The organism is Micromonospora sp. NPDC047730, assembly GCF_043204765.1.
Classification (GTDB): Bacteria; Actinomycetota; Actinomycetes; order Mycobacteriales; family Micromonosporaceae; genus Micromonospora.
In genome coordinates, this window is record NZ_JBIDCU010000010.1 from 1 (window position 1) to 55,283 (window position 55,283).

Genomic DNA, 55,283 nt, shown 5'->3' on the forward strand with positions numbered 1-55,283 from the left:
GGAACGCCGCGACGACATCCACGAAGCCTTCCTCGGCCTCGCCACCTGCATCATCACGTACCGACACGTCGCACGACTTTGTTAGGACCTCTTAGGAGGGGGCTGGCGAAGTCTCCCTGAGCGACATGCCCAGACCATGGCGGGGCTGCCGAGTTCCTCGATCCAGTCCGGCGGTTCGGTTGCGGTGAATGCCTGGGTCATTGCGGTCAGCCATGCTGCGAACGAGGGGAATTCCGGCACTGCGTCGTCGGGATCCTCCCAGGCGTAACCGTCGAGGTAACGGACGCGGGGCTCGTCTTCATGGTGGTAGTAGACCGGGTACTCGCCGTTGGCGTCCGGCCGGGTCACGTCGAAGCACCACACTGCCTCGTCGTAGACGGTGTAGGCGAACCCGACGAGATGGTTGGTCGACAGGTAGCGGCCGGGTTCGCGGCTGACGTGTTCCGGAAGGTGTACCCATGTCTGGTTGAGCGGGACCATCTCCTCCTCGTTGACGATCACGAATTCTGGATCGTTGTCGCCGACGGTCCGGCGGCACGACAACCGGTTGTGCTCGGCGAGGAACGCGCGATAGCTCGGCGGCGCCGACCACCTCACCGACCCGAAATGCGGTTCGAGACCGTTCTCACGGGTGCGGATCGCCTGCTCGCTGGCCGGCGGGGAGGCGGAGAGCTGGAGCATGCCGGCAGCAGCGGCTTGCCGTAGAGCCTCAAGGTTGGCGTGCGGTTCGGTGATCACCCGTACGAAATTAGGGGTCGGGCACAAGCGCTGTGCTGTCCTGTCCGTCGCGGCCGAGCAGGTCAGCTACGGCTTGTAGCCCGCTACCGCCCCAGTCATGCTCTGTAGCGCACGGAATGCGACATGGTGTGAGTATGTCTGCTGTGTCGGCATTTGCTGGAGGCCGCCCGGGGTGGTGGGGGTGTGTCAGGCCGCAACGGTGATCGACGCGGTTCGGTTCGGCGAAGTCAGGTCGTACACGCCATCGGCGTCGATCAGCAGCGTGTCGGTCAGCCTCGCCAACTCCATCAGCCGGGTCAGGTCGGCGTTCGAGCGCCCGAATCGTGACACCTCCAGGCCGAACACCGCCCCGACCTCGCCCCTGCACAACTTCGCGACGATCCCCGACCAGGGGCCGGCCCTCGACGGTGCAGGGTTCCTCAGCTGGTGCCGCAACGTGGGGGACGTGCCCAGCCGCCTGATCGTGCAGTCCAACCCGGCGCAGCGGATCGACGTGCGGCCCAGCACCGCCGACCGCTCGCCGTCGCCGCAGTGGTCGATGGCCAGCTCGGCCGGCATCCACCTCACCATCTCCGTGGACCGAACCTGCCCGGGGCGGGTTCCCAGACGTGGTCGGGAGCCATCCGGTCATGCCGCCGATCGTGCGCGGTGGTGGTGCCTCCGTCACCCTCGGTAGCCTTGACCTCGGCCTGCCCGGCTGCGAGGACGTCCGGACGTGCCGATGAGCGGTTGCGTCGGGAGCGGTCGACGAGCGTGCGGCCGGCATGCCGACGGATAGACGAAGGCGGGTAGTTCTCGGGGCGTTCCCCGGGCTGAGGTTCGCTGTCGCCACCGTCGTCCCGACGCGGCGGTTGGCGTCTCCGCACACTGCGACTTGACGCAACCCGAGTTCGTGATGGGCGACCTCATCCGGCCGAATCAGTCGTCAGCGCTCCGCCTGTCATGCAAGCGCCGCCGGCGATCGGACAGGGCTGTCGTTCACTGCCCGAGAGGGCGGTAGCGGAGGTGCACGACGCCGTTTCGGAATCGGCGCTCATCGAGGAGCTCAAGGTCGGCGCGCATGCTGGTCGGCAGTCCTGGCTTGCCCCCGCCGACGACGATGGGCAGGATGAACAGCTGGCACTCGTCGACCAGCCCGGCCTTGAAAGCCTGCGTCGCGAGGTCGGCGCCTCCGACGGTGAGATCGCTGCTGGCCGTGGCCTTCAGTTCGTGTACCGCGGCGGGGTCGAAACGGCGTTCGAGTCGAGTGTCGGCAGTTGACACCGCGGCGAGGGTCGTGGAGTAGACGACTTTGCTCGCCGCCTGCCAGGCGTTCGCGAAGTCGGCCATGAGGTCGGACCGCGCGGCCAGAGTGGCGTCGGTCTCCCAGACGGCCATCGACTCGTACAGGCGCCGCCCGTAGAGAAACGTGCCCACAGACCGCAGGAGGTCGGTGGTGAACGCGAATACCTCGTCGTCGACTGGGAGCCAGGCGAACGCGCCGCGTTCGTCCTCGATGTAGCCGTCAAGCGACACGTTCGTCACGTAAATCAGCTTTCCCATGCCTCTACCTCTCGATGATCAGCTGCAACAGCCTGGACATTCGTCAGCGTGGCGTCCAGCTTGGTGAACGCTTGGCGCCAACCCTCCTCGCTGGGGTGCGCCAGATGTTCGGGGAGCCACTGGCGGATCTCCAGTCGTGTCCGTCCGTCAGCCTCGTCGTAGAACTCGACCCGCAGTCTCGTCTCGAACGGCTCGATGTCCTCCTGTAGCCGGCCACTGACGTGCATGACGCCTTCGAGTAGTTTGCCGTCGGCGACGTCGGTGAGGTCGACGTGGATGTGCACGCGAAGCTCGGGTTCGGCTGCATTGACCTCCGTCCACCGTTGAAAGCCGCCGGGGCGCACGTCGAACTCAATCTCATCGCGCGGCAGTGAGTTGCCGATCGGGCCCCACCACGCCGCCATGTGGTCGGGATCGGTGAAGGCTCGGTAGACGAGCTCCCGCGGCGCGTCGAACACACGCGAGATGACGAGCTGCGGAGTTTCCGTTTTCATTCGAGCTCCCTGGGGTCGTCGACCATCCGGTCCGTTGCCCGTCCGGCGGCCTGCACCGCGGCGAGGTGGGCATCGAGGCGGGTGAGGGACGAGTCCCAGAGCCGCCGGTAGCGCTCGATCCAGTCGGCCGCCTCGCGCAGCGGGGCAGCCTCGAGGCGGCTGGCGCGCCACTTGCCCGACCGTGACCGCGAGATGAGTGCGGCGCGCTCGAGCACCTTCAGGTGCCGTGACACCGCCGGCATCGAGATGGACAGAGGAGCGGTGAGCTCTGTGACCGTGGCGTCGCGTTCGGCCAGCTCGGCGATGATCGCCCGTCGAGTCGGGTCGGCGAGCGCCGAGAACACCGCGCTGAGCTGATCGGTGCCAGCCATCGGAGGCTCCCTTCACTTAACCACCGTGTTAAACGTATTGGGACGCGAGTGATGTTGTCAACGGATGGGTCGCCGGGCCGGCTCGGTCCCGCCACCAGCGCTGACGTGTGGGCGAACAACCTGCGGCAAGACGGTGTCCGCAGCTGCCGCCGATCGTGCGCGCCGCCCGGCGGCGCAACCGCAACCGCCTGTAGCCGGTCCATTCGGGATAGGCACCCTGTCGTGCCGATGTGCGGACGTTCACGTCTCGGTCGTGCCTAGACGAGTGCGCCGAAGTCCGCTCCGCAGCCCGACCGTGGTCGTCTGCCACGCCGCCTTCTGCTCTTGAGAGAATGGTTCGATCGAGGCGCACTGAAAGCCGATCATTACGGTGTCCTTGCGCCACCCGCGCGTGAGCCACCGCCGCGTTCGACCCTGCGGGCTCGGACACCTCATCCGAGGGCGTCGTGGGGCCGAACGGCTTGGCGTCCTCGAACTGCTCCACGTTGATGTTGACCTCTTCCGGATGGGGGACCGATGCTGGCTCCGCTGCGGTATGGCGCGTTCCGATACCTCGCTGCTGGCCGGCTGGTCAACATGCTGGGCAACGGTGTCGCTCCCATCGCGCTGGCCTTCGCCGTGCTCGATCTGACCGGCTCGGTGCGCGACCTGGGCCTGGTGGTCGGCGCGAGATCGCTGATGACCGTGCTGTTCGTGCTCTTCGGTGGGGTGGCGGCCGACCGGATTCCGCGCCGGTTGGTGCTGGTCGGATCCAATGTGCTTGGTGCGCTGACCCAGGCGGCAGTGGCCGCCCTGGTGCTCACCGGCACGGCGACGATCCCGCTGTTGCTGGCGCTCGGTGCGGCCAACGGCATCGTCAGCGCGCTGTCCCAGCCAGCTTCGGCCGCCGCGACGCCGCAGACCGTGCCGCCGGAGCTGATTCAGCCGGCCAACGCGCTCATCCGGCTCGGCATCAACGCGGGCATGATCGGCGGCGCGGCGCTCGGTGGCCTCCTGGTGGCCGCCGTCGGGCCGGGGTGGGGCCTCGCCATCGACGCGCTCACCTTCGCTGTCGCGGCTCTCGCGTTTACCGGAGTCCGGGTCGCTGCGTCGCCGGCGAAGAGCACCCGCAGGAGCATCGTCGCTGACCTCCGGGAGGGCTGGACGGAATTCACCGCGCGGACCTGGGTCTGGGTGGTAGTGCTGGGCTTCATGATCCTCAACGCGGCTCTCGCTGGCGGCGTGAACGTGCTCGGCCCGGCCGTCGCGGACGAGACGATCGGCCGTAGCGCCTGGGGCGTGGTGCTGGCGGCGGAAACCGCCGGAATGGTCGTGGGCGGGTTGATCGCCCTGCGGATCCGGGTGCGTCGGCTGTTGCTGCTCGGGGTGGCCTGCATGTTCGCCGAGTCGTTTCTGCTGTTGGGGCTGGCCCTGGCGCCCACCGTCGTCGTGCTGGTGTCGGCCGGCGTGGCGGTCGGGATCGCCGTCGAACAGTTCGCGGTGGCCTGGGACACGTCGATTGCGCAGCACATCCCGGCCGACCGACTGGCCCGCGTCTACTCCTACGACATGTTGGGGTCCTGGGTCGCCGTCCCACTCGGCCAGATCGCGGTCGGACCGGTCGCAGCGGCGATCGGCACCCGCGACACGCTGCTGATCCTGGCGGCATCGGTGGTGCTCTCGGTCCTCGGCATGCTGGCCAGCCGGGACGTTCGCCGGCTGCAGGCGGTAGCCCCCGCCCGCGCTGCCGACGCAGCACAGACCGAGCCCGCCGACGGTGGGCCGAGCGACAGCCCTACCACGAAGCCCACCGAACCAGCCGCCCGCGCCTGACCCGGCGGTGGACTTCCTCGATGCCAGCCGCACCCTCAGTTCGAAGGGCAGGATTCGCCGACGCCATACACTGCGACTCACTCTCCTGCCGCCGACCGCGTGCTCCGCAGCGTCACGACAGCCGGATCAAGCCCCGCGCCCGGTCGTGCCGATGTTGGTGCGCGGTCGTGCAGCATGGCTGACGGAGTTGACGTCGCTTGCCGGATCGGAGGCTCAGTGCAGGGCGATGTGGGCTTCGGCGAGGAAGCGGTCGCGGTCGTCGCCGTGGGCGATTGCCGCGTTGTATACGGCGTTGATCGCGGCGACCAGCGGATCGTCATCCGCCAGAGCGATCAGGGCGGGGAACGCCGCGGCCTGCTGGAGCATCTCGGTGACGCCGCGTGTGCCGCACGCTCTCGGGTCTAGGCGGAGCGGGACGATGGTGTGCGGCATCTCGGGATCGGACAAGAGCCGTCTGAACGCGGCGGTGCCGCTCTGCTCTGTGAAGGTTCGGGGCAGTGGGCGGCCGGCCTCGGCGTCGGCGAGCGCGTCGGCGATCCATCCGATCTGCTCCAGCCCGGCCGCACGCATCGCGCGGCGGGCCGCCCAGCAGGCTGCCTCCCGCTGGCGGGCGGCGGGCAGCGCGTCGATGCGGTCGAGCATCGGGCGGTCGATCCGGGCCAGGGACCGCGCCTGGCTGAGGAGCCCGCGGACCCGGTCCGACGGCGGAGCACCTCCCCACTTCTCGGCGTCGCGCTCGGCCTGCAGGCGGCGGGTCTTCTCGGCCAGCGCGGTCGCCTCGGCGGCCTGCCCACGCAACGTCCCCATCCACGGATACGACCCGGCGGTGTCGAGCAGATGGTCCCAGATCAGGCCGAGGGCGCAGGCGTGCCGGCCCAGCACTCCCTCGTGCCGGAGGGTGAAGCCGTCGGGGCCGGACGTCAGCCGTACGGTACTCGGCTCGTCGTCCGGCAGCGTGGCCAGCGGACGAGGGAAGATCGGCTCGTCGGCGGTGGCCCACGACCATGTGAGAGTCTCGCCGTCGACCCGCTCCAGCCGGACCTCCAGGTCGCCGGCGGGCAGCACTCCCACCGAGACCTCGACCGGCGCGGGCCGGTAGCGGACCACCGCCACCCGGGACAGGCCGGTGTCGTCCTCGTACGGGTCAGGTGGGAGCGGCGGCAGGATGGCCGGACGGTCGGACGGGCGCGGTAGCAGTGACAGCATCGCCCGCTCGGCGGCCTTCGCCGGTTTCTGCTCCCAGTCGCGGCCTCCCGGGTCGGCCAGCACGGTGCGCCATGGCGTCTCCTCGGACACCGCCCAGATGTGCAGTTCGTGCCGCTCGGGTGGGTCGCCGTCGGTGCGTACGGTCTCGTGCAGGCGGTCGCGCGCGTGCACCCGCACCCGGATCAGCCCGCGCGGGACGGCGACGTCGGTAAGGGCCTCCGCGGTGCCGCCCATCAGGCCGACGACCGACAGCCGGCCGCTGGGACTCCAGAGGGTCGCCTCGCTGATCGCGTCCCAGCCGACGTCGGTCTCCGTGGGAGGCCCGGGCAAGACACGTACGCGTGCCTCGATCCAGCCGGTGTGTATGCCGCAGAAGCCGGTGAACCGGGTCGGCCCGCCGACGTGCAGCAGGTCGTCGCCGAGGGTGTAGATCTCCACGCCGGACGCGCCCGGCACGGCGGACACCTCGTATTGGCGGTAGCTGACGAACAGCCGCGCCCAGTCGGTCGCGAATGCCGGAGTTCGATGATCTGCGTCATGCAAATCGTCCACTCCCAGATCCTACGGCCGTCGTCATCGGACCCACGATGCACGACATCGATGGAAGTCCCTGCCGGCGCTGTCCGACAGGCCGGGCGGCCCCGCCGGTGCGCACAGCGTCCGTGACAGCATCCTGCTGGCGCAGCCGTTGATGTTGACCGAACGGGCGCGGACCGGCAAGGGCCCGAATGGAAGCGGCTACGGCTACGGCGTCTTCGTTGGTGAGCTCAACGGCCGGCGGTGGTGGCATCACAGCGGTCCGGTTGGACTCAGGCGATCGTCCGGCCGGTGGTGCTTGCCGCGTGCCGGTCTGGCTCAGGCCTGTCATAGGCCCGTGTAAAGATCGCCGCCGTGACTGGATGGGTGTACAACGATCGCCCTGAGGGCGTCAGGTTCCTGGCCGAGCGGATTGCGGAGCCGGGCCGTGGGGAGATCGAGGCCGAGATCTGGGACTGGGTCGTGCGTGGCCAGGATGACGCCGACGAGTTCGTGGATTTCTTTGACGAGGACGAGCAGCGCCACGGCGCCACCGACGAGGAACTCAGGGCGGCGTACGAAAAGGCTCTGGCCGCTCGGCGGGAGCAGCAGCGTGGGTGGGGCGAGGTGCGGAGCAACCTCACCCGCGCCTTTGCCGATCTCAACGAGCTCGGCGTGTTGGCCAGGGAGAACTTCAGCTGCTGTGGCACCTGCGCGGCCGCTGAGATCCACGACGAGCGTGATGGTTCCCGGCACTGGCACGGGTACCTCTGGTACCACCAGCAGGACACGGAGTCGCTGCTCGCGAGCGAGGACGGCGAGGTCTACCTCGGCTACGGCGCCTATCCGCCGGCGGACTTCGACGAGGTCGCCTATTCGGCCCTGTCGGAGGCCGAACAGCAGGCCCGCTACCAGGCCGACCTGGAACGGCTACTGGACGAGATCGCCTTTCCGGTGCTTCGCAAGTACGGCATGCGGGTGGAGTGGAACCGCAAGCAGTCGAGGCGGATACGGGTGACCGGCGCCCAGTGGTATGCGCCATTGATCTGAGACCCACCCGCTCGCGTTCTTGGCTGGGTGCTGGTCGAACCGGCGGTGGTGATCGCCGATGGTGGGCGCGCCGGCAGGCGCTCGCCACGGCCACGCAACGAACCTCGCGGCCGTGGCGGCGGTCATCGCCACCCTGCTGGCATACCCTGACCACCACCATCCGATCTTTACCGGTCAGGCGCGGGTCGGGCCGCCCGCACCGGGGATGGCTGACCAGGCGAGCCTGCCGCCGATGATCGTGGCGGCAACCCGAGTCGAGAGCCGATGACCGGAGAACGGTGTGTTCCGGGCCAGGCTGGCCAGCCGGGCCGCGTCGACCGTCCAGTCGGCGTCGGTGGCGACCAGGCACAGCGTGGCGGGCATGCCTACCTGGAGCGGATTCCCGCCGCCGACAGCTGTTCGGCCGATCGCCGCGGATCGGATGGCCATCGCCTCGGCCAGGCGACGCCATGACATGAGGCCCGTGCGCACCATGGCCTCCGCGACGACCGGCAGCGCGGTCTCCAGTCCCAGCATGCCGGGTGGCGCCTCGCACCAGGGGCGGTTCTTGGTGGCGGCGGGGTGTGGCGCGTGATCGGTGGCGACCACGTCGATGACTCCCTCGGCGAGCGCTTCCCGCAGGGCCGTCACGTCCTGGGCGCTCCGCAGCGGCGGGTTGACCTTGTAGCGGGTGTCACCGGTGCGTACCAGTTCGTCGGTGAGGAGGAGATGGTGCGGGGTGACCTCCGCGGTGACTGGCCAGCCCCGCGACTTGGCCCAGCGGATTATCTCCACGCTGCCTCGCGTCGAGACATGGCAGATGTGCAGCGGGGTGTCGTCCGCGCCCGCCAGCACGCAGTCCCGGGCGATAATCGACTCTTCGGCGACGGCGGGCCATCCGGGCAGGCCCAACTCGTGGGCGACCGCGCCGTCGTTGGCCTGGGCGTTCGGGCTCAGCGGCGAGGACTGGGCGTGCTGGGCGACGAACCCGCCGACGTCGGCCGCCCGGCGCAGCGCCTGCCGCATCAACGCGGGGTCCTCCACACACCGGCCGTCGTCGGAGAACATCCGGGTGCGGGCGGCCGAGGCGGCCATCGCCTCGATCGGTGTCAGCGTGGTGCCGTCGAGGCCGACGGTGACCGCGCCCACGGGCCGTACCTGGCAGTGTGCGGTGCGTTCGGCCACCTCGGCGACGTACTCCACGCGTCGCGGATCGTCCGCCACCGGCTGGGTGTTCGCCATGGCGAACACCGTCGCGTAGCCGCCCTTGGCCGCCGCGAGCGTGCCGGTGGCGATCGTCTCCGCGTCCTCCGCACCGGGTTGACGCAGGTGGGTGTGCAGGTCGGTGAACGCTGGCAGAGCGATCAGGCCGTGGCAGTCGATGCTGTGGACGGCGGGTCCCTGCCCGGCGGGATCGAGCGCGGCGATCCGGCCGTTGTCGATCAGCAGGTCCACCGGTTCCTCGCCGTAGGGTCGTACGCCTCGCAGCACGGTGGGTGGCAGCAGCGGTTGCCGGGACAGCGGCCGCGGGTTCCAGCCGGGTTCAGTCATCCGCGGATCCCCACCTGAACACCGGCCCGTCCAGGCACACCAGGGGAGCCTCGGTCCCCACGCTCCGTTGTCCCGAGGAGCAACCGTGGCAGTATCCGAGGCCGCACGCCATGTGCGCCTCGACGGACACCTGCACCTCCGCATTCCACCGTTTCCCGAGGTCGGCGGCGAGATCGGTCAGCCGTTGCGAGCCGCAGGTGAGGAGGAGCTGCGGAGGATCGGCGTCCAGCGTCGAGGTGAGCAGCGTGGACAGGAAGTCCGGCTCGCTGGTCCCGTCCGCGTCGGTGACCTGGTGCAGGTGCTCGACACCGCCCCGGCGCAGGACGTCGGCGCCGATCAGCGCACCGGGATGGCGGGCACTGATGACGGCGACGGTCGTACCGCCACGGCGGGCGTTGACCGCGGCGACCGTGGTGAGCGAACAGGTGCCGATGCCCCGGCCGAGCAGCAGTACCCGGCTGGTCGCGGGGGAGAGGTGAAACCCCTGCCCGAGCGGACCGGTCGCGAGCATGGTCTCGCCGACGGTGAAGGTGGCGAGCCGGCGCGTACCGCCGCCGACGACGCCGTACACCACGTCGAACGTGCCGTGTTCGGGTGCGGTGTCGTAGATCGCCATTGGCCGCGGCAGGACGGGGGCGGTTTCGTCGGCGCGCGCCGCCGTGAGCATCACGAACTGGCCGGGTTGGGCGCGGGTGGCGATGGTCGGGGCGTGCAGGCGGAGGAACCGGTACCGGTCGCCGACCGGTTCGTGGCGCAGGACTGGCGCGTGGTGCCAGGTGGGTGGGGGCCGGTGCGCGGGCGGCAGGTCGAGCGGGACGAGCCGTCCGCTGGTCGTGTTCAGCATGCCTCCTCCGCCGGGGATGTTCTGGTCAGTTCGTGATCGAGGGCGAGCAGGCTGCGGGCGAGCAGGTCGGTTCCGGCGGCGAGATCCGCGCTGCTTGTCCACTCCTCGGGGACGTGACTCAGCCCGGCCCGGCTCGGCACGAAGATCATTCCTGCGGGCACCACCTTGTTGATCATCTGGCTGTCGTGGCTGGCGCCGCTGGGCAGGACCCGGTACGCCGTCCCCGTGGCGGTGCAGGTCTCGGCGATCCGGCGGCGCAGCCAGATCGGCAGCACCACCGGGGAGGCGTCGCCGAGCAACTCGATGTCCAGGCTCACCCCGCGTCGCTCGCAGATGGCGCGGGCGCCGTGGATCAGCTCGGTCGCTGTCGACCGCTGCCGGTCGCTGTCCACGTCGCGGATGTCCACGTAGAGCCGAGCCTCGCCGGGGATCGTGGTGATCGAGCCCGGTTCGAGTTCCAGCCGGCCGACCGTGGCCCGGGTGCCGTGGTGCCTGGGGTCGGTTGCGATGCTCTCGGCGAGGAGGGTGATCTCCGCCGCGGCCGTCATGGCGTCGGCCCGCTGGTGCATCGGCGTCCCGCCGGTGTGCGAGGCGCGGCCGTGCAGGTCGAGGCGGAACCGGGTGCTGCCGGAGATGAGGTCGACGATGCCGATCGGCACGCCCTGGGCTTCGAGCACGCCACCCTGCTCGATGTGCAGCTCCACGAACGCTGCCCAGTCGTCCGCGCGCCAGCGCGCTTCCTCGACGCGGCTCGGGTCGAGACCGACAGCCTGCATGGCCTCGGCGAGACTCACTCCGTGGACGTCCCGCCGGTCGGCCAGATCGGGCGAGTTCAGCAGGCCCGCCGCGATCCGGCTACCGGTGCACGCCTGGCCGAACCGCGCGCCCTCCTCACCGGCGAACGCCACGAACCTGATCGGGTGGCTGTGCCGTACGTCCGCCTCGACGATAAGCCGGGCGACCTCCATGGCGGCCACCACCCCGGCGATGCCGTCGAACCGTCCGGCCCGCGGCACGCTGTCCAGGTGGGAGCCGGTGCCGACGGCGGGGGCGGGTCCGGCATCGCCGGGCCGTTCGGCGTAGCTGTTGCCCGCCGCGTCGGTCCAGGTTCGCAGGCCCAGCGCGGAGAGCTGGTCGGTGAACATCCGGTGCGCCGCGCGTTCCAACGGGGTGTACGCGAGTCGCGTCACGCCGTTGGTGCTCTCGCTGATCTCGGCGAACTTCGCCAGCAGGTCGGCCAACCGGCTGGCGTCGGCCAGGGGCAGGGCGACGTCGACGGTGTCCAGGCTCATCGGTGTGTCCGCGAGATGGCTGCGGCGGTGACGACCGGGGTGCCGTCGACCGCTGCCAGGACCGCGTCGGTGACGGGTAGCGCCGCCGCGACCGCCACCACCTCGGCGTGGGCGTGGGCGAGCAGGAGTCGGAGCGCCGGCAGCGCCGACATGTCGTGCCAGGAGGCGGCGAGAAGCGCGACGCGTGCTCCGGGGGGCGGGGGCGGGCTCAGCGAGAGCAGCCCGGAGTCTTCGTAGATGCGTACGGTGGGGAGGTCCAGCTCCCGGGAGACGACGTGGGCCAGCACGCCGTCGTCGAGGTTGTTCCGCACGACCACCACCGTCGGGGCGTACGGCCGCAGCGCGTCGGCGATCGCCGTGCTGACGAGTTCGACGGCCGCCGCGGCACCGGCACGGTCGGCGGTGACCGCCTGGTGGAGTTCGTCGACAGCGGCGGCGAGCTGGCTTGCCGGTGTTGGGTGTGTGTTCATGGCGTTCGTGGCGCGGTGACCCTCGGCGTTGGCCATGGGGAGGAGGCGCCGTCCCCCTTTCAGGAACCAGTGGACTGACAGCGGTCGGAGTTCAGGCGAAGCGGTGGAACCTGGGTCACGCTGGTTGTACGTCGACTGCGCCCTGGCGGTCCCGGACTCGTGGCTGATCGGGGATGTGCAGGTCCGCCGGGGTGAACAGGGCCCGGACGGGGCAGCGGGCCGCGGCCTCGCCCTGGCCGCCGCTGCGGTCGACGGCCGCCAGTACGGCGGGCACCACCGCGCCGTGGTCCCGAAGCGCGTGGACGGCGGTGGTGGCGCGTGAGCCGGACATGATCACGTCCTCGACGAGGACGACACGCTCGCCCGCGTGCAGTTCTCCCTCGATTTGCGTCGGGTGGTCGCCGGCAGCAGGGGTGGGGACCACCGCGAAGGGCAGACCGGTCTCCAGGGACAGGGCGGTGACGAGCGGTGCCACCTCTGCCCGGCCGGCCAGCCGGTCCGTTGTGGCGTCCAACAGGTCGGCCATCAGGGCGGCCATCCGCCGTAGGATCGTCGGGCGGGTTTCGAACAAGAAGACATCTATGTACACGTCGACCGGGCCGGCCGGTGCGAGGGTGAACTCGCCGGGCAGGCACGCCGCGGCGCGCAGATCGCGGGCAAGCTCCAGCCAACGTTGGTGACGGTTCTGGAAGGCGGTCGTGTCGCCGGTGCCGATGGTGCTGGGGGCGGCTCTGGTCATGGGGTCCCTCGAAAGGTCGCGGTTTTGTCCGTCTGGTCGGCTTCGGTGATCGGCGGTGACGGGGTGAACTCGTTGCCGTAGCCGAGTTCGGCGCTGAGCCGGGCCGCCGTGGCGAGCACCAGATGAGTCGCCCGGGCCCGGGCGACTGGATCACGCATCCGGTCGGCGGCCGCGGCGAGCGTGATGCTCGCGCAGGTCGCGCCGGTGGACGAGCGAACGGGCGCGGCCACCGCCCACACGCCTCGGTCCAGTTCGTCGTCGCAGACGTCGTAGCCTCGGGCCCGGACGACCGCGAGGTGTTCGATCACGGCGTCCGGGGTGGCCGGGGTGTCCGGGGTGAACGCGGTGAGCGGCCGTTCCGCGAGCAGCGCGCGGACGATGTCGGTGTCCATGTCGGCGAGGAGAGCGCGGGCGGACGCCGCCGCGTGCAGCGGCATCTCCTGGCCGATCCTTACGAACAGCCGCAGCGGGTGCACGCTCTCGATGAGAGCGATGCAGACCACCCGGTTGCCGACCAGTTCGGCGAGGAACACCGTCTCCCCGGACTCGGCGGCCGCGGCGAGCACCGCGGGGTGCGGGGCGACCAGTGTGGAGGTACGGCGGCTGTTCTGCTCGGCCAGTTGACGGGCGGCGGGGCCGAGGAAGTAACGGCGGTTGACCGGGGATCGGGTGACGAACTCCTGTTCGGCCAGGACCGCCAGTAGCCGGTGCGCGCTGCCGAGCGGGATGTCGAGCGTCTCGTGTAGGTCCTTCATGCTCATCCCGTCGCCGTGACGGGCGAGGGTCCGCAGTATCTCCAGCGCTCTGACGACCGGTTGCACGCTGTCTCCTTCGAATTGGCTCGGCGGGCTCAGACCCGTAGTGAGCCGACGACTTCCGAGACGGACATGGTGCCCGATGCGGCCAGCAGCGGCCCGAGCTCCCGCACGATCTCCGCCATGGCGTACGGGCGGGCGAAGTTGGCCGTCCCGACCTGGACTGCGCTCGCCCCAGCGAGGAGGAATTCCAGGACGTCCCGCGCCGAGCTGATGCCGCCGCAGCCGATGATCGGGATGTCGACCGCGCGGGCGGCCTGCCAGACCAGGCGCAGCGCGATCGGTTTCACCGCGGGCCCGGACAGTCCACCGACGCCGTTGCCGAGTACGGCCGTACGGCGGGTGGCGTCCACGCTCATTGCCGGGAAGGTGTTGGCCACCGTGATGGCCGTGGCGCCGGCGCGCTCCGCGGCGCGGGCGATGTCCACGATCGACGTCACGTTCGGGGTGAGTTTGACGAACACCGGTACGTGCGAGCGGGCCACCACACCGGACACGACCCGTTCGACCGTGGCCGCGTCGGTGCCGATGGCCAGGCCGCCGTGTTCGAGGTTGGGGCAGGAGACGTTCACCTCGAGCGCTGCGGCGCCGTGGCCGGCAAGTTGCTCCGCCGCCGTCCAGTACTCCGCCACGGTCAGCCCGCCGACGCTGATGATGGTGGGCACGTCGGTGGCGAGGTACCGGGGGAGTACGCGGGAGCGGAACTCGTCGACACCAGGGCTGGGGATGCCGACGCTGTTGAGCATTCCGTCTGGAGTCTCGGTGATGCGGTGTGCGGGATTGCCGGAGCGCACCGCGGCGAAGACGGTCTTCGTGACCAGGGCGCCCAGCTCGTCCAGCGGCACCAGGGTGCCGAGCTCCGGGCCGAAACAGCCGGACGCGGGCATGACCGGGTTGCTCAGCCTGATGTCACCGAGAGTGACGGATAAATCGATGCTGGTTCGTTGTTCCTGGGTCCAGAACCGAGCTCTCGAGTCGGTCTCGCCGCCCGGGATGGCGACTGAAATACCCGAGTTGTCGGTTGAGGCATGCAGTCTCGTTTCCACGACGCGGATGTACCTCTTCCGTCTGGGAAGAGTCGACTATGCGTCACCGGCCGTGGTTCGTCAAGGGGTGGAAACCGCTGTCCCGAGAAGCGCCAGAGCTTTCGCATCGCTCTGAGAGGCGGCGCGTTTCAGCATGTGGAAGGCGATGTGGTCAAGCGCTGTTCGCTAGCCGTGAGGCGAGCTTCCCGTCGGAGGGCTTCCGCTCTCCGGCTACTCAGCGCAGTTTCCGGGACCGCTGACCCGGTCTGGAGGGCGGGCTCCAGAGTGCCGTGAGTGCCCAGGCGGCCGGGGCGGCTTCCGACTGGCCGAAGTTACGTTTCTGTTTCGCCGGGCGACGGCCACGCGTGCCGGTGACGCCAGCGAGCGTTGGCCGGGGCCGAGGTTATCAACACGTATTGACTACCCCATGTGATGGACGTATCTTCGGCTCTCCTTCCCCCGGAGGTGTTCATGAAGGTGACTCGAGCCGATGTGGCCAGGCGGGCGCAGACCTCGCCGTCGGTGGTCAGCTATGTGCTCAACGGCGGTCCACGCCCGGTCGCACCGGCCACCCGGGCCCGGGTCGAGGCAGCCATCCGGGACCTCGGGTACCGCCCGAACCGCGTGGCCCAGGCGCTCCGCCGTACCCGCAGCGGCTTCCTCGGCCTGTTGATGCCGGACGGCGGCAACCCCTTCTTCGCCGAGCTGGCCAACGCCATCGAGACCGAGGCGGCACGCCGCGGAAAGCTGCTGTTCCTGCTGCACTCCGACGGCGGCGAGGAGGGCGAGCGACTCGCCGCCATGGGGGACGTCCGGGCCGAGGGGGTGCTGTGGGTGCCGCACCACGAGAGCCCGTCGACCGCATCCGCCCTGGCCAACTCGCCGTGCCCGGTGGTGGTCCTCGACCGGGTGCCGGCCGATGCGGCGACCGGGTACGACTCGGTCGCGGTGGATCACCATCAGGGCGCCCGGCAGGCCACCAGCCATCTGGTCGAGCACGGCTTCCGGCAGGTGTCGTGCCTGTCCGGCCCGAGCGAGACCATCGTCGGCCGCGACCGGACGTCCGGTTGGCGGCAGGCGCTGGCCGACCACGGCATCACCGAAGGTGTGTGGGAGGTACCGGCGGACTTCACGCCGGAGGGCGGACGGGCGGCCGGGAACGAACTGCTCGACCGGTTGACCTTCCCGGCCGCCGTCTTCGTCGCCTCGGACCGGCAGGCGCTCGGCCTGCTGCGCGCCGTGCGCGAACGGGGGCTCGACGTCCCGCGGGACATCGCCATCGTGTCCTTCGACGGTACGGACGTCAGCGCCTACACCACGCCACCGCTGTCCACCATGCGGCAGCCCCTGCCGGCGCTCGCGGCCGGCGCTCTGACGCTTCTCGAGGAGCGAATACGCGACCCGTACCGACCGGCGCGGCACATCGCCCTGCCCGCCGAGCCCGTCTTCCGAACAAGTTGTGGATGTGGACAGCCATGAGTGTGCCAACCGGAAACCCCACCGCCGAACGCCGTTCCCCAGAGGCCGCGCAGGGAACCCTGCTGCGGTTGTCGCAGATCACCAAGGAGTACCGGTCCGACCGGGGCAAGGTGGTGCGCGCGCTCCACGAGGTGTCGCTCGACGTGCGGCAGGGCGAGATCCTCGCCATCATCGGCGCGTCCGGCTGCGGCAAGTCCACCCTGCTGCGGATCATGGCGGGCCTCGACACCATCACCTCCGGGCAGACGGAGTGGTCACGCCGGCCGACACCCGGCCGGGACATCGGTTACGTCTTCCAGGAGCCCGTCCTGCTGCCCTGGCGCAGCGTCTTGCGTAACGCCTGCATCGCGCCGGAGACGTTGAAGGAACCGCGGCAGCGGTACGAGCCCCGGGTGCGCGAACTGCTGAGCCTGGTGGGACTGACCGAATTCGCCGACGCGCTGCCGCGCGAACTCTCCGGTGGGATGCGGCAGCGGACCTCGATCGTGCGGGCGCTGGCCCACGATCCGATGCTGTTGCTGATGGATGAGCCCTTCGGCGCACTCGACCAGATCACCCGGGAGAAGCTGCACGACGATCTGCTCAACATCTGGACCGCGACCGGCAAGACCATCGTGTTCGTGACGCACAGCGTCGACGAGGCCACCTACCTCGCCGACCGGGTGGTCGTGCTCTCACCCCGCCCCGGTCGGGTACGCGCGATCCACGACGTGCCCCTGCCCCGCCCCCGGGACGCGCGGACAAAGCTCGATCCGCGCTTCGCGGAGTTCCAGGCCATGCTGCGGGGGGAGCTGTGACGGTTCAGACCTCGACACCCGAGCCGGCGGCACCGCCCGTCGCGCCGCCGCCGGCACCGGTTGGTACGTCGCGACGGGGCCGCCTGCGGTTCGTGGTCAAGCCCTTCGCGGCGCTGCTGTACGTCCTCGTGATCGTCGGCGCCTGGGGCGCGTACCAGGCGGTGGCGGACGTCCCACGGTATCTGCTCGCCAGCCCGACCGAGGTCGGATCGCAACTGCTGGACCTCGCGCGGACCGGAACGCTGTGGACCCACCTGGTGTACACGGTCCGTAACATCGGTGTCGGCTTCGCGATCGGGGCGGTGATCGGCGCCGCGCTGGGAGTGGCCGTCTCCCGGTCCCAGGTCGTCGACGCGATGCTCTCCCCGTTCCTGATCGTGTTCCAGGCGATGCCGAAGATCGCGCTCGCGCCCATGTTCGTGCTCTGGTTCGGCCTCGGCCTGACCAGCCAGTTCGTGCTCATCGTGAGCCTGTCCTTCTTCCCGATCCTGGTCGGTACCGCCACGGGGCTGCGGCAGGTGAACCCGGGCTACCGGGACCTCGCCACCATCGTCGGGCTGAACCCGGTAGCCCGACTGTTCCGCATCGACATCCGGGCAGCGTCACCGTCGATCTTCGCCGCCGCCCGGGTGGCCGCCGTCGACGCCATGACCGGAGCGGTCCTCGCCGAGTGGATCTCTTCAAGCCAGGGACTCGGCTACCTCCTGGTCGAGGCCAACTCCTCCTACCAGGTCCCCATGCTGATGGCCTCGATCGTGGTGATCGTGGCTGTCGGACTCGCCCTCTACCAACTGGTCTCCTTCGTGGAGGCCCGCGCCCTGCGGTGGCGCGATCCCGTCACGGCCTGACCACACGACCTGTCCGTCGTAGGCCGACCCCCATCGAACTGGAATACGAGGTACACCCATGCGCTCCATGACCCGTAGATCCCTCCTTGCCGGTATCGCCGCCAGCACCGTCATCGCCCTCACCGCCGGCTGCGGCGGCGTCGATGCCTCCAGCGGCGGCAGCGACGGTGGCACGACCAAGGTCAGCATCCAGATCGACGGCGCCGCCGCCCCCTACTACGCGCCGCTGTACTGGGCCAAGGAACAGGGCTACTTCACCAAGCAGAACCTCGACGTCGAATTCCTGTACGCCGACGCCGCGACCATCACCAAGAACGTGGCCGCCAACAACGTCCAGTTCGGCTTCCCGAACGCCGACAGTGTGATCCAGGCGGTGGCCAACGGCGTGCCGGACCTCGTCGTGCACACCACGTACCAGCAGGGCATCGGCGCGCTGCTCACCCTCGCCGACTCCGGCATCACCAACCCGGCCGACCTGAAGGGCAAGACGGTCGCGGTGACCAGCCTCGGCTCCCCGAACTACGTCCAGCTGACGGCGATCGCCGCCTCGGCGGGCCTGGACGTGAAGAAGGACCTGACGGTCAAGGTCGTCGGTACCGGCGCCATCGTCTCGGCACTGCAGAACAAGCAGGTCGACGCGATCGTCTTCTCGCGGCTGCGCTACTACACCCTGCAGGCCGCCGGGGTGCAGGTCACCCAGATCCTGTCCAACCAGTACCTCCCGTCGTTCGGCAACGTCGTGATCACCGGCCAGCAGTTCGCCAAGGAGAACCCGAAGGCCGTCACCGGATTCACCACCGCGCTGAACGCCGCGCTGCAGGACCTCATCGACGGCAAGCTGCCGCAGGCCGTCGAGATGTCCGTCCAGAAGTACGCCACCAGCTTCGCCGGCCAGGAAAAGTCGGTCACCCAGGTGATGCAGGAAGTCTTCGTCAAGGACCTGTGGCAGAGCGACGCCACCAGGGCGCACGGGCTCGGCTACGGCGACCCGGTGGCCTGGCAGAACGCCGTGGACGCGCAGAAGAAGTACGGCCTGATCCAGGGCGACGTGCGGGCGTCCGACTTCGTGAAGGCCACCTCGTGACCGAGCAGCGACTCGGCAGGCTACCGCGCGCCGTGCTCGGCACGGCGTCGGTAGCGGCCTTCCTGCTGGCCTGGCAGGGCTACGTCCACCTCGCGCACGTGCCCACATACACCCTCCCCGGCCCGATCGAGATCGTGACGCACACCTGGCGGATGCTCACCGGCGAGCAGTTGCTCGTCCACCTCCGGGTGACCGGTGCCGAACTGCTGCAGGGGGTGGCGATCGGATTGACGGTCGGCGTGCTCGCCGGGGTGGCGATGTCCCGATGGCGCTGGCTGGAACGAGCGGCCATGCCGCTGCTGGTGTTCATCCAGATCACCCCGAAGATCGCGATCGCACCGCTCCTGGTGCTGTGGCTCGGGCTCGGCGTGACCAGCAAGATCACCCTGGTCGCACTGGTCACGTTCTTCCCGGTGCTGGTCAACACGCTGGCCGGGCTGCGCGGCATCGGTACGAACTACCGCCACCTGTGTCAGGTGCTCGCGCTCTCCGGCCCACGGCGGTTCTTCCGGCTCGAACTGCCGATGACCCTGCCGCACATCGTGGTCGGGCTCCGCCTCGGTGCGCTGGCCGGGGTCACCGCCGCAGTGATCGGCGAGTTGATCGGCGCCCAGGGCGGGCTCGGATACCTGGTCGCGCAGAGCCAGGAGACCGACAACATCCCGCAGGCAATGGTCGGGCTGCTGCTGCTGAGCCTGCTCGGGCTGGCCTCCTGGTCCGGTATCGGCGCCGTCGCCGGCTGGCTCCGCTCCCGGTTCGGTGTGACCGATGGCTGAGTCGCCGCGGAGCCGCCGTTGCCGGCGGAGGCCGGGACGATGACCGGGCCACCCCGGCGCATCGTGGTCGACACCGACGGAGGCGTGGACGACCTGGTGGCACTCGCCTGGTTGCTGCGCCTGCCGGATGTGGAGATACCGGCGATCATCGCCACCGGCGGGGCACGGCCCGCCGATGTCGTCGGGGCGGCGGTCACCCATGCGCTTCGCGTGCTCGCTCCGGCCCGGCGGCCGCTGCTGCTGCGGGGCGCCGAGATCGACCCCGCCGCGCGGGCCGCGGTCCCGTCGGGCGCGCGGCTGCACGGCGAGTACGGCCTCGGGCCGTTCGTCCCCACGCACGGTGCCGAGTTCGACGGCGACGTACGCGTCGACCCGTCACTGCCGGCGCACACCGACTACCTGGTGCTCGGCCCGTTGACCACCGCCGAGCGCCTCGCCGGGCAGGTGAGCCATTGGCCCGCGCACGTCCGGTTGACCGTGATGGGTGGGGCATTCTCCCTGCCCGGCGTGGTGCGGGGCGCCGAGCCGAACTTCGCCCGCGACCCCCGGGCCGCTCGGCAACTGTTCGCCGAGCCGCCCGGCCGGGGCGTGCGGGTCGTGCCGACGGACGCGACCACCCGGGCGAGCTGCCCGCCGGAGGCCGTCCGGCGGGTGCTCGCCGGCGGCAACGGCTGGCCCGGGGTGCGCGCGCAAATGCTGGCGCGGTACTGGTCCGGCACAGCCAGCCGATACTGCCACGACCTGGTGGCCGCAGCTGTCGTGGCGCGTCCGGAGGTGGTGGCGGTCGAGACGCCCGCCAGGGTGGCCGTCGACGCGTACGGCCGCTCGGACATGACCCCAGAGGAGAACGTGGCCGTGACGGTGGTGAGCCGCCTCGACGACACGGCGTGGCGCGAGATCGTCCTGGCATGGGCGACCGACAGAGAGGCGACGGTGCGTTGAACGGCCCGAAGATCGCGGTGGTGGGCAGCGCCAACCTTGACCGCATGGTGGTGACCGACCGGCTCCCCGGGCCGGGGGAGACGCTGACCGCCCGGGAGTACCGGGAGGGTGTCGGCGGTAAGGGCGCGAACCAGGCGATGACCATCGCCACCCTCGGTACGCCCGTCGGCTTCGTCGGATGCGTCGGCGCCGACGCCGCTGGTGAGCAGGTGCGGCAGCGGCTCGCCGGCCGGGGCGTGGACGTGTCGGGGCTGGCGGTCGTCCATGACGTCCCCACAGGGACAGCACTGATCACGGTGGACGGCGCCGGCGAGAACGTGATCGTGGTACACCCAGGGGCGAACGGCGCACTGGACGCGGCCCGCGTCGACCGGCACCGGGACATGATCGCGACGGCAGCGCTCACCCTGATGCAGTGCGAGGTCGCGGCGCCCGCCCTGGAGCGGGCCGCAGCGCTGGCCGGGGGCCTCCTGGTGCTGAATCCCGCGCCCGCGACTCCGCTTCCCGACGTCCTCGTACGCCGGGTGGATGTGCTGGTGCCCAACCGGGCCGAGTTGGCGGTCCTGGCCGGCACGTCCCTGCCGGAGAGCCTGGACGACGTGGCGAGCGCCGTCGGCAAGCTCGGGCTCGCGGCGACCGTCGTGGTGACCCTCGGGTCGCAGGGCGCGGCCGTGATAGAGCCGGACGGCCGAGTTGATCACGTTCCGGCGCTCCGTACCGAGGCCGTGGACACGACCGGCGCCGGCGACTGCTTCTGCGGAGCCCTCGCGACCGCCCTGGTGGCGCGGCCCGGCCGGGCCGTGGCGGAAGCCGCCCGCTGGGCGGCCGTCGCGGCGGCGCTGTCGACACGTGGCCGGGGCGCACAAGGCGCGCTGCCGACCCTGGATGAGGTGTCCAGGGCGATGAGTGCCACCGACCGTCCGTTCTCGTAGCAGGCCTCCGCAGCTCCCGCTCGCTGTGGCTGCGAACGTGAGCCGGGATCGCGCCGTTGCGGTTAGCTCAGTCGAGCAGGGCGAGGAACCGGCGGAGGGCGGGGTTCGTGCTGTCGCGCGGCCAGGCCAGGGCGACGTCCACGGTGGGTGTCGGGGCGGTGAACCGGCGCAGCCGTACCTCGCGCAGCCGCAGCGCGCGGGCGCGGCCGGCCGGAACGGCCGCGACCACGTCTCCCTGCGCCACCGCCCGCAGCAGTTGCTCGTCGTCCGGCTCCTGCCGGACGAGCCGGAACCCGCCCTGCGGCCAGACCTGGGCAATCGTACGGTCGAACATGCCGGGGCCGTTCTCGCGCGGCCACATCACGGCTGGTAGGTCGACCACCTCGGCCCGGCTGACCCGGCGACGGCTGGCGGCGAGGGGGTGACCTGCGGGCAGGGCCAGCAGCAGCTCCTCGGTGTCGACCGTCCGGCAGGCCAACGCCGGTTCGTCGACGGGCGGGCGGACGAACGCCACGTCGAGCCGGCCGGCGAGCAGGCCGGCCACGTTCGGCGCCGTCCAGGCCGTCTCCGGGACCACCTCGACGTCCGGGTGGGCGGCCCGGAACCGGGCGACCAGCGCGTCGACCCGGCCGCCCCGCGCCGACCGCGTGTACGCGAGCCGGAGTCGGCCGCCCCGCCCGCGTACCAGGTCCCGGATGCGGGTGGTCCCCGCGTCCACCTCGGCGAGCAACCGGGCGGCCTCGTCGGCGACCCGCGCCCCCACCTCCGTCAGCCTGCATCCCCGGCTGGTGCGGTGCACGAGCGGCACACCGAGCTGGCGTTCCAGGGCCCGGATCTGCTGGCTGAGCGCGGGCTGGGCGACGCGCAGCCGGGCGGCGGCCCGGGTGAAGTGCAGTTCTTCGGCGAGCACGGCGAAGTAGCGCAGCCGCCGCAGGTCCAACCAGGCGTCCAGGGTCGGCGCGTCGGACATGGATCGATCATAAGCCCCGCTTATCGCCGGCTGTCCGATCCGTCTTGGACGGCGGCCCGCCGGGACGGCGACGATCCGAGGCCAACGGCACGAGCGAGGGAGCGGACGATGACGGCAGCGACGGACGTGGTGGTGGTCGGGGGTGGGGTCGTCGGGATGACGGCGGCGGTCACCCTTCAGCAGCGGGGGGCGCGGGTGACCGTGCTGGCCGCCGACGACCCGGCGGACACGGTGTCCACGGTGGCCGCCGCCGTCTGGTACCCGAGCCACACCGACCAGGACCCGCGGGTGCTGCGCTGGGCGCGGGAGACCCACACGGAGCTGGGCCGCCAGGCCGCGGACGGTGTGCCGGGGGTGGTCGAGCGGCCGACCCGGATGCTGCTGCGCCAGCCGTACGCCGGCCCGCCGTGGTGGGCGGAGGCGTGCGGGGACCTGGTGGCGGAGCCGGCGGGGCCGCCGTACACGACGCTGCTGCGGTTCACCGCGCCGACGGTGGAGATGACGCCATACCTGGCCTGGCTACGGCAGCGGCTGGAGGCCGGCGGCGGGCGGGTGCTGCGTCGCCGGGTGCGGCGGCTCGCCGACGCGTTCGACACCGCGCCGACGGTCGTCAACGCGACGGGTCTGGCCGCCGGTCAGCTCGCCGCCGACCCGGCCGTGCACCCGGTGCGCGGGCACCTGGTGCTGGTGGCGAACCCGGGCCTGACCGTCTCGGTGCGCGACGAGGACGACCCGGCCGGGATCACGTACGTGCACCCGCGCCGGCACGACGTGGTGCTCGGCGGCACATACCAGCCGGGGGTGGGGCACACCGCGCCCGACCCGGACACGGCGGCGGCGATCCGGCGCCGCTGCGTCGCGCTGGTGCCGGAGTTGGCCGAGGCACTGGTGCTCGGCGAGCGGATCGGGCTGCGGCCGGCCCGGCACGGCGGCCCGCGGGTCGAGACGGATCCGGAGCCGGCCGGCCCGCGCGGCAGCCGGCTCGTGCACGCGTACGGCCACGGCGGGGCGGGGGTCACCCTGTCCTGGGGGTGCGCCGCCGAGGTGGCGGACCTCGCCCTGGGCGGCTGACCGGGCGCACCCGGGCGACGCTCTTGTGCCGCGTCAAGCGGCTGGGGCGGGGCCCGGGTGCGTCCCGCCAGGTGGTGTGGAAGTCGGGCTCCGTTCGGGGGAGGGGGTGGGAGCGCCCCGATCCGGCTCGCACACCAGGCCGGAGCCCACGGCCCCGTTCACCACCGGATGCCGGAATCCGGGACGAGCATGCGCGCCGGTTCATAGGCTGGCGAGCGGGAGCACGTCGGGAGGCTGTCGGAGGGGCATCGTGGACAACGTGATCAGTGACGCTCTGCAGGGCGTCCAGGAGGTCGAGATCACCGTGACCGGCCGGAAGACCGGCCGGCAGATCTCGCACCCGGTGTGGTTCGTGCAGGAGGACGACAGCGTCTTCCTGGTGCCGATCACCGGCTCGGACAGCGACTGGTACAAGAACGTCCGGCGGACCCCGTTCATCCAGCTGGCCGCGAACGGCACGGCCCTGAGCTCGAGCGCCACCCCCGTCACCGACGCCGACCGGGTCAACCACGTCGTCGAGATGTTCTGCCAGAAGTACGGCGCCGACCAGGTCGAGGCGCATTACCCCAAGCACGACGTCGCCGTCCAGGTCCCACTCGGCTGATCCGAAACCACATCGACGACCTTCCCGCAGCGCGGTCGCACCTCATGAACCGAGCGCCGTCGGCTTGAGATGCAACCGCGCTGCCGGAGGACGGCTCACTCGTTGCGGGCGGTCTCCGGGCCGGTGATCCGCCGCAGCAGCGGCAGCGTAGAGGCGACGATGCCCAGCGACACCGCCAACCCACCGACCACCATGAGGTAGAACGACGGTTTCGGTGCCAGCAGCGTGTAGCCCAGCTGCGCCCGCAGGAACAGATGCGCGGCCAGGAACCCGATTCCGATCGCCACCGCCGCGACGATCAGCAGTGGCGCGGCGGTCTCCAGCGCGACCACCCGGCGCAGGGTGCGCAGTTGCACCCCGGTGAGCCGCAGCATGCTGAACGGCCGCCGCCGGTCGCTCAGCCCGCCGGCCACGCTCACCGCCAGGCTGCATCCCGCGATCGGCAGGCTGGCCAGCATCACCACGTTGGCCAGCTGCTGGAACTGCCTCAGCAGCCGCGCGGAACTCGACTCCCATTCGGCGGTGCTGGTCGGGAAGCGATCCTTCGGGAACGCGTCGATCAGCATCGTCCGGGCCCGCTCGAACGCGGAGCGGCTGGTCGTGTCGACGACCACCGACACGATCGGCTGCCGGTCGACCTGCGCGGGATCGACGTCGACGGCCTCCCAGACGTACGTGTCGTCGGTCAGGTCGAACGCGCGCAGGCCGACGAGGTCGGGGGTCACGGTCGCGACCTTTGCGCCCGCGGGGCAGCTGCCGTACGCCGCCAGGCGGTCCAGCTCGGCACAGGTGATGATGCCGTGCCACCCGTCCGGGTCGGGGTTGCGGTGCACCACGGTCACGCTGCGCACCCCGGGGATCGCCGCGAGGCCGGCCGGGATCTGGTCCGGGGTCGGCGCGGGACCGTCCTCGGGCCAGAAGATCTTCGACAGTGACGTGGCGGCCACCGAGTCGGTGCGCGGCTCGCCGCGGTTGGCGATGTACGTGGTGATCGTGCCGGTCGCCACGCTGGTCACGAACAGCGCCACGATCAGCCCACTCACGGACCGGAACCCCGCCTGCGGGTTGTCCGACAGGCGGCGTGCGGCGATGAGCGTGGCGGGCCGGCTCGCCCGCCCGGCCAGCAGCCGCGCGGCGATCATGGTCAACCACGGCCCGGCCAGCACCAGCCCGACCAGGATCAGCAGAAACCCCGAGAGGTACGCGGTGAGCTGGCCGTTGGTCGTGGCGGGACGCCGGCCGATGAAGTACGTCAGTTCGGCGAGGCCGGCGACCAGCGGGACGAGCCGCCAGGCGCGCGGCGGCTTCGGCGTCACCCGTCGACTCACGCCCAGCGGCGAGATCTGCACCCGCCGCAGGGCCAGCCAGGAGGCCACGACGGCACCGACCGGGATGCCGAGCGCGACCAGCAGGACGTCGACGATCGTGAGAGAGAGGTCGGCGGCGAAGAACGGCTCGCCGGTGAACGGGATCGCCGCGAGGCCGGGCCGGAACGCGAAGAACAGGCCGAACCCGGCGGCGGTCCCGGCGACGGCGGCGAGTGTCGACTCGACCGCCGAGATCAGCGAGATCTGCCGTGGCGTGGCACCGACCAGCCGCATCGCGGCGAAGCGCTGCTCCCGGCGGGTGGCGGCCAGCCGGGTTGCGGTGCCGATGAAGATGAGCACCGGGAAGAGCAGTGCGGCCGCGACCACGGACAGCACGAGCGCCATGCCGTCGCCGTTGATGCCGACATAGCAGCCGTTGGCGCAGCCGTCCGGAGAAGTGGTCATGATCTGGGTGACCTGGCGGGCACCCAGGTGCTCCAGGTCGGCGGGCGGGCGGCCGATGACGATCAGCAGCGACTCCGGAGAGGGCAACGCCTCCCGGCCGATCGTGCCGACCTCGTGGCCGGGGAAGCGGTCACCGAGTTCCGCGGCCGGGGTGGCCCGCAACAGCTCGCCGAGGGCGGGTGAGACGTAGTACTCGCCAGGCCCGGGCAGGCGTGGGATGCCCGGCGGCAGGGGCGCGTCCGGGCCGGTCGCCGCGACCTCGACCCGGCCGATGGACGTGCCGTGGTAGTAGTCCTCCCGGATGAGCCACCACAGCGGGTCGACCGAGGGATCGGAGGAGGCCGGGGCGACGGCGGTGTTGAGCCAGGCGTTCCGTTGGTTCTGTGCGCCGACCGCGTTCATGCCGGCGACTGTCGCCAGGAGCATGCCGACGCCGAGCGCCACCGCGGCGGCGATGACAACGAGCCGGGTGGCGGCTTCCCGCCCGCCGGCCACGGACAGCCGTACCGCGAACCGGATCATGCGGGCACCAACGCGTTCACCTTGCCGTCGCGCACGATGACCTGCCGGTCGGCGTACGCGGCGACGCGGGCCTCGTGGGTGACGAGCACGACGGTCGTGCCCTGCTCCCGGGCGGAGGTGACCAGGAGGTTCATGACCTGCTCGCCGGTCAGCGAGTCGAGCGCCCCGGTCGGCTCGTCGGCGAACAGCGCCCCGGGCCGGGCGACCAGGCCGCGGGCCAGCGCGACCCGCTGCGCCTGGCCGCCGGAGAGTTCACCGGAGCGCCGCCGCTCCAGCCCGGCCAGGCCGAGCCGCTCGAACCAGGGCCGCGCCTCCGTGAGCGCCGCGGCCCGCTTGACGCCGCTCAGCAGCAGCGGCAGCGCGACGTTCTCCTCCGCGGTCAGCTCCGGTACGAGCTGGCCGAACTGGAACACGAACCCGAACTGGTCCCGGCGCAGGATGCTGCGCTCCTGCTCGCCCAGGGTGTCGATCCGGCGGCCGTCGAAGTGGATTTCGCCGGCGTCCGGCACGAGGATCCCGGCCAGGCAGTGCAGCAGGGTGGACTTGCCGGAACCGCTCGGGCCCATGATGGCGACGATCTCGCCCGGGGCCACCGATACGCTGGCGCCGCGCAGCGCCGGCGTCTCGCCGAAGGACAAATGGACGTCGCGCGCCTCGATCGCCCTCATCCGCGTACCACCTTCTTGAGGGCGTCCAACCGGGCGACCGTGGTGTCGATCCAGTGCAGGTCGGCTTCCAGGTGGAACAGGCCGTGGTCGGCCAGCATGGTGTCGACCAGGTTGCCGTTGCGCTTGATCTCGGTGAGTTCCGTCATCCGCCGCAGGTGCGTGGCGCGCTGCGTGTCGAGGTATTCCTCGGCGGGGCGGTCGAGCATGAGCGCCAGCACGACCTTGGTGAACAGCACGGTCTGCAGGTTGGGCTCGGCCTCGACCGGCTCGGTCAGCCACGACTCGAACTCGGTCGCGCCCCGGTCGGTGATGACGTAGCGCTTGCGTTCGGGGCCGACGCCCGGCTCGACCTCGCCGACCACGATCTTGCCGTCGCGGACGAGTCGGCCGAGGGTCGCGTAGACCTGGCCGAACGGCAGCGGCTTGCCGCGGCTGAAGAAGGAGTCGTAGTCGCGCTTCAGGTCGTAGCCGTGGCTGGGCTCGCGTTCGAGCAGGCCGAGGAGGGTCATGGGAACGCTCATGGCGGACACCATACCCCGAGCGTATACCTCGCGTATATATCCCGCGCGTATATCAGCGTTCGTCTGTCCCGGGCGTGGGCGGCCGACCTGCCACGGCGGTGGGGCTGACGTGCCCGGCCGACGCCACCGGGGTCAGTGCGAAGTGGACCGTACGCCCGGTCTTCGCCCGCCCGAGCCAGTGCGTCAACGGCACCACCACCCCTTGCAGCAGCGGGTGCTTGCGCACCAGCGCCCGGCTGGCCGCCCGGTGCTCGGCCCCGGTCAACCGCCGCGCCTCGGCCTCGACCGCCGCCCCGGTCGGCTTTCCCAGCCCGGTCGACGGGGCCACGGCCACCCGCGGGTTGTTGCGGATCCGCCTGGTCTTCCACGCCTTCTCGAAACTGCGCACGTACGCCCGCTCTCCCGCCACCGCGATGCTCACCGCCGCGGCCACGGCCGTTCCGTCGCGCCTGTACGTCGTCAGTGCCACCGTCTTCTGGCGGGCCAGCGGTGCCCAGGCGGCGGACGGGGCGGGATCGACGTACCCAACCACCCAGCCCAACTGCCGCAGCCGGGCCACCAGCGCGACCAGGGCGAGTACGGCGGACAGGCCGACCAGCCAGGTCTGCCCGGCGCTGCCGCCGGCGTCCGCGTCGACCAGGTGCGAGACCGTGTGCGCCGCCCCGCCGACCAGGTACCCGGCGAGGGCGACGGCCAGGGCGTCGGCCCAGATCAGCGCCAGCAGCAGGGTCACCCCGATGCCGAGCTGGAACGCCCCCACGTCGTGCACGAAGTGCTCGTGCGGTGGGAAGTCCACCGCCGAACTGAAGGAGAAGGGCCGCAGCAGGGCCCACACCCCGATGATCACCGACGCCGCGCCGAGCAGCGCGGCCACCCCACGTCCAAGGCTTCTCATGCCCCTGAGACGGGCCGGCCGCCCGCGGTGTGACCCGCGGCCCGGTCGGGGACCGCCAACTCGACCACGCCCCGCACGTCGGGGTAGCGACGGCGGGGCTCGGTGGGCGGCCGGGCGGCAGCAGCGGCGCGATCGCGGCCCACGAATCGTCCGAGGCGATCCACCGCGGCTGCTCACCCTCCGCACATCCCGGCGGGACGCTCCTCAGGTCCGCCGGGATGTCACCCGCCACCCGAGGTCAGGAGTTCCCTCCAGCGCTGCGGTAGCGCTCAACCTCCGACCACACGGCGGACATCCCGGCGAGGCAGCGGTCGAACGCCTGGGCGTGTTCCCGGTAGGCGGCGCGGTTCGGCCCCGGGTGCACGCAAAGGTCGTCCTCGTCGTTGACGGTCCACGGCGGCACGTCGTGGCCGAGGGCGCCGGGCAGCAGGGAGGCGACGCCCCGGGCACCGAGTTCGCTGGTGAGCTGCCGCCGGACCGGGCGGCCGAGCACGTCGGCGAAGATCTGCGCCCACACCGTCGACCGCGCGCCGCCGCCAGCCAGCCGCCAGGGCCGGTCACCGACGTCCGCGCCGCTGGCCAGCACCCGGTCGAGCTGCACCCGGTGGTACTGCGCGACGCCTTCGATGACGGCCCGGGTGAGGTGGCCCCGGCGGTGGTTGCTGGAGATGCCGAGGAAGGTGCCGGACGCCGACGGATGCTCGGGCGAGCCGTTGACGAAGGGCAGGAACAGCAGGCCGTCGGCGCCGGGCGGCACCGCGGCGGCCTCCTCCAGCAGTTCCGCCGCGGCGACGCCGCCGGTCTGCTGGTGGGGCACCCCGGCGCAGGCGAGCCAGTCGAGGTTGGCGGCTGACGTGGGCGCCACCTCCATGGCCAGCATCGTGGCCGGATCGGGCATGAAGGCGCTGAGCGTGACCTCCGGGGCGGGGGTGCGGGCGGGCACCACCACGCCGTTGATCGCCCAGGTGCCGACGATGATCGTCCCGTCCCCGAGCTCCCGACCTCCGGCGCCGAGTGTGGCGGCCACGCAGTCCATGCACCCGGCGATGACCGGCAGGCCCTCGGGCAGCCCCGTGCGGGCCGCCGTCGCCGCGCTCAGACCGGCGACCACCTCGTCGGACCTGCGCAGCGGTGGGAACCGGTCCAGGTCGGCGGCGGGCAGGCCCACCAGTTCGAGCGCCGTCGGCGTGTACGCGCGGGTGTCGAGCCCGACCATGCCGAACGCGCTGGCGTCGCTGTAGTCCGCGCTGGCCACGCCGGTGAGCTGCGCGGTGACCCAGTCTTTGCAGGACAGCACCCACCGGGTGGCGGCGTAGGTCGCCGGTTCGGCGTCCCGCAGCCAGCGCAGCAGGACCGCGGGCTGGGCGGCCCACGGGATCGAGCCGGTCTCCCGGGCCAGCCGGCGGGCCCCCTCCGGCGGGATCGCCTGGACGATGTGCTGCGCCCGGCTGTCCGACGAGGCGATGGCCGGCCCGATCGGGCGCAGGGACGCGTCGACCGGGTAGATGCCGTTGCCGTGTGCGGCCACGCCGATGCCCGCCGGGGCGTACCCCTCGGCGGCCAGCTTGCCGCCGACGTCCGCCAGCAGCGACAGCACCGTGTCGGCGAGGGCGGTCATGTCGACGTCGTGGCGGTGGGCGGTGACGCTGGTGCGCGGAGTGCGGGCGTGCACGACGGCCAGCTCGTTGCCGACGACGTCGAAGGCGGCCACCTTGGTGGCGGTGAGGCCGACGTCGACCCCGAGATAGCAGGTGTGCGGGGTCGTCACGACGTCCTCCTGTCGCTCGTTCCGGTCGCCGGGGCGAGGCTCAGCCCGCGCGGGCGGAAGCGCCGCAGCTCCGCCCGGTAGGCGGCAACCTCGGCGTCGGCCCGTTCGGTGTCCCAGCCGAGATGCCGTACGGCGACGTCCGCGCAGGTCACGGCCGCCGACACCGCCATGTCCGGGCCGAGGCCGATCAGCGTACGGCGCAGCAGCACGTCCGCCAAGGTCACGGCCCGTTCCTCGCGGAAGGCCATGACAACCTCGGCGGCGACCGCCCCGGTCCGCTCGTCGACGACTTCGGCCAGTGTCGGGTCGGCCACGGCGAGTTCGAGGACCCGGCGGGCCCGGACGCCGTAGATGTCCAGCAGCCGGGCGGACTGCGCCGGAGTGAACGGAGTGGCCGAACGCGCGAAGTCCGCGCGGAAGGCGTACCAGTCCGGCGTGTCGGCGCCGGGCAGCGGCCGGGTACGGGTGGTGCACCGTTGCGCCGGCCGGCCGAGCACCTTCAGCGCCTCGTCGGTGGCGTCCTCGGCGAGGGCCCGGTGGGTGGTCAGCTTGCCGCCGATGATCGTGAGCAGCCCCTCGTACGCGGGCGCGTGGTTGAGCACCGTGTGCCCACGACTGATCTTGGCGTTGTCCGACACGCCGGCCGTGTAGGGCAGCGGGCGGATTCCGGCGATGCTGTAGAGCACGTCGTCCGGGGTGAGGCCGGCCTGGGGGAACAACCGGTTGGCCTCGGTGAGCAGGTAGTCGATCTCGGCGTCGCTGGCGACGACCTCGTCCAGGTCACCCTCGTAGGTGAGGTCGGTGCTGCCGAGGACGTAGCGGCCCTCCCAGGGGAAGATGAAGATCGGTCGCCGGTCGGCGGCGGCCTCGAAGAAGATGCAGGTGTCCGGGGCGCCCGGGAACGGGTCGATGATGACGTGGCTGCCCTTGGTGCCGCCGTTGAGGCGCCCGCTCGCCACCTGGCCGTCGAGGATCCGGTCGATCCACGGCCCGGCCGCGTTGATCGTGAGGCGTCCCCGGATCTCCCCCTCGCGCCCCGACTGGTTGTCCCGGGTCCGGACCCCGTCCACCCGCCCGCCCGTCACGAGCAGACCGGTCACCGTCGTGTAGGTCAGCACCCGCGCGCCCAGCCGCTCGGCGTCGACCAGCAGCTCGACGCAGAGCCGCTCGGCCCACGGCACCTGGGCGTCGTTGAAGAGCACCCCGCCGCGCAGCCCCTTGCGCGAGAGGTGGGGCCAGCGCCGGCCGATCGCCCGGGGGGACATGCCCCGGCTGCGTCCGCGCCCACGGCCCGCGGCCAGGACGTCGAACGCGGCCAGGCCGAGGCGGATCAGGGGTCCCGGCCGGCTGTCACCGGCGTAGAACGGGATCAGCATGGGGTAGTCGTGGACCAGGTGCGGCGCGGTGCGGAACAGCAGGTGCCGTTCCCGGATCGACTCGTGCACCAGGGCGAAGTCGTAGCGCTCGAGGTACTTCAGGCCGCCGTGGATGAGCCGGCTGGAGGTGGCGGTGGTGCCGGCGCCGACGTCACCGCGGTCGACCACGACGACGCTGAGGCCCCGGCTGGCGGCGTCTCGGGCGATGGCGAGGCCGTTGATGCCGGCGCCGATGACCACGAGGTCGACGATGTCATCGGCGCCGGTCTGTGGGTGTGGCATGAGGAGCTCCCGGAGATGAGGGGTGCGGGCCGGGTGGGAGACCCGCACCCCTGGCGATGATCAGGACGCGGAAGAGGCCGACCGCTCCCGGAAGAGCTCGTAGGCGTCCTCGGGCTTGGCGTCGTCGTGCACCACGGCGCGGACCGCGGCCAGCATCGCGGCCGGGTACTCGCTCTGGAAGATGTTGCGGCCCATGTCGACGCCCGCCGCGCCCTCCTGCATCGCCCGGTACGCCATGGTCAGCGCGTCGAGCTCGGGCAGCTTCTTGCCGCCGGCGACGATGATCGGCACCGGGCAGGCCGCGGTCACGGTCTCGAAGCCCTCGTTGACGTAGTACGTCTTGACGATGTGGGCGCCCATCTCCGCGCTGATCCGGGTGGCGAGCCGGAAGTAGCGCGCGTCGCGGACCATGTCCTTGCCCACGGCGGTCACGCCGAGCACGGCGATGCCGTGCCGCTGTCCGGCGTCCACCAGGGCCGCCAGGTTCGCCACCGACCGGGACTCGTGCTCGCCGCCGATGAACACCTGGATCGCCAGCGCCGCGGCGTTGAGCCGGACCGCGTCCTCGATGTCCAGGGCGATGTGCTCGTCCGACAGGTCCCGCAGCACGCTGGGCCCGCCGCTGGCCCGCAGCACGATACCGGCGTTGCTGTGCGACGGGATGCTGGTGCGCAGGGCACCGCGGGTCATCATGATCGCGTCGGCGTCCGGCACGAGCGGGGCGATGTTGGTGTCCAGCCGCTCCAGGCCGGCCATCGGCCCGAGGAAGTAGCCGTGGTCGAAGGCCAGCATCACCGTACGGCCGTTGTCGGGTCGGAAGATCCGGGACAGCCGGTTCTGCAGGCCCCAGTCCTGGGCGTGGGCTCCCTTGACATGGAAGCCGGCGGCGGTGGCGGCGGCCCCGCCGAAGTCGCGGGCGTCGAGCAGACCGTCGGTGTCAGCCATTGCTGTTTTCTCCTGTGCTAGTTCCAGCGGTTGTCGCGGCCGCGGGTCGCAGCCGTCGACGGGTTCGGGTGGTCCCGCCGGTGTTGCGGAGCGCTCCGCCACCGGCGAGGAAGAGGACGAACAGCACCAGGCCGCCCTTGAGCAGGTTCTGCGCGGCCGTGCTCCAGCCCACGAGGTTGACGAGACCGTCGAGCAGGATGAAGAAGAGCGCGCTGCCCCAGATGCCGACCGGCACGGCCCGGCCGCCCGAGATGAGCGTGCCGCCGATGACGACGACGGCGACCGAGTCGAGCAGGTAGCGCGTGCCCAGGTCGGGCGACGGCGCGATGTAGGCGGCGAGCAGCGCGCCCGCCAGTCCGGCGAGGGCGCCACTGGCCAGGTAGGTCGTGCCGATGATCCGGGTGACGGGGATGCCGGCCCGTTCCGCGGCCGGCCGGCTCTGCCCGACCGCGAGCAGCGAGCGACCGTACGTCGTGCGGCGGAGCAGGACGACGACCAGCGCGGTCAGCGCGGCCACCGCGACGGCGAGCACGGGCACGCCGGCCGGGCGCAGGTTGAGCAGCTTGCGCAGCCCGTCGTCGGGCACCGCGGTGAAGCCGTCGGCCAGCGACAGCGTCAGCGACGAGGCGATCAGCCCGGCGGCCAGGGTGGCGATGATCGGCGGGACGGACAGCCCGAGGATCGCCACCACGCTGATCACCGCGACGGCCAGCCCGGTACCGATGCCGGCCAGGATGCCGACCGGCACCGAACCGGTCGACGCGGTCACCTGGACCGCGACGAAGCCGGCGAGGGAGATGATCGGCGCCACCGACACGTCGATGTTGCCCGGCCCCGCGGTGATCACCAGCATCTGGCCGAGGCCGACGATGACCAGGTACGGGGCCAGGGACAGCGCGAGCGAGACGGTCTGCCCGCTGCCCTGACTGGAGATGGCGAGGATGGTGACCCAGACCAGCGTGGCGGCGACGAAGCCCCAGATCCAGGGGCGGGCGAGCGTACGGAGGGTCATCGGAGCACCTTTCCGACCACGGCGCGGCCGGCCAGCACGGCCAGCACGATCACGCCCTGTACGGCCGACTGCATGTTCGACGGCACGTCGAGCAGGCTGAGGACGACACTGACCAGGCCGAGGGTGATGCCGCCGATGGCGACGCCCCACGGCACGGCGGTGCCGCCGGCGAAGGATCCGCCGCCGAGGATCACCGCGGCGACCGTGATCAGGGTGTAGCTGGTGGCGGACGAGACGTCGCCGCCGCCGGTCTGCGACGCGAGGGCGAGCCCGGAGAGCACGCCGAGCGCCCCGGCCACGACGTACGCGATGATCCGCGCGGTCAGCGGTCGCAGGCCGGCCCGTTGCAGCGCGACCGGGTTGCTGCCCAGCGCGCGGACCCGCACCCCGACGGAGCTGCGGGCGGAGAGCAGCCAGACCACCGCGGCGACGACGAGGATCGGCAGCAGCGGGGCGGGGAAGCCGCCCGGCTGCCAGGAGCCGAAGGTCGCCAACCACTCGGGGGTGCTGCCGCCCGGCGTGGGCAGGACGAACATCCCCAGCCCCAGCCAGACGAACGAGGCGCCGAGGGTGGCGATCAGCGACGGCACCCGGCGCAGGTGGATCAGCGCGCCGAGCACCGCGTAGGCCGCCACGAGGCCGAGCAGCATCAGCGCGCCGGTGCCGGGGGAGGAGACCAGCTTCGTGGCGGTGATGACGGTGACCAGGCCGACGAAGTTGCCGATGCCGAGGTCGATGTCGCCCACGGACATGAGCACCATCTGGGCCTGGGCCGCGATGACCAGGGGCACGGTGGCCGAGAGGACCAGGGTGAGACCGGGGACGGTCAGCACGTCGGACTGCAGCGACGCGCAGACCGCGATCATGGCCACCATGGCGACCGCGCTGACCATGGCGGGGCCGGTGCGGCGCAGCAGGGCCCGCGACGGCATCGCCGTCGCGACGAGATTCGTCATCGCTGTGCTCCCGTGGGCTCGGATTCGGCGAAGGAGACGGCGATGATCCGTTCCTCGGAGATTTCCGCGCCGGTCAGCTCGGCGACGACCTGGCCGGCGCGCAGCACGTAGACCCGGTCGCAGTGCGCCATCTCGGCGTTCTCGCTCGAGTACCAGACCACGCTGCGGCCGCCCGCCGCCTCCTGCCGGATGAGCGTGTAGAGGTCGGTCTTCGTGTGCACGTCGACCCCGCGGAACGGGTCGTCGAGCAGGACCAGCTCCGCCGTGGAGGCGAACGCCCGGGCCACGATGACCTTCTGCTGGTTGCCGCCGCTGAGCTCGGTCATGCCCGCGTCGCCGCCGCCGCGGATGGCCAACCGGTCCACCCAGTCGCGGACCGCGGCGTCCTCCGCGCCGGTACGGCGTACGCCGTACCGGGCCAGGCCGCGCATGGCGGTGACGATGAGGTTCTCCGCCACGGACCACAGCGGCAGGATGCCGGAGCGCTGCCGGTCACCGGGCACGTAGGCGCGGGTGCCCTCGACGGTGGTGTCCCGCCGGACGGGGCGCCACAGTCGTTCGAGCACCTGCTGCTGGCCCTGGCCGGCGAGGCCGGCCAGCCCGACGACCTCGCCCCGGCCGACCGTGATCGACACGTCGTGCAGGCCGTGGCCGGTGGCGCCGCGCAGTTCGCCGACGACCGGCCGGTCGCCGGCCACGCGGGCGGGGGCGGGCGCGGCGGCGGGCTCGGCCACCTCCGCACCCATCAGGGTGAGCACGTCCTGTTCGCTGAGGCCGGCCGCGGGCCGCTCCTCGACGACCGCCCCGTCGCGCATCACCGCGACCCGGTCGGCCACGGAGAGCACCTCACGGATCCGGTGCGAGATGAGCAGGACGGCCGTGCCCTGGGCGGTGAGCCGCCGGACGTACGCGTAGAGCGACCGCGCGGCGTCCGGGCCGAGCGACTCGGTCGGCTCGTCCAGGATCAGCAGGTCGAGCCGATCGACGAGGCTCGCCCGGGCGATCTCCACCATCTGCCGCTGCGCCAGCGACAGGTCCTCGACCCGGTCCCGCGGCGACACCCCGTGGCCCGGGAACATCTCGTCCAGCCGGCGGACGACCTTGGCGCTGGCCGCCCGCCGCCAGCGCAGTCGGGGCAGGCAGTGCCGGGAGGAGACCCAGATGTTCTCCGCGACGGTGAGGTCGGGGCAGAGCGACGTTTCCTGGTAGGCCATCCGGACCGCACGGAACGGCTCGGAGCCCGGCGCGACGACGCGCGGCGCCTCCTGCCCACCCACGGTGACCGTGCCCTCGTCGCACGCTTCCAGGCCGGCAAGGATGCGCATCAGCGTGCTCTTGCCTGCGCCGTTGTGGCCGACGAGGCCGAGCACCTCACCGGCGCGGACGTCGAGGTCCACCCCGGTGAGGGCTCGGGTGCGCCCGTACGTCCTGGTCACCCGCCGCGCGGTGACGACCGGTGGCGCCGCGGACGGCGTCCGGTCGCCCTGCGGCGGGGCCGCGTGCGACCCCACCGGCAGGTTGTCGACGTGCATGATGCGCTCCTCTGTTGCTGTGTGGTCAGCCGGCGGCCGTCGGGATCGGCGGCTGCACCGGGGCGCCGCCGCTCTTCACGGCCTCGACCTGCTTGCGGAAGAGCTCCTGGGTCCACGGCCAGGCGGCGTACTCGTCGGGCTTCAGGACGCCGGCCCACGCGGCGACGTCCTTCTGCTCCACCAGCACGATCGGGAAGGTCATCTCCTTCGGGATGTCCTTGCCGTCGAGCAGGTCGATCGCCTGCCACAGGGCGGCGACCGACTGGCCCGGGTCGGACATGACCGCGACCGAGCCGTTGTCGAGCTTGCTGTCCTGCCAGTACTTCAGCGCGCGGCCGTTGGTCTCGAAGGTGACCGCCGGGACCGGCTTGCCCGCGCTGGTGAAGGCCTGGGCGACGCCGTAGCCGTCACCACAGCCGATGACCCCGTCGACCTTCGGCACGCTCGACAGCACACCGAGCACGGCCTTCTGCGCCTTGGCGCCGTCGCACATGCCGTTGACGGTCGCGGCGACCTTGACGTCCGGGTTCTTGGCCAGGATGTCCTGCGTGGTCTGGTACATCTCCGCCTCGGGCTGGGAGCCGACGACGCCCCGGCTGACGATCACCGTGCCCTTGCCGCCGATGCCCTTCACCAGCGGCTCGGCGGCGGCCGTCGCCCAGTCCTTGAAGCTGTTGAGCAGCACGTGGGCGCAGGGGGCGTCGATCGCCGAGTCGAAGACCACGACCTTGATGCCGGCGTCGCAGGCCTGCTGGATGACCGGCTTGAGCGCGGTCGGCGAGGCCGGGTCGATCAGGAGGGCGTCCGGCTTCTGCAGCAGCAGGCTCTTGATCTGGGCGACCTGCTCGGTGGCCGAGTTCTCGCCGGGGGCGTTGACGACCTTGAACTTGCCGATCAGCCCGTCGCTCTGCGCCTTGGTGGCGGCGGCCTCGAACTTGGCGATCATGGTCTGCCGCCAGCCGTTGCCGATGAAGCCGTTGCTCAGCGCGATGAACGGCTTGTCGCCGTCCTTGGCGTTGCCGCCGCTCGCGCCGGAGCCGCAGCCGGTCGCGGTGACCGCGACGGTCGCGACGAGCGCGGCCACGACGGCGGTCCGCCGCCGTCGGGACGAGGGATGGGTACGCATGGTGGGGGCCTCCAGAGAGAGCGAAAACCCGCCGGAGCGGGAGTGGACGTGCTCAGTCAGCCGACCGCAGCTGAGGGGCTGCGATGAGGTCCAGTCATTACAGACCTGTAGTGACAGGTTGGCTAGAGCTTGATGACAAACGTGTTTCAAGTCACAGTGATGGGGGTTACGTTCACGTGCCAAATCGGTGATTGGGCTGGCAAACGACCCACGCTTCCTGTCATGACAGGACTGCGCGGTCATGGCATGCTGTATCCGGTCGATGGGGAAGGAAGTCCATGACGATGACGTACCGGCGGCTCACCCGCGACGGGAGCGAGCCGCTGTGGATGCAGCTGATGCGGGAGCTGCGCGGCCAGATCGAGGCCGGTGAGATAGCCCCGGACCAGCCGTTGCCGTCGGAGGCGGAGCTGACCGACCTCTATGGCGTCTCCCGCACCGTCGTCCGCGAGGCGCTGCGTGAGCTCGTCCAGCAACGGATGATCTATAAGGTCAAGGGGCGGGGCGCCTTCGTCGCTCCCCGCAAGACCGAGCTGCGTTTCGTCGGCTCCGTGTCCGGCTCCGCCGACGACCTGCGGGAGTCGGGACGCCGGGTCACCACCCACACGATCAGCCAGAGCCTCAGCCCGGCGGACCAGCGCGAGGCGGACCTGTTGCAGATTCCGGTCGGCGAGTCGGTCGTGCGGATGCGTCGGCTCCGCGGTGTCGACGGCCAGCCCTGGCTGCTCGTCGACACCGCGCTGCCGGCCCGGCTGGTGCCCGGCCTGGACCGGGCCGTCCTGGAGAACCAGTCCCTCTACGACGTGCTGCGCCGCCGGTACGGGCTCGAACCTGTCGGGGCCGACCGCTGGATCGAAGCCGTCTTCCCCGAACCCGAGGACGCTGCCCTGCTCGAGGTCACCACCTCGACGCCCCTGCTCGGCATCGAGTCCGTGGCCTGGCTGCCGGACGGCACCCGGTTCGAGGCCTACTACGCATTGCACCGCAGCGACCAGACCCGCTTCTTCGTCGGCATCCGCTGACCTCGGCAGCACCCGAGCGGTGGGTGCCCGCCTTCCGGAAACCGACCGCGCGTCAGCTCGTTGCTCCCAGGAGCGGCCGGTGGGCGGTAGCGCTGGCTGCCGACCACGGATCAGGCCGATGATTCTCGATCCGTCGCGCGGTCTGGCCGAGGGCGGATCGGAGAGCGAAGGGAGCGTCAGATGGGCAAGCTCGTCGTGACGGAGTTCGTGACGCTGGACGGTGTGGCGCAGGCGCCGGGTGCACCCGACGAGGACCGCGACGGCGGCTTCGCGCATGGCGGGTGGCAGGCGCCGCTGGTGGACCAAGAGTCCGGCAGTGCCATGTTCGAGCAGGCCACGAGCATGGACGCGCTGCTGCTGGGCCGGAAGACGTACGAGATCTTCGCCGCCTACTGGCCGAAGGCCTCCGTGGAGATCCCCTTCACCGGCCTGCTCAACCGGGTGCCCAAGTACGTGGCGAGCCGTACGCTCGCCGAGCCGCTGGGGTGGGAGGGATCGACGCTCGTCAGCGGTGATCTCGCCGAGGGCGTCGCCGGGCTGAAGGATCGCCACGACGAGCTCCACGTGATCGGCAGCCTCGACCTGGTGCAGTCGCTGCTGCGCCTCGGCCTCGTCGACCGGCTGCACCTGTGGCTCTATCCGCTGGTACTCGGTAGCGGCAAGCGGCTGTTCGCGGGAGGCGCCGTGCCCACGGCCTTCCGGCTCTCCGAGTCGATCACCCACGCCAACGGCGCACTGCAACTGACCTACCGGACGGCAGGCACACCGAGCTACGGCAACCTCGCCACCTGACGGTGCGTCGCGCAGCCAGTTCAATCCGGTTGTGGACGCGTCAGGCATCTGGTGTAGTGCGGGGAACGAGAGGACACGTCGGGAGACAGGGAGAGGTCATGCGCGCAGCTTTCGGGATCGCTCAGTTGGCAGTGACCATCGACCCGAAGGACCTGACGCGTGGAGCGGACTCTCAACCTGGGGATTGTGGCGCATGTCGACGCCGGTAAGACGAGCCTGACCGAACGACTGCTGTACGCGGCCGGGATCATCGACACCGTCGGCAGCGTCGACGCGGGCAGCACCCAGACCGACACCCTCGAGCTGGAACGCCGGCGCGGCATCACCATCCGATCGGCCGTCGTGTCGTTCGAGGTCGGTGGCGTCACCGTCAACCTGATCGACACACCGGGCCACCCGGACTTCATCGCCGAGGTGGAACGCGCCCTCGCCGTACTCGACGGCGCGGTGCTGGTGGTCTCCGCCGTGGAGGGAGTCCAGGCACAGACGCGGGTGCTGATGCGTACGCTGCGTCGTCTCGGCATCCCCACCCTGGTGTTCGTCAACAAGATCGACCGTACCGGCGCCCGCGGCGAGGCGTTGATCACCGAACTGGCCGACCGGCTCACCCCGGCCGTCGTGCCGACCGGGTCGGTGACGGGGCTCGGCGCCCGGGCCGCCTGCTTCGTCCCGTACCCGCAGGGGCCGGACCTGCTCCGGCTCGCCGACCACGACGACGGCCTGCTCGCCGCGTACGTCGAGGGGCGGCGCGTGTCCCGGGCCCGCCGCCGGCGGGCGCTGGTCGCGCTGACCCGGCGGGGGCGGATCCACCCGGTGCTCTTCGGCTCGGCCGTCACCGGCGCCGGCGTGGACGAGTTGCTCACGGTCCTGCCCCGGCTGCTGCCGGCGACTGCCGCCGACCCGACCGCCCCCCTCTCGGGCACCGTGTTCAAGGTGGAACGCGGCCCGGCGGGGGAGCGCGTCGCGTACGTCCGGATGGTCGCCGGCACCCTCCGCGTACGGGACCGGCTACGGCTGCCGGGCGGCGGCGAGGGGCGGGTCAGCGGCCTCGCCGTGTTCGACCACGGCGGGTGCGAGCGCGTGGACGCCCTCCTTGCGGGCCGGATCGGGCGGGTCGCCGGGCTGTCCGGCGTCCGGATCGGCGATCCGGTCGGGACGCCGCCGGCCGGCACCCGGCACCGGTTCCCGCCACCCACGCTGGAGACGGTGGTGGTGCCGGTTCGGGCAGGCGATCGGGGCGCGCTGCACGCGGCGCTGACCGAGCTGGCCGAGCAGGACCCGCTGATCAATCTGCGGGTGGACGAGCTGCGGCAGGAGCTGTCGGTGTCGCTCTACGGCGAGGTGCAGAAGGAAGTCGTCCAGGCCACCCTCGCCGAGGGGTACGGGCTCGACGTCGCCTTCGAGCCGTCCACCGTGATCTGCGTGGAGCGGCTGGTCGGCACCGGCGAGGCCGTCGAGTTCGTCTCCACCGGGCACCCGTTCCTGGCCACCGTCGGCCTGCGGGTGGAGCCGGCGCCGGTCGACGCCGGGGTGACGTTCCGGCTCGCCGTCGAGCCGGGAGCGATGCCGTACGCGTTCTTCGCCGCCGTCGAGGCCACGGTGCGGGAGACGCTGCGGCAGGGCGTGCACGGCTGGGAGGTGCCGGACTGCGTGGTCACCATGACGCACAGCGGCTACTGCCCCCGGCAGAGCGCGATGCACGCGCGGTTCGACAAGAGCATCTCCTCGACCGGCGCGGACTTCCGGGGCCTCACCCCGCTGGTGCTGATGGACGCGCTGCGCCGAGCCGGCACCCGAGTGCATGAGCCGGTGCACGCGTTCCGGGTCGACGTGCCGGCCGACCTGCTCGGAACCGTGCTGCCGGTGCTGGCCCGGTACGGGGCGGTGCCGACGCGGACCGAGCCACGGGGCACGGCGTACGTGGTCGAGGGCGAGGTGCCCGCGGCCCGGGTGCACGACCTGGAGCGGCGGCTGCCGGCGCTGACCCGGGGCGAGGGAACGCTCGAGTCGAGGTTCTCCCACTACCAGCCGGTACGGGGACCGGCGCCCGAGCGACCACGCAGCGACCACGACCCCCTGCACCGCAAGGAGTACCTGCTCGCCGTGACCCGCCGAGTGACGGTGTGACCGACCGGGCCGCGTACCAGCGGGCCGGCGGCGCGACCGTCGTGCCGGGGCAGCGGTTCCTACCCGGCACGACGCACACCACGATCCCGCCGCGGGCCGACTGGCCAGCCCGATGATCGACGAGTCCCTGCCCCCCGATGATTCCCCGGATCGTCAGCCACACCAGCCGAAGCCGGACGTGTACGAGCTGAGCGTGCCGGTCTTGTTCGGCCCGCTGTACGCGACGCCGGAGTAGCGGACGCACTCGCCCGGCGCGTAGAGATATACGGGCCCGGCGTAGTAGCGGTAGTTGCCCGGGTCCTGGGCCACCCGCCCGCTCCTCGTCTCCACCTTGGCGTTCATCCAGGTCGCGGTGCCGACGAAGCTGGACTTCTCCGCGACGACGCAGTTCATCTTGGTCTGCGCGCTGTACATCAGGTAGACGTGTCCGAAGGCCTGCCCACCGCTGGTGAGCAGCACCTTGTCGTCGAGTTCGTAGTAGGTGGATCCGCACTGCTCGCCGTACCGTGTGGTGGAGGCGCTGGCCGGCGCCGGGCCGACAACCGGGGCGCCCGCCGCGACAACCGCGGCCACGACGTGAACCAACACCGAGCGTCGCCACGTGGACATCAGCCGCACCAACCCACCTTGTTGTTCCCGGCGTTGGAGTCCGTCGGGGGATAGTAGATGTTCCCGATGACCCAGATGCACTTACCGCTGGCGTAGGCGGTCACCGGTCCGGCGTAGTACCTGTAGGTGCCGTGGTCCCGGTCGTCCGCCGACAGCAACCGGCAGTTGCTGGTGCCGGATGAACAGACCCACAGCTCGACCGACATGACCTTGCTGACGCCCCAGGTGTTGGCACTCGACACGGTCCGGGCGCAGTTGTAGCCGCCGCTGTAGTAGACCTCGACGTATCCGTACTTCGTCGAGCCGTTGATGGCTACGTCTCCGTACAGGTCGAAGCCGCCGACCCTGGAACCCGAACAGGTGCCGGTCGCGGCCTGCGCCGGCGGGCTGGCGAGAAACGTACTGCCGGTCGTGATGAGGACGAGCGCGGCGAGCATCGCCAGGATTCGCGATCGTGAGGTGGTCAAAGGTGCCTCCGTTCTCTCGGTGCCACACCGCGGCGAGCGGCGGGAACGGTCACCTGACAGCCCGCGGCACCTCGGCGGGTGGCGACGTGGCCGCGTACGCCGATGTCGGGGGCGGTGCAGGACCGGCACAGTCAACATCTGTCGCACCCGCCGGCCAAGTGATTCGAACTGGCTCGAATCTCCGACCGAACGGTGCTGTGCCCCGTCGCGGTTGTCGGGCAGGTGGCCACCGGGCACCTGCCTGACCGGTCATGCCGCGTTCCGCGTGGTCGCGTCACGTGCCTGTCAGGTGGGTAGTCGCCCGGACGCAGGCTCCAGCCGCTCACGGTCCCGAGTAAGCGTGAAGCGCAGCGGCCCGCCGTCACCGTGAACCGGCCAGCCTGCGGCGAGTGCCGCCTGGATCAGTTCCGCGACCAACCGTGGCGTGACCGGGGCCAGGGCGAACACCTCGGCCACGCGGTCCGCAGGTGCGGTGATGATCGGCCCGAAGTTGAGCCACGGGTCGTCGAAGGCCACCTGGACCTCCAGTTGACTGCCCCTGGTTGCGATGTGCCAGACCCTGACCACGACGTGACCGGGGTCGACGTGACTGACCATCCATCGGTAATCGAGGCCGTCGACGCGAATCCTCCGCTTGCGAATCCTGGCCACGGTGCGAGCGTAGGCGGGCGCGCCTTCACGGCGGTAGCGGAATTCGCGACAGACCGTTACACCGCGGCCACCTGGGATTCCGGCGCATCCCACGATGCGAGCAGGGGTTTGTTACCTACCAAACCGATGGGATAACTTCCCAGCCATGATCCGTAGCAGCCACTCGCCGACCGGGAAGCGCATCGTCACTTCCCTGGTCGTGCGGCGCTACGTCGATCACCAGCGCACCTGCAGCGCGCTCTGTCCGCGCTGACCGAGTAGGCGAGGACGGCGCTTCCGCGGCGGCGCGTAGCTGCTCCCGCACGAGCGCTCGTCGCGGCGCATCCGGCCGCTGTCACCTTCCACCTCTTGCCGGCCTGGCCCGGCGGCCCTGACATCCGGACGCAGGGCAGCTCCGGCACGAGCACGTCGCCCTGCGCCTGAATCCCGTCGCCCCCTCCACGCAAGTTCCTTGCCGGTACGAAAGGCCATCACGCATGTCACGATCCAGGTTCCGGTCCACCGCGCTGGCGGGGGCTGCCGCCCTCGCCGTGGCCGGGTTGCTCGCCTCCTGCTCGGGCGGCGGCTCGCCCGCTGCCGGGCAGGACGCCGGCGACCCCGTCTACGGCGGCACGCTCGTCTACCTCGAGCACCAGCCGCCGAGCTGCCTCTACCTGCCGGCCGCGGGCTTCTACCCGAACGGCGGGGTGCTCAACCAGCTCACCGACAAACTCACCTGGCAGGACCCGAAGACACTCAAGGTCGAGCCCTGGGTCGCCAAGTCCTGGGAGGTCAACGCCGACGCGACCGAGTACACCTTCCACCTGCGCGACGGGGTGACCTTCAGCGACGGCAGCCCGCTCGACGCGGAGACCGTGGCGGCGAACTACGACGTGTACGGCCTCGGCAACAAGGGCCTGAAGCTCCCGGTGGCCGAGTTCGTCAACAACTACGAACGCAGCGAGGTCGTCGACAAGGACACGGTGAAGTTCCACTTCGACAAGCCGTCGCCCGGCTTCCTGCAGGGCACGTCGGTGATCGGGGCGGGCCTCGTGTCCAAGAAGACCATCTCGCTGCCGTACGAGGAGCAGTGCCAGCTCAAGAACGTCGTCGGGTCCGGCCCGTTCACCGTCGCGAACCAGGTCGTCGACAAGGAGATCGAACTGGTGGCCCGCGAGGACTACAACTGGGCCCCGCCGTCCTTCGCCCACCAGGGGCGCGCCTACCTCGACCGGATCAAGGTCATCGTGACTCCGGAGGACAGCGTCCGGGTCGGCGCGTTGACCTCGGGGCAGGCCGACTACGTGCGCTACGTGCAGGCGTACGACGAGGCGACCGTGACCTCCGCCGGCCACCGCATCTACGCCGAGCCGACCCGCGGCGTCAACAACGGGCTCTACCTGCGACCGGCGAACAGCATCCTGCAGGACATCAACGTCCGTAAGGCGCTGCAGGCGGGCACCAACGCCAAGGAGGTCGTCGAAACCCTCTTCACCGGCAGCTACCCGGTGGCGACCTCGGTGCTCAGCCACCTGGCAGAGGGGTACACCGACCTGTCCGCGCAACTCGCCTATGACCCCGACCGGGCCAACGCCCTGCTCGACCAGGCCGGCTGGGTACGCGGCGGCGACGGCATCCGGGAGAAGGGTGGCCGCAAGCTCGAACTGAGCGTCTTCGTCTCCGGCCCGCAGCCGCTGTCGAAGCAGACCCTCGAACTGGTCGCCCAGCAGTGGACCAGGATCGGTGTGCGGCTCGACGTCCGCCCCGCGGACTCCGGCACCCAGGCCGTGGACATCAAGAACGCCGAGCGGACCGCCATCACGCACTCGATGGTGGGACGGGCGGACCAGGACGTGATCAAGAGCCACTTCCACACCAAGAACCGGGACGTGCTGCTCTCCAACGACCCGAAGCTCGATCGCCTGCTGGAGGAGCAGTCCGCGCTCGTCGACGAGAACGCGCGCAACGCGAAGGTTGTCGAGATCCAGCGGTACGTGATCGAGCAGGGCTACGCGATCCCGCTGTTCGAGGAGCCGCAGGTGTACGGCGCCGCGCCGTACGTGCACGGCGTCGGCTTCGAGGCGGTCGCACGCCCCAGCTTCTACGACGTGTGGCTGTCCAAGAAGGACAGGTAGGCGGGCGGCGGCTCATGACCAGGTATCTCGCGCTCCGTGTCGGGCAGGCCGTACTCGTGCTGTGGGCCGCCTTCACCGCCGGTTTCGTGCTGCTGCAACTGCTGCCGGGCGACTCCATTCTGATCAAGTTCCAGAACCCGGAGCTCGGGCTCTCGCCCGAGCAGATCGCGGAGATCCGCCAGCTGTACGGCGGCGACGAGCCGGGCATCGTCCGGTACGTCCACACGCTGCTGGGCTTCCTGCGGGGTGACTTCGGCTATTCGATCGACACCGGCACGCCGGTGATCGAGCGACTGGCCGAGGGCCTGCCGGCGACCGCCGAGCTCGCCGGCCTCGGCTTCGGAGTCGCCGTGCTGATCGCCGTGACCATCGCCTTCGTGTCGAGCTACAGCCGGTTCGCCTGGATCCGGGGTGCGCTGCTGGCGGTGCCGTCGCTGTTCATCTCGGTCCCCACCTTCTGGCTGGGCATCGTGCTGATCCAGGTGTTCTCGTTCCAGCTCGGACTGGTGCCCGTCATCGGCGGCACCCGGTTCGAGCAGCTCGTCCTGCCCGTGCTGACTCTCGCCGTACCGATCTCGGCGCCGCTGGCGCAGGTCCTGGCCCGCAGCCTCGACCGGGTCTACGCGCAGCCGTTCGTCGCGGTGGTGGCCGCCAAGGGCGCCTCGCGCCGCTGGATCCTCTGGCGGCACGTCGCCCGCAACGCGCTGCTACCCACGCTGACGATCGCCGGGGTGACCTTCGGCGAGCTCATCGCGGGGTCGGTCGTGACCGAGACGGTCTTCGGCCGCAACGGCATCGGCCGGCTGACCGAGCAGGCGGTCACCGCCCAGGACACGCCGGTGATGCTGGCCATCGTGGTGCTCGCCGCAGCCGTGTTCGTGCTGGTCAACCTCGTGGTCGATCTGCTCTGTCCCGTCCTCGACCCGCGACTGACGACGAAGGTCGGTGTCACCGCTTGACATCCGCCCGGCCCTGAAGGGCCGGGATTCCCCCTGGTCGCCCGTGGGGTTTCCTGCTTCGTCGCCGACTGCCCGCCCGGAGGGACTCCGTTGAGGTCTTACATCAGCTCCACAGGCGTTTTACCTGTCCGCCAGCCCGGCGGCCAGGAGGTTTCTCGCTGCGTTGACGTCCCGGTCATGGATCGCGCCACACGGGCATTCCCACGTACGGATGTTCAACGGCAGGGATTCGGTCAGTCGCCCGCAGTCCGAGCACAGCTTGGACGACGGGAACCAGCGGTCCACCGTCACCAGGGTGCGCCCGTACCAGGCGGCCTTGTACTCCAGCATGGCCCGCAGTTGCGACCAGGCCGCGTCGGAGATGGCGCGGGCGAGCCGGTGGTTGCGCAGCAGGTTGCGCACCGTCAGGTCTTCGATCACGACCGTTTGGTTCTCGCGGACGAGTCGAGTCGACAGTTTGTGCAGGTGGTCCCGGCGCCGGTCGGCGATCCGGGCGTGAATCCTGGCGACCTTGAGTCGGGCTTTGGCCCGGTTGGCCGAGCCTTTCTCCTTGCGGGCCAGGTCCCGCTGGGCCCTGGCGAGTTTCCGCCGGTCGGCCCGCTCGTGACGGGGGTTGGTGACCTTCTCCCCGGTGGACAAGGTCACCAGGCTGGTCAGGCCCGCGTCGACGCCAACCGCCGTATCCACCGGTGGAAGCGGCCGGACGGTCGGGTCCTCGACAAGCAGGGACACGAACCAGCGGCCGGCCGCGTCTCGGGACACGGTGACGGTGGACGGTATGGCGCCCTCGGGCAGCGGACGCGACCACACAACGTCCAGCGGGGCGTCCATCTTCGCCAGAGTCAGTTGCCCGTCCCGCCAGCGGAACGCCGACCGGGTGTACTCGGCGCTGGCCCGGGACTTCCTCTTCGACTTGAAACGGGGGTATCGGGCGCGTTTGGCGAAGAACGCCGTGTAGGCGGCGTGCAGATGCCGCAACGCTTGTTGCAGCGGAACGCTGGACACCTCGTTGAGGAACGCCAACTCCTCTGTGCGTTTCCATTCGGTCAGGGCCGCCGACGATTCGGCGTAGCCGATCGAGCGGCGTTCCGTGGCGTATGCGCGGGTCCGCATCTCAAGGGCTTTGTTGTAGACCAGACGCACGCACCCGAAAGTGCGGTGGAGTTGTTCGGCCTGCTCACCGGTGGGATAGAAGCGGTACTTGTACGCCCGCTTCACCACCCCGCCCACATTTCACAAGCTATCAGTCTACTGTGTTACACGATCATTGAGGGGAGGCAGCGGCGTTTCCTCCCGGCCCTGAACGGCCGGGTTTCCACGCCGCAACTCTGATGACCGCCCAATCCGGTATCGACGTTCTCCGGCCCGCGCGGCCGGCCCCGGCCCGGCTGCCGCTGCGGCGGCCACCCGTCGCGCTCGTGCTCGCCTGGCTCGCGATCGCCGTCGTCGTGCTGTGGGCGGTCGCGCCGGGCCTGTTCACCGGCCACGACCCGATCAACGGCGTACCGGTGCAGAAGCTCCAGGCACCGAGCGCCGAGCATTTCTTCGGCACGGACGCCCTGGGCCGGGACCTCTTCGCCCGCGTCGTGCACGGCTCCGCCCGCTCGCTGTCCGGCGCGTTCGTCGCCGTGGCGGTCGGGCTCGTGCTGGGCACACTGCTCGGGCTGCTCGCCGGATCGGTCGGCGGCCTGCTCGACGAGCTGGTGATGCGGGTGGTCGACGTGCTCCTGGCCGTCCCGGGACTGCTGCTGGCGCTGACGGCCATCATCCTGCTCGGCCCCGGCACCATCAACGTGGCGATCGCCGTCGGCATCGGCTCGGTGGCGGCCTTCGCCCGGCTGGCAAGATCAGAGGTGGTACGGGTCCGGCGCGCCGACTACGTGGAGGCCGCGTTCGGCAGCGGAGGCCGGTTCACCACGGTGCTCCGGCGGCACGTGCTGCCCAACTCGCTCGGCCCCGTCGTGGCGCTCGCCGCGGTGCAGTTCGGCGCCGCGATCCTGGCCATCTCCACGTTCAGCTTCCTCGGCTACGGCGCGAAGCCGCCCACTCCCGAGTGGGGGCTGCTCATCTCGGAAGGACGCAACTACCTGGCCACCTCGTGGTGGCTGACCACCCTGCCGGGGGTGGTCGTGGTCCTCGTCGTGCTCGCCGCCAGCCGCATCAGCCGCTCGATCAGCAGGGAGGACGGATGAGCCTGCTCGAGGTACGCGACCTGACCGTCTCCTACCGGACCCGCGACCACGTCCACCCCGCGGTCGGCGGCATCTCGTTCGCCGTCGACCGCGGCGAGGTCGTCGCGGTCGTCGGTGAATCCGGTTCCGGCAAGTCGACCACGGCACACGCGATCATCGGCCTGCTGCCCGCGAACGGGTCTGTCGACTCCGGCCAGATCCTGCTCGACGGCACGGATGTCGCCGGCTGGTCGTCGAAGCGTCTGGAGGCGGTGCGCGGCGCGCAGATCGGCCTGATCCCGCAGGACCCGACGAGTTCGCTGAACCCGGTCATGACGATCGGCGCGCAGATCGGCGAGACGCTGCGCATCCACAAGCGTGGCGACCGACGCACCATCTCGCGCCGCGTGATCGAACTGCTCGACCGGGTCGGCCTGGCCGACCCCGAGCTGCGCGCCCGGCAGTATCCGCACGAACTCTCCGGCGGGATGCGTCAGCGCGTCCTCATCGCCAGCGCGATCGCCCTCGAACCACAGCTCGTCATCGCCGACGAGCCGACGAGCGCGCTCGACGTCACCGTGCAGCGGCGCATCCTCGACCTCATCGACGACCTCCGTACGGAGTTCGGCACCGCCGTGATCCTCGTGACCCACGACCTCGGCGTCGCCGCCGCCCGGTCGAACCGGCTCGTCGTGATGCGCGACGGGCGGGTCGAGGAGCAGGGGGCGACAGCGGCGGTGCTGGCCCGACCGGAAGCCGAGTACACCCGGCGACTGCTGCGGGACGCCCCGTCGCTGGCGCCACGACAGTTCCGCGACGTCCTCCCTCCGGCGCGCAGCGGAAGCTCCGCCGTCGGGCAGCCGCCCGCGATCGTCGCCCGCGACCTGGTCAAGGAGTTCCGGGTCGGGCGCAAGCCGTTCCGGGCGGTCGACGGGGTCTCGTTCGACGTACGGCGGGGGACGACCCATGCCCTCGTCGGCGAGTCGGGGTCCGGCAAGACGACGACCGCGCGGATGGTCGTCCGCTTCGCCGCGCCGACCTCCGGTTCCGTGACGATCGGCGGCACCGACGTGGCCCGGCTGCGTGGCGAGGAACTGCGCCAGCTGCGCCGCCGGGTGCAACTGGTCTACCAGAACCCGGCCGGCTCGCTCGATCCCCGGCAGTCCGTCGGCGACATCGTGGCCGAACCGCTGCGCAACTTCCGGCTCGGTGACCGGGCCGGCCGTGGCAAGCGGGTGCGGGACCTGGTCGACCGGGTGGCCCTGCCGCAGACGGTGCTCGACCGCAAGCCGCGTGAGCTCTCCGGCGGTCAGCGCCAGCGCGTCGCGATCGCCCGCGCGCTGGCCGTGGACCCGGAGGTGCTCGTGCTCGACGAAGCGGTCTCCGCGCTCGACGTGACCGTGCAGGCGCAGATCCTCGACCTGTTCGACGGGCTGCAGCGCGAACTCGGGCTCACCTACCTGTTCATCTCGCACGACCTCTCGGTGGTGCGGCAGATCTCCGACACCGTGTCGGTCATGAGAAAGGGACGCATCGTGGAGACCGGAACCACGCGGCAGGTATTCGAGACGCCGCAGCACGAATACACCCGCGAGTTGCTCGCCGCCGTACCCGGCGCCGTCGCGGAGCTGGCGGCATGAGCCGTCCGCGACTCGGGTTCTTCACCCGGCTGCTCGACGACGGGCCGGCGGAGGCGCGCTACCGGCTGGCCGCCGAGCAGATCCGGCACGCCGAGGCGTACGGGTTCGACTCCGCCTGGGTGGCCCAGCACCACTTCCACGCGGCCGAGGGCGGGCTGCCGGCACCGCTGGTGTTCCTCGGGCACGTCGCCGCGCGGACCAGTCGGATCCGCCTCGGCACCGGCATCATCACGTTGCCGCTGGAGAACCCGGTTCGCGTCGCCGAGGACGCCGCGGTGCTCGACCTGCTCAGCGGCGGCCGACTCGAAGTCGGCGTCGGCAACGGCGGCACCCCCTCGTCGTTCAGCGCGTTCGGTCAGGACAGCGCGAACCGCTCGGCCATCTACGCCCAGCATCTCGCGGTGCTGGTCGACGCCTGGTCGGGCCGCGCCCTCGGCGACGACGGCAACCACCTCTACCCGGCGGCGCCGCGCCTGCTCGACGCCATCTGGGAGGCGACCTTCTCGGTGAGCGGGGGAGTCCGCGCCGGGAAGGCCGGCAACGGACTGATGCTCTCGCGTACCCAGCCGCGCACCGAGGACGCCCCGCACGCCACGCTGGCGGAGATCCAGCGTCCCATCGTGGACGCCTACCACGACAACCTGCCGGAGGGCGTGCCGCCGCGGATCATGGCGTCACGTACGGCGTTCGTCGCCGACAGCCGCGCCGAGGCGCTGCGCTTCGCCGAGGCGGGGCTCGGTCGCGCCGCCCGGCAGTTCAGGGAGAAGGGCCACCCCGTGCCCGACGGGGGCCTCGCCCAGCTCATCGCCGCGTTCGACGTGCACGTCGGAACGCCGGACGACGTCATCGCCAGCCTGAAGGCCGACCCGATCCTCCAGCGCTCGACCGACCTGGTCTTCCAGGTGCACTCGGTCGACCCCCCGCATCCGTTCGTCCTCCGCTCGATCGAGCTGCTCGCGACCGAGGTCGCGCCCGCGCTCGGCTGGGCGCCGCACCCCACCGCCGACCCGTCAACCGAACTGAGCAGCGCATGAGCACATCCATCGCCGACGTCATCGACCACCTGGTCGGCATCGAGCCCGCCTCCCGCCTCGACCAGATCCGCCACCGGCGACCGGAGGCCAGGAGGAACGCACAGGCGAGCTACGAGGCGCTCTTCTCGCCGCGCCCTGCCGGGGAGGTCACCACGGCCGAGCGGCTCGCCGTCGCCGCGTTCGTGACCGCACTGCACCGGGACGCCGCGACCGCCGACTTCTACGCCGCCCGGCTGGCCGAGCACGCACCGCAGCTGGCCGCGCTGATCGCGAAGGAGGCCGAGGCCGGCAGGACCACCGGCCCCTACGGCGCCTACCCGGCACCCGGTCCGCTTGCCGCGGAGAGCGTGGCGGGGCCGGCGTACCGGACGAACGACCGCGACGAGCTGGGAACGCGGCTCGCCGCCGCCCTGGAACACGCCCACCTCCTGGTGTTCCGTCCACGCGAGTCGAGCCGCGAGGCGTTGCAGGCCCTCCTCGACGCCGGCTGGAGCACCACCGACGTGGTGACCCTGTCGCAGCTCGTCGCCTTCCTCAGCTTCCAGGTGCGCCTCGTCACGAGCCTCCGCCTCCTGGCCGTGCCGCCCAGAAAGGGATCCCCGTCGTGACCGACACCGTGCTCGACCGTCCCGCCGCCGCGCGGCCGCTCGCCTTCACCCAGGACCAGCTCGGCTGGGAGCCCTGGCTCGCACCGCTGAGCGAGGCGGAACTCACCGACGTCCACTGTGAGGCGCTCGTCGACAAGGCGCGCGCCAACTCTCCCTACTTCCTGCTGCTCGCCCGGGACCCGGAGACCCTGCGCGCGCGGACGAAGACCGACAAGGACATCTTCTACAACCCGGACGGGGGCCTACCGCGGGCGGAGCGGGAACTCGCGGCGGCGGCAACCTCGCGCCGCAACGGCTGCGTCTTCTGCGCCTCCGTCCATGCCCGGTTCGCCTCGCACCACTCCAAGCGCCCCGACGACGTGCAGCGGCTGCTCGACGAGGGGGTCGACGCACCCCAGGACGAGCGCTGGCGGGCCATCGTCGACGCCGCGGTGGCCCTCACGGCCACGCCGGCCGCGCTGACCGCCGAGCACATCCACGCGCTGCGCGCGGTCGGTCTCGACGACCTGGCGATCAGCGACCTGCTGCATGCGGCCGCCTTCTTCAACTGGGCCAACCGACTCATGCTCTCCCTCGGGGAGCCGACTCCACCACCGGCCGCGTGAGCACCGCCAGCCGCCAGTCCTCCTAGAAAGTGGCAGTGACATGACCGAACCCCGACTCGACCACCTTGTCCACGCGGTGCCCGACCTCGCCGCCGGTGTCGCCGACTTCGCGGCGCGCACCGGCGTCACCCCCGTTCCCGGGGGCCGGCACCCTGGCGGCACCGCCAACTACCTCGTCGGGTTCGGCCCGACCTCGTACCTCGAGATCATCGGTCCGGATCCGGAGGCCGATCCCGCCGTCCGCCCGAGCGCCTTCGGCCTGGACGCCCTGACCGAGCCTCGCCTCGCCACCTGGGCGGTGCACCCCGACGACATCGAGAAGACGGTCGGCCTCGCCCGCGAACGCGGGTACGACCCGGGCGAGATCCGGCCGTTGTCCCGCCGTCGACCCGACGGGGTGCTGCTGTCCTGGCGACTGACCCGACGGGAGGAACGCGCGGCGGGCGGGCTGGTGCCGTTCCTCATCGACTGGGGCGGCACGGAACATCCCGCGCGCTCAGGCTTGCCGCAGGTGCGGCTCGCCTCGTTCACCGCGACGCACCCGGACCCGTCGGTGGTCCGCCGCGACCTCGCCGCGCTCGGCGTCGAACTCGACGTGACCGCCGGACCGGCGACCGCGCTGGAGGCGGTACTCGACACCCCGCGCGGCTCGGTGACCCTGCGCTGAGCGGCCGACCCGGTAAGAACCAGAAGAGAGCGATGCTGTGAGTAACCTTCGTGAATACCTGTCCCAGAAGCGGGCGGCACTGACCGCGCGCCGTGCCGCCCCGGACCGCGGCCCCGTTCCGTTGCGCGCCCGGGTCACCGCCGAGGGACGCAGCGGCGTACGGCGCATCCGGATCCGTGACTTCCAGGTCATCAGCGACAGCGGTCCGGACTTCGCCGGCTACGACCTCGGGCCCGGCTCCCCGGAGCTGCAGGCCGGCGTGCTCGGCAGCTGCGTGACGCACATCTTCCTGATCAAGGCGGCGGAACTGGAGATTCCGCTCGACTCCCTCACGGTGGACGTGCAGGCCGAGTACGACCCACGTGCCCAGGAGCCCGGCAACAGCGAGGTGCCCGTCCACCCGTACGACTTCCGATACGAGGTGCAGGTCGCCTCGCCCGCCCCCGACGAGGACCTGGCCCGGCTGCACGCTGAGGTGCAGCGGGTGTGCCCGATCCTCAACCTGCTGCGCAATCCGCAGAAGATCAGCGGCTCGCTGGCTCGGGTGACCTCGGCCGACGGGGACGAGCGGGGCCGCGCCGCCTGACTCGGCGAACCCGGCGCGCGCCGGTGCGGTCGGTGGCGGGTGCGGGTCGGCAGAGGCGGCCTGTGGGCGTCGGGGAGGGACGGGTGACCGTCCCTCCCCGAAGTCGACCGTTCGGCCTCAGGACAGCAACTTGTCCAGGGCCGCCTCGATGGTGTCGGCGTCCGGCGACGCGTACGCCCTCATGGTGTTCTTGTTGTATTGCGAGAGGAAGTTCGGGCACCGGTCCGCCGGGGTGCTCACGATGCCGCCGTCGCCGATCTTCTCGGCGGTCTTCGCCGCGTAGAAGGTCAGCTTGTAGCGCGACGAGACGTAGTCGACGGTGAACTGCTTGAGGAGGGTGTCCTGGTACTCGCACTCGCGGGGCGTGCCCTCGCCCCCCACGAACTCCAGGCAGCCGACCACCGACACCGACTCGAAGTCGGTGCTCCCGGCGTAGTACGGCTTGTTCGAGGGAATCGACGTCGACGACCAGCGCGCCGGCTGGTCGGGGGAGTTCGCGAACGTGTAGGCCTTCGCGCCCGCCGGCCCGTTGTAGGGCGCCGCGTTGAGGATCTGACTGCCCTCGCAGACGTTGCCCAGGTCGCTGTCGGCGCGGGCGGTCACCGCGTTGTCGCCGGGCTCCTGCGACTCGGACCCACGTGGGGTGGAGGTGGCGTCCGCGCCCGGCTCGCCGCTGGTTGCGCTCGGGGTGTGATCGTCGTTGTCGACGAGGGCCAACCCGACGCCGGCGAGTACGAGCAGGGCCACCACGGCGGCGGACAGACCGATGACCAGAGCCCTTTTCGACTTCTGCGGCGGCGGGGCCGGGGCCTCGAACCGCGGTGTCTGCCGTGGCTGGCCGTCTCCGGGGCGCCTGCCCTGCGGGGTCGGCGGCCCGCTCCGGGGGGTGACGTTCGGATCCGGCTGCCCTCCGTGCGGAGGGTGACTGTCGGTCATGTGAAGCCCTTATCGCTGTCGACTTGTGCCCAGGATCATGCAACAGGGTAGTGAGCGCGCGCCAAATCTCCGCGGTTTTCGGTGAGCGGGTCGAGGCGCCGGACGAAGCGTCCGGCAGCCCTGTCCCGTCGTGAGGTCGACACGGACCGTTCGCCTGGCCGCCCAGAGGTGTGCGCCGGGTCGCCCGCCTCGGTTCCCGTCCGGTCACCCTGACCCGAGATCCGATTGCCGCCCGCCGCCCACGATGCGGTTCTCCCAGGCCCAGGCGGCGATCTCCACCCGGTTGCGGACGCCGAGCTTGGTCTGGATGCCGGACACGTGGCTCTTGACGGTGCTGAGGGAGATGAACAGCTGGGCGGCGATCTCCTGATTCGTACGGCCTGCGGCGATGGCCCTGACCACCTCGGTCTCCCGTTCGGACAGTGGCCGGAGCGGTTGACGTCCCGACCTCCCGGCGGGTGACGCGGTGACCGCCAGGTGGCGCAGCAGCCGCAGGGTGACCGACGGGGAGATCAGCGCGTCGCCGACGCTGGCGGCCCGAACGGCCTCGACGAGCAGTGTGGGGCCGGCGTCCTTGAGGACGAAACCGACGGCCCCGCCACGCAGCGCGCCGTAGACGTACTCGTCGAGGTCGAAGGTGGTGACCACGACCACCCGCAGCGGGTCGACGACGCCGGGACCCGCCAGCGCGCGGGTCACCTCGATGCCGTCGAGGCGGGGCATCCGAATGTCGACGAGGCATACGTCCGGGCGGAGTCGCCGGGCCGCGGCGAGCGCCTCGACACCGTCCGCGGCCTCCGCGACCACGCTGATGTCGGGCTCATTCTCCAGGATGAGCCGCAGGCCGCTGCGTACCATCGCCTGGTCGTCGGCGAGCAGGACGGTGATGGTCATCGCGGCTCCGGGGTGGGGACGGGCAGGGTGGCGTGTACGCACCAGCCGGAGCCCTCTCGCGGGCCGGCCCGCAGCGTGC

55 protein-coding genes and 1 pseudogene (1 of these 56 running past the window's edge) are annotated in these 55,283 nt (G+C 71.3%); 24 read left to right on the forward strand and 32 right to left on the reverse strand.

The features are described from left to right. Positions 1–81 precede the first annotated feature (81 nt). From ACGF5G_RS22345 to ACGF5G_RS22365, 5 genes are all read right to left on the reverse strand, one after another. A complete protein-coding gene (locus tag ACGF5G_RS22345; protein ID WP_393265621.1) occupies positions 82–738 on the reverse strand; it encodes an SMI1/KNR4 family protein in 657 nt (218 codons plus the stop codon). Between the two features lie 186 nt (positions 739–924). Next, positions 925–1,296, reverse strand: coding sequence for a hypothetical protein (locus ACGF5G_RS22350; RefSeq protein WP_393265624.1), 372 nt, complete (start codon positions 1,294–1,296; stop codon positions 925–927). 420 nt (positions 1,297–1,716) lie between these two features. Then, complete coding sequence (locus ACGF5G_RS22355; protein ID WP_393265625.1) at positions 1,717–2,280, reverse strand: dihydrofolate reductase family protein; 564 nt, start codon at positions 2,278–2,280, stop codon at positions 1,717–1,719. After that, positions 2,268–2,774, reverse strand: a complete 507-nt coding sequence (locus ACGF5G_RS22360; RefSeq protein ID WP_393265627.1) for an SRPBCC domain-containing protein — start codon at positions 2,772–2,774, stop codon at positions 2,268–2,270. Before ACGF5G_RS22360 ends, ACGF5G_RS22355 begins: the two co-directional genes overlap by 13 nt. Further along, positions 2,771–3,145 carry an ArsR/SmtB family transcription factor gene (locus ACGF5G_RS22365; RefSeq protein WP_393265629.1) on the reverse strand — a complete coding sequence of 125 codons (375 nt, stop codon included), beginning with the start codon at positions 3,143–3,145 and terminating at the stop codon, positions 2,771–2,773. Before ACGF5G_RS22365 ends, ACGF5G_RS22360 begins: the two co-directional genes overlap by 4 nt. A gap of 516 nt (positions 3,146–3,661) precedes the next feature. Between ACGF5G_RS22365 and ACGF5G_RS22370 the strand changes: the two genes are divergently transcribed. Then, entirely contained in the window at positions 3,662–4,957 is a 1,296-nt protein-coding gene (locus tag ACGF5G_RS22370) for an MFS transporter (protein ID WP_393265631.1), read from the forward strand. A 213-nt stretch (positions 4,958–5,170) separates the two neighbouring features. Here the strand turns inward: ACGF5G_RS22370 and ACGF5G_RS22375 are convergent, their stop codons facing one another. Then, positions 5,171–6,715 (reverse strand): hypothetical protein, encoded by a 1,545-nt coding sequence (locus tag ACGF5G_RS22375; RefSeq protein ID WP_393265633.1) that lies wholly within the window; start codon positions 6,713–6,715, stop codon positions 5,171–5,173. A 136-nt stretch (positions 6,716–6,851) separates the two neighbouring features. Between ACGF5G_RS22375 and ACGF5G_RS22380 the strand changes: the two are divergent. Next, positions 6,852–6,962 (forward strand): annotated as a pseudogene (locus tag ACGF5G_RS22380) (serine hydrolase); the annotation flags it as partial. A gap of 92 nt (positions 6,963–7,054) precedes the next feature. After that, entirely contained in the window at positions 7,055–7,729 is a 675-nt protein-coding gene (locus tag ACGF5G_RS22385; protein ID WP_393265636.1) for a DUF6891 domain-containing protein, read from the forward strand. Positions 7,730–7,903: 174 nt separating this feature from the next. Here the strand turns inward: ACGF5G_RS22385 and ACGF5G_RS22390 are convergent, their stop codons facing one another. The 7 genes from ACGF5G_RS22390 to ACGF5G_RS22420 form a co-directional block, all read right to left on the reverse strand. Then, the gene (locus tag ACGF5G_RS22390; protein WP_393266044.1) at positions 7,904–9,211 is read right to left on the reverse strand and encodes a dihydroorotase; all 1,308 of its coding nucleotides are present in this window, start codon (positions 9,209–9,211) and stop codon (positions 7,904–7,906) included. A 40-nt stretch (positions 9,212–9,251) separates the two neighbouring features. Beyond that, the gene (locus tag ACGF5G_RS22395; protein WP_393265639.1) at positions 9,252–10,103 is read right to left on the reverse strand and encodes a hypothetical protein; all 852 of its coding nucleotides are present in this window, start codon (positions 10,101–10,103) and stop codon (positions 9,252–9,254) included. Next, the gene (locus tag ACGF5G_RS22400) at positions 10,097–11,395 is read right to left on the reverse strand and encodes a Zn-dependent hydrolase (RefSeq protein ID WP_393265640.1); all 1,299 of its coding nucleotides are present in this window, start codon (positions 11,393–11,395) and stop codon (positions 10,097–10,099) included. Before ACGF5G_RS22400 ends, ACGF5G_RS22395 begins: the two co-directional genes overlap by 7 nt. Further along, positions 11,392–11,865: a hypothetical protein gene (locus tag ACGF5G_RS22405; protein ID WP_393265643.1), complete on the reverse strand. Its 474-nt coding sequence runs from the start codon at positions 11,863–11,865 to the stop codon at positions 11,392–11,394. Before ACGF5G_RS22405 ends, ACGF5G_RS22400 begins: the two co-directional genes overlap by 4 nt. A 115-nt stretch (positions 11,866–11,980) precedes the next feature. Then, complete coding sequence (locus ACGF5G_RS22410; RefSeq protein ID WP_393265644.1) at positions 11,981–12,604, reverse strand: orotate phosphoribosyltransferase; 624 nt, start codon at positions 12,602–12,604, stop codon at positions 11,981–11,983. Next, complete coding sequence (locus tag ACGF5G_RS22415) at positions 12,601–13,425, reverse strand: IclR family transcriptional regulator (protein ID WP_393265646.1); 825 nt, start codon at positions 13,423–13,425, stop codon at positions 12,601–12,603. Before ACGF5G_RS22415 ends, ACGF5G_RS22410 begins: the two co-directional genes overlap by 4 nt. Positions 13,426–13,454: 29 nt before the next feature. Next, the gene (locus ACGF5G_RS22420) at positions 13,455–14,465 is read right to left on the reverse strand and encodes a dihydroorotate dehydrogenase (protein ID WP_393265649.1); all 1,011 of its coding nucleotides are present in this window, start codon (positions 14,463–14,465) and stop codon (positions 13,455–13,457) included. A 450-nt stretch (positions 14,466–14,915) separates the two neighbouring features. On the opposite strand from ACGF5G_RS22420, the gene ACGF5G_RS22425 reads away from it, so the two are divergent. From ACGF5G_RS22425 to ACGF5G_RS22455, 7 genes are all read left to right on the forward strand, one after another. Continuing rightward, entirely contained in the window at positions 14,916–15,923 is a 1,008-nt protein-coding gene (locus tag ACGF5G_RS22425; RefSeq protein WP_393265651.1) for a LacI family DNA-binding transcriptional regulator, read from the forward strand. Beyond that, the gene (locus ACGF5G_RS22430) at positions 15,920–16,720 is read left to right on the forward strand and encodes an ABC transporter ATP-binding protein (RefSeq protein WP_393265653.1); all 801 of its coding nucleotides are present in this window, start codon (positions 15,920–15,922) and stop codon (positions 16,718–16,720) included. The genes ACGF5G_RS22425 and ACGF5G_RS22430 overlap by 4 nt, the downstream gene beginning before the upstream one ends. A gap of 92 nt (positions 16,721–16,812) precedes the next feature. Next, complete coding sequence (locus ACGF5G_RS22435) at positions 16,813–17,568, forward strand: ABC transporter permease (RefSeq protein ID WP_393265656.1); 756 nt, start codon at positions 16,813–16,815, stop codon at positions 17,566–17,568. Positions 17,569–17,635: 67 nt separating this feature from the next. After that, positions 17,636–18,652, forward strand: a complete 1,017-nt coding sequence (locus ACGF5G_RS22440) for an ABC transporter substrate-binding protein (RefSeq protein ID WP_393265658.1) — start codon at positions 17,636–17,638, stop codon at positions 18,650–18,652. Further along, positions 18,649–19,428, forward strand: a complete 780-nt coding sequence (locus ACGF5G_RS22445) for an ABC transporter permease (RefSeq protein ID WP_393265660.1) — start codon at positions 18,649–18,651, stop codon at positions 19,426–19,428. The genes ACGF5G_RS22440 and ACGF5G_RS22445 overlap by 4 nt, the downstream gene beginning before the upstream one ends. A gap of 39 nt (positions 19,429–19,467) precedes the next feature. Next, entirely contained in the window at positions 19,468–20,370 is a 903-nt protein-coding gene (locus ACGF5G_RS22450; protein ID WP_393265661.1) for a nucleoside hydrolase, read from the forward strand. Further along, positions 20,337–21,302 (forward strand): ribokinase, encoded by a 966-nt coding sequence (locus tag ACGF5G_RS22455; RefSeq protein WP_393265663.1) that lies wholly within the window; start codon positions 20,337–20,339, stop codon positions 21,300–21,302. Before ACGF5G_RS22450 ends, ACGF5G_RS22455 begins: the two co-directional genes overlap by 34 nt. 67 nt (positions 21,303–21,369) lie before the next feature. Here ACGF5G_RS22455 and ACGF5G_RS22460 read toward each other — a convergent pair whose 3' ends face one another. Further along, a complete protein-coding gene (locus ACGF5G_RS22460) occupies positions 21,370–22,272 on the reverse strand; it encodes a LysR family transcriptional regulator (protein WP_393265664.1) in 903 nt (300 codons plus the stop codon). Between the two features lie 108 nt (positions 22,273–22,380). On the opposite strand from ACGF5G_RS22460, the gene ACGF5G_RS22465 reads away from it, so the two are divergent. Together ACGF5G_RS22465 and ACGF5G_RS22470 are read left to right on the forward strand one after the other, a co-directional pair. Then, positions 22,381–23,343, forward strand: coding sequence for an FAD-dependent oxidoreductase (locus ACGF5G_RS22465; RefSeq protein ID WP_393265667.1), 963 nt, complete (start codon positions 22,381–22,383; stop codon positions 23,341–23,343). Positions 23,344–23,602: 259 nt separating this feature from the next. Continuing rightward, positions 23,603–23,947, forward strand: a complete 345-nt coding sequence (locus ACGF5G_RS22470; RefSeq protein WP_393265669.1) for a nitroreductase/quinone reductase family protein — start codon at positions 23,603–23,605, stop codon at positions 23,945–23,947. Positions 23,948–24,042: 95 nt separating this feature from the next. Here the strand turns inward: ACGF5G_RS22470 and ACGF5G_RS22475 are convergent, their stop codons facing one another. The 11 genes from ACGF5G_RS22475 to ACGF5G_RS22525 all read right to left on the reverse strand — a co-directional run bounded on the left by ACGF5G_RS22475 (position 24,043) and on the right by ACGF5G_RS22525 (position 37,322). Continuing rightward, on the reverse strand, positions 24,043–26,241 hold the full coding sequence (locus ACGF5G_RS22475; RefSeq protein WP_393265671.1) for an FtsX-like permease family protein: 2,199 nt from the start codon (positions 26,239–26,241) through the stop codon (positions 24,043–24,045). Next, complete coding sequence (locus tag ACGF5G_RS22480) at positions 26,238–26,909, reverse strand: ABC transporter ATP-binding protein (protein WP_393265674.1); 672 nt, start codon at positions 26,907–26,909, stop codon at positions 26,238–26,240. The genes ACGF5G_RS22475 and ACGF5G_RS22480 overlap by 4 nt, the downstream gene beginning before the upstream one ends. Beyond that, the gene (locus ACGF5G_RS22485) at positions 26,906–27,430 is read right to left on the reverse strand and encodes a PadR family transcriptional regulator (RefSeq protein WP_393265676.1); all 525 of its coding nucleotides are present in this window, start codon (positions 27,428–27,430) and stop codon (positions 26,906–26,908) included. Before ACGF5G_RS22485 ends, ACGF5G_RS22480 begins: the two co-directional genes overlap by 4 nt. 52 nt (positions 27,431–27,482) lie before the next feature. Continuing rightward, entirely contained in the window at positions 27,483–28,325 is an 843-nt protein-coding gene (locus tag ACGF5G_RS22490) for a PPOX class F420-dependent oxidoreductase (protein WP_393265678.1), read from the reverse strand. Between the two features lie 238 nt (positions 28,326–28,563). After that, positions 28,564–30,093, reverse strand: coding sequence for an FGGY-family carbohydrate kinase (locus ACGF5G_RS22495; RefSeq protein WP_393265680.1), 1,530 nt, complete (start codon positions 30,091–30,093; stop codon positions 28,564–28,566). Then, on the reverse strand, positions 30,090–31,751 hold the full coding sequence (locus ACGF5G_RS22500; protein ID WP_393265682.1) for a glycerol-3-phosphate dehydrogenase/oxidase: 1,662 nt from the start codon (positions 31,749–31,751) through the stop codon (positions 30,090–30,092). Before ACGF5G_RS22500 ends, ACGF5G_RS22495 begins: the two co-directional genes overlap by 4 nt. A gap of 60 nt (positions 31,752–31,811) precedes the next feature. After that, entirely contained in the window at positions 31,812–32,696 is an 885-nt protein-coding gene (gene lsrF, locus ACGF5G_RS22505; RefSeq protein ID WP_393265683.1) for a 3-hydroxy-5-phosphonooxypentane-2,4-dione thiolase, read from the reverse strand. Further along, positions 32,689–33,708 (reverse strand): ABC transporter permease, encoded by a 1,020-nt coding sequence (locus ACGF5G_RS22510; protein ID WP_393265686.1) that lies wholly within the window; start codon positions 33,706–33,708, stop codon positions 32,689–32,691. Before ACGF5G_RS22510 ends, lsrF begins: the two co-directional genes overlap by 8 nt. Then, positions 33,705–34,664, reverse strand: coding sequence for an ABC transporter permease (locus ACGF5G_RS22515; protein ID WP_357461172.1), 960 nt, complete (start codon positions 34,662–34,664; stop codon positions 33,705–33,707). The genes ACGF5G_RS22510 and ACGF5G_RS22515 overlap by 4 nt, the downstream gene beginning before the upstream one ends. Next, on the reverse strand, positions 34,661–36,196 hold the full coding sequence (locus tag ACGF5G_RS22520; RefSeq protein ID WP_393265689.1) for a sugar ABC transporter ATP-binding protein: 1,536 nt from the start codon (positions 36,194–36,196) through the stop codon (positions 34,661–34,663). Before ACGF5G_RS22520 ends, ACGF5G_RS22515 begins: the two co-directional genes overlap by 4 nt. Before the next feature lie 25 nt (positions 36,197–36,221). Continuing rightward, positions 36,222–37,322, reverse strand: coding sequence for an ABC transporter substrate-binding protein (locus ACGF5G_RS22525; protein ID WP_393265692.1), 1,101 nt, complete (start codon positions 37,320–37,322; stop codon positions 36,222–36,224). A 278-nt stretch (positions 37,323–37,600) separates the two neighbouring features. Between ACGF5G_RS22525 and ACGF5G_RS22530 the strand changes: the two genes are divergently transcribed. The 3 genes from ACGF5G_RS22530 to ACGF5G_RS22540 all read left to right on the forward strand — a co-directional run bounded on the left by ACGF5G_RS22530 (position 37,601) and on the right by ACGF5G_RS22540 (position 41,263). Next, positions 37,601–38,344, forward strand: a complete 744-nt coding sequence (locus tag ACGF5G_RS22530; protein WP_357703641.1) for a GntR family transcriptional regulator — start codon at positions 37,601–37,603, stop codon at positions 38,342–38,344. Between the two features lie 180 nt (positions 38,345–38,524). Next, entirely contained in the window at positions 38,525–39,136 is a 612-nt protein-coding gene (locus ACGF5G_RS22535) for a dihydrofolate reductase family protein (protein WP_393265695.1), read from the forward strand. A 159-nt stretch (positions 39,137–39,295) separates the two neighbouring features. Then, positions 39,296–41,263, forward strand: a complete 1,968-nt coding sequence (locus ACGF5G_RS22540) for a GTP-binding protein (RefSeq protein WP_393265698.1) — start codon at positions 39,296–39,298, stop codon at positions 41,261–41,263. A 153-nt stretch (positions 41,264–41,416) separates the two neighbouring features. On the opposite strand, the gene ACGF5G_RS22545 is transcribed toward ACGF5G_RS22540, so the two are convergent. From ACGF5G_RS22545 to ACGF5G_RS22555, 3 genes are all read right to left on the reverse strand, one after another. Continuing rightward, positions 41,417–41,881 carry a hypothetical protein gene (locus ACGF5G_RS22545; RefSeq protein WP_393265700.1) on the reverse strand — a complete coding sequence of 155 codons (465 nt, stop codon included), beginning with the start codon at positions 41,879–41,881 and terminating at the stop codon, positions 41,417–41,419. Beyond that, positions 41,872–42,339 (reverse strand): hypothetical protein, encoded by a 468-nt coding sequence (locus ACGF5G_RS22550; protein ID WP_393265702.1) that lies wholly within the window; start codon positions 42,337–42,339, stop codon positions 41,872–41,874. The genes ACGF5G_RS22545 and ACGF5G_RS22550 overlap by 10 nt, the downstream gene beginning before the upstream one ends. A 285-nt stretch (positions 42,340–42,624) precedes the next feature. Next, a complete protein-coding gene (locus ACGF5G_RS22555) occupies positions 42,625–42,990 on the reverse strand; it encodes a hypothetical protein (RefSeq protein ID WP_393265704.1) in 366 nt (121 codons plus the stop codon). A gap of 476 nt (positions 42,991–43,466) precedes the next feature. Between ACGF5G_RS22555 and ACGF5G_RS22560 the strand changes: the two genes are divergently transcribed. Then, positions 43,467–45,104, forward strand: a complete 1,638-nt coding sequence (locus ACGF5G_RS22560; protein WP_393265705.1) for a TIGR04028 family ABC transporter substrate-binding protein — start codon at positions 43,467–43,469, stop codon at positions 45,102–45,104. Between the two features lie 14 nt (positions 45,105–45,118). After that, positions 45,119–46,063 (forward strand): ABC transporter permease, encoded by a 945-nt coding sequence (locus tag ACGF5G_RS22565; RefSeq protein ID WP_393265706.1) that lies wholly within the window; start codon positions 45,119–45,121, stop codon positions 46,061–46,063. A 120-nt stretch (positions 46,064–46,183) separates the two neighbouring features. Here ACGF5G_RS22565 and ACGF5G_RS22570 read toward each other — a convergent pair whose 3' ends face one another. Further along, positions 46,184–47,293, reverse strand: a complete 1,110-nt coding sequence (locus ACGF5G_RS22570; protein ID WP_393265708.1) for an RNA-guided endonuclease InsQ/TnpB family protein — start codon at positions 47,291–47,293, stop codon at positions 46,184–46,186. Between the two features lie 101 nt (positions 47,294–47,394). Between ACGF5G_RS22570 and ACGF5G_RS22575 the strand changes: the two genes are divergently transcribed. Genes ACGF5G_RS22575 through ACGF5G_RS22605 form a run of 7 tightly spaced genes read left to right on the forward strand, consistent with a single transcriptional unit; the run spans position 47,395 to position 53,374 of the window. Then, positions 47,395–48,255 (forward strand): ABC transporter permease, encoded by an 861-nt coding sequence (locus ACGF5G_RS22575; protein ID WP_393265711.1) that lies wholly within the window; start codon positions 47,395–47,397, stop codon positions 48,253–48,255. Then, positions 48,252–49,874: a dipeptide ABC transporter ATP-binding protein gene (locus ACGF5G_RS22580; RefSeq protein WP_393265713.1), complete on the forward strand. Its 1,623-nt coding sequence runs from the start codon at positions 48,252–48,254 to the stop codon at positions 49,872–49,874. Before ACGF5G_RS22575 ends, ACGF5G_RS22580 begins: the two co-directional genes overlap by 4 nt. Then, entirely contained in the window at positions 49,871–50,908 is a 1,038-nt protein-coding gene (locus ACGF5G_RS22585; protein ID WP_393265715.1) for a putative FMN-dependent luciferase-like monooxygenase, read from the forward strand. The genes ACGF5G_RS22580 and ACGF5G_RS22585 overlap by 4 nt, the downstream gene beginning before the upstream one ends. Further along, positions 50,905–51,516 carry a CMD domain protein gene (locus ACGF5G_RS22590; protein ID WP_393265716.1) on the forward strand — a complete coding sequence of 204 codons (612 nt, stop codon included), beginning with the start codon at positions 50,905–50,907 and terminating at the stop codon, positions 51,514–51,516. The genes ACGF5G_RS22585 and ACGF5G_RS22590 overlap by 4 nt, the downstream gene beginning before the upstream one ends. Next, positions 51,513–52,121, forward strand: coding sequence for an alkylhydroperoxidase domain protein (locus ACGF5G_RS22595; RefSeq protein WP_393265718.1), 609 nt, complete (start codon positions 51,513–51,515; stop codon positions 52,119–52,121). Before ACGF5G_RS22590 ends, ACGF5G_RS22595 begins: the two co-directional genes overlap by 4 nt. Before the next feature lie 40 nt (positions 52,122–52,161). Beyond that, positions 52,162–52,788 (forward strand): VOC family protein, encoded by a 627-nt coding sequence (locus ACGF5G_RS22600; protein ID WP_393265721.1) that lies wholly within the window; start codon positions 52,162–52,164, stop codon positions 52,786–52,788. 37 nt (positions 52,789–52,825) lie between these two features. After that, a complete protein-coding gene (locus ACGF5G_RS22605; RefSeq protein WP_393265724.1) occupies positions 52,826–53,374 on the forward strand; it encodes an OsmC family protein in 549 nt (182 codons plus the stop codon). 117 nt (positions 53,375–53,491) lie between these two features. Here the strand turns inward: ACGF5G_RS22605 and ACGF5G_RS22610 are convergent, their stop codons facing one another. The 3 genes from ACGF5G_RS22610 to ACGF5G_RS22620 form a co-directional block, all read right to left on the reverse strand. Then, on the reverse strand, positions 53,492–54,310 hold the full coding sequence (locus ACGF5G_RS22610; protein WP_393265725.1) for a hypothetical protein: 819 nt from the start codon (positions 54,308–54,310) through the stop codon (positions 53,492–53,494). Between the two features lie 204 nt (positions 54,311–54,514). Beyond that, complete coding sequence (locus ACGF5G_RS22615) at positions 54,515–55,204, reverse strand: response regulator (protein ID WP_393265728.1); 690 nt, start codon at positions 55,202–55,204, stop codon at positions 54,515–54,517. Beyond that, positions 55,201–55,283, reverse strand: partial view of a sensor histidine kinase gene (locus tag ACGF5G_RS22620; protein WP_393265730.1) — the 3' portion only. Its footprint extends 1,054 nt past the window's final position; only the last 83 of its 1,137 coding nucleotides appear in the window; its start codon lies off the right edge, out of view; its stop codon occupies positions 55,201–55,203. Before ACGF5G_RS22620 ends, ACGF5G_RS22615 begins: the two co-directional genes overlap by 4 nt.

What these genes read in the sequence shown, in the direction of transcription:
- ACGF5G_RS22350 (WP_393265624.1), bottom strand. Translation starts at nt 1,296, where the DNA reads ATGCCGGCCGAGCTGGCCATCGACCACTGCGGCGACGGCGAGCGGTCG.
- ACGF5G_RS22355 (WP_393265625.1), bottom strand. Translation starts at nt 2,280, where the DNA reads ATGGGAAAGCTGATTTACGTGACGAACGTGTCGCTTGACGGCTACATC.
- ACGF5G_RS22360 (WP_393265627.1), bottom strand. Translation starts at nt 2,774, where the DNA reads ATGAAAACGGAAACTCCGCAGCTCGTCATCTCGCGTGTGTTCGACGCG.
- ACGF5G_RS22365 (WP_393265629.1), bottom strand. Translation starts at nt 3,145, where the DNA reads ATGGCTGGCACCGATCAGCTCAGCGCGGTGTTCTCGGCGCTCGCCGAC.
- ACGF5G_RS22370 (WP_393265631.1), top strand. Translation starts at nt 3,662, where the DNA reads ATGCTGGCTCCGCTGCGGTATGGCGCGTTCCGATACCTCGCTGCTGGC.
- ACGF5G_RS22395 (WP_393265639.1), bottom strand. Translation starts at nt 10,103, where the DNA reads ATGCTGAACACGACCAGCGGACGGCTCGTCCCGCTCGACCTGCCGCCC.
- ACGF5G_RS22400 (WP_393265640.1), bottom strand. Translation starts at nt 11,395, where the DNA reads ATGAGCCTGGACACCGTCGACGTCGCCCTGCCCCTGGCCGACGCCAGC.
- ACGF5G_RS22405 (WP_393265643.1), bottom strand. Translation starts at nt 11,865, where the DNA reads ATGAACACACACCCAACACCGGCAAGCCAGCTCGCCGCCGCTGTCGAC.
- ACGF5G_RS22410 (WP_393265644.1), bottom strand. Translation starts at nt 12,604, where the DNA reads ATGACCAGAGCCGCCCCCAGCACCATCGGCACCGGCGACACGACCGCC.
- ACGF5G_RS22425 (WP_393265651.1), top strand. Translation starts at nt 14,916, where the DNA reads ATGAAGGTGACTCGAGCCGATGTGGCCAGGCGGGCGCAGACCTCGCCG.
- ACGF5G_RS22430 (WP_393265653.1), top strand. Translation starts at nt 15,920, where the DNA reads ATGAGTGTGCCAACCGGAAACCCCACCGCCGAACGCCGTTCCCCAGAG.
- ACGF5G_RS22440 (WP_393265658.1), top strand. Translation starts at nt 17,636, where the DNA reads ATGACCCGTAGATCCCTCCTTGCCGGTATCGCCGCCAGCACCGTCATC.
- ACGF5G_RS22450 (WP_393265661.1), top strand. Translation starts at nt 19,468, where the DNA reads ATGACCGGGCCACCCCGGCGCATCGTGGTCGACACCGACGGAGGCGTG.
- ACGF5G_RS22455 (WP_393265663.1), top strand. Translation starts at nt 20,337, where the DNA reads ATGGGCGACCGACAGAGAGGCGACGGTGCGTTGAACGGCCCGAAGATC.
- ACGF5G_RS22460 (WP_393265664.1), bottom strand. Translation starts at nt 22,272, where the DNA reads ATGTCCGACGCGCCGACCCTGGACGCCTGGTTGGACCTGCGGCGGCTG.
- ACGF5G_RS22465 (WP_393265667.1), top strand. Translation starts at nt 22,381, where the DNA reads ATGACGGCAGCGACGGACGTGGTGGTGGTCGGGGGTGGGGTCGTCGGG.
- ACGF5G_RS22475 (WP_393265671.1), bottom strand. Translation starts at nt 26,241, where the DNA reads ATGATCCGGTTCGCGGTACGGCTGTCCGTGGCCGGCGGGCGGGAAGCC.
- ACGF5G_RS22480 (WP_393265674.1), bottom strand. Translation starts at nt 26,909, where the DNA reads ATGAGGGCGATCGAGGCGCGCGACGTCCATTTGTCCTTCGGCGAGACG.
- ACGF5G_RS22485 (WP_393265676.1), bottom strand. Translation starts at nt 27,430, where the DNA reads ATGAGCGTTCCCATGACCCTCCTCGGCCTGCTCGAACGCGAGCCCAGC.
- ACGF5G_RS22490 (WP_393265678.1), bottom strand. Translation starts at nt 28,325, where the DNA reads ATGAGAAGCCTTGGACGTGGGGTGGCCGCGCTGCTCGGCGCGGCGTCG.
- ACGF5G_RS22500 (WP_393265682.1), bottom strand. Translation starts at nt 31,751, where the DNA reads ATGCCACACCCACAGACCGGCGCCGATGACATCGTCGACCTCGTGGTC.
- lsrF (WP_393265683.1), bottom strand. Translation starts at nt 32,696, where the DNA reads ATGGCTGACACCGACGGTCTGCTCGACGCCCGCGACTTCGGCGGGGCC.
- ACGF5G_RS22510 (WP_393265686.1), bottom strand. Translation starts at nt 33,708, where the DNA reads ATGACCCTCCGTACGCTCGCCCGCCCCTGGATCTGGGGCTTCGTCGCC.
- ACGF5G_RS22515 (WP_357461172.1), bottom strand. Translation starts at nt 34,664, where the DNA reads ATGACGAATCTCGTCGCGACGGCGATGCCGTCGCGGGCCCTGCTGCGC.
- ACGF5G_RS22520 (WP_393265689.1), bottom strand. Translation starts at nt 36,196, where the DNA reads ATGCACGTCGACAACCTGCCGGTGGGGTCGCACGCGGCCCCGCCGCAG.
- ACGF5G_RS22525 (WP_393265692.1), bottom strand. Translation starts at nt 37,322, where the DNA reads ATGCGTACCCATCCCTCGTCCCGACGGCGGCGGACCGCCGTCGTGGCC.
- ACGF5G_RS22530 (WP_357703641.1), top strand. Translation starts at nt 37,601, where the DNA reads ATGACGATGACGTACCGGCGGCTCACCCGCGACGGGAGCGAGCCGCTG.
- ACGF5G_RS22535 (WP_393265695.1), top strand. Translation starts at nt 38,525, where the DNA reads ATGGGCAAGCTCGTCGTGACGGAGTTCGTGACGCTGGACGGTGTGGCG.
- ACGF5G_RS22560 (WP_393265705.1), top strand. Translation starts at nt 43,467, where the DNA reads ATGTCACGATCCAGGTTCCGGTCCACCGCGCTGGCGGGGGCTGCCGCC.
- ACGF5G_RS22565 (WP_393265706.1), top strand. Translation starts at nt 45,119, where the DNA reads ATGACCAGGTATCTCGCGCTCCGTGTCGGGCAGGCCGTACTCGTGCTG.
- ACGF5G_RS22575 (WP_393265711.1), top strand. Translation starts at nt 47,395, where the DNA reads ATGACCGCCCAATCCGGTATCGACGTTCTCCGGCCCGCGCGGCCGGCC.
- ACGF5G_RS22580 (WP_393265713.1), top strand. Translation starts at nt 48,252, where the DNA reads ATGAGCCTGCTCGAGGTACGCGACCTGACCGTCTCCTACCGGACCCGC.
- ACGF5G_RS22585 (WP_393265715.1), top strand. Translation starts at nt 49,871, where the DNA reads ATGAGCCGTCCGCGACTCGGGTTCTTCACCCGGCTGCTCGACGACGGG.
- ACGF5G_RS22590 (WP_393265716.1), top strand. Translation starts at nt 50,905, where the DNA reads ATGAGCACATCCATCGCCGACGTCATCGACCACCTGGTCGGCATCGAG.
- ACGF5G_RS22600 (WP_393265721.1), top strand. Translation starts at nt 52,162, where the DNA reads ATGACCGAACCCCGACTCGACCACCTTGTCCACGCGGTGCCCGACCTC.
- ACGF5G_RS22610 (WP_393265725.1), bottom strand. Translation starts at nt 54,310, where the DNA reads ATGACCGACAGTCACCCTCCGCACGGAGGGCAGCCGGATCCGAACGTC.
- ACGF5G_RS22615 (WP_393265728.1), bottom strand. Translation starts at nt 55,204, where the DNA reads ATGACCATCACCGTCCTGCTCGCCGACGACCAGGCGATGGTACGCAGC.